Below are 57,671 nucleotides of genomic sequence, written 5' to 3'. Positions count from 1 at the left end.
TCAAAAGGTTCAGCATTTAACTCTATGTGTTCTTGTATAAGTTCGTCAGGGGTATAGATTTCTCCAAGATAACCTCCCTCTCTTGAATTGTAACTCATAAAGTTGGCGGCATCTTCATAGAAATTTGAAATACCATCCATAATAAATTCCATTAAATCTTCAAGAGAAACTACTTTTAGTTCCTTAGCGCAATAATCACAATAACCATCGTGATAGTTTTGCCTAATAAAGCGATTAATGCTTTTATCATCAAAATGTTTGATACAAATATTCTTATCTGGAATATTGCTTAAATTTCTACTTTCTAATTCAAGCCATCTCTGTTTAACTCCTCCCATATATTAATTTGCAGTTTTTGCTATAAAACAAATTTAGCAAATTTAAAAAAGTGCATTAACCCAGATTTATGAAAATTCAAAATCAATTAGTCAGTGTCTTTTCTTTGTTCGCTGATTAAGAAAGGAAGTTATTATTATTATTAACCAATCATTGGGATAATGAATATCCCAAACAATAACGCTGCAACCTGTTTGGTAAAATGGAGAAGAAAAAGGAATTGTGTAGTGGTGCATTTTACTAAAGGGGATTGCTCCCATTTAAAGCAAAAAGACTGCCCGACCATCGGGAGGATCTGTCTTTTTGCCGCCCGACTTTTTGGGTCGTACGGTGTTTTAATTTTTCGGCTTGTTTAACTGTTCTCTTAAAGCTATTAATTTCTTGTGCATATCTGTCCAATATGCCTGCCTTTCCTTGTCGCTTTTCACAGGTGGATTATGCGTATATTCTTTATACCACCCAGTTTGTTGAATAGCTTTTTTAAGGTCAGTAACCTCAATCCAGTTCCCGTTTTTATCTCTAATTTTCATTGTGCTGAATTTTAGCATTAGCCATTTTACGCTCTAACAATGTGTCGAGAATTTCCCACTCGCTGTCATACTCCTTGCCCTCAAAATGGTAGGTATCTGTTTCATCGTCTAATTCGTAACTGTCAAAGTCCTGGCTATCTAAGCAGGTGTCGTTTAGTATGCCGTTTTCAAATATTGCCTGACCATATACTAAGCATCCTAATTCCTCATAGTCCTGTGTGAAATTCACTTTGAAATGTTCGGCTATCTGCTTTACCGCTTCCGTGTTTGGCGACCATTTTGTTTCATACTGAAACACGCCCGCACTTTCATTATCCTGACTGATATTGTAGAAATAATCTCCGTGCGTGTCCTGTACGAAATCGGGTAATTGCCCGCAGTCGTCTTTATGTTCCTGTTCAGCCATTGATTTGAATAGCTGTGTTATCTGTTCGATTGCTTCGGGTGTTCCCTCAAAAATAACCCAGTTGTTGCACCAATTAGCCATAATTATTTATCGTTTAAGGTTATCTGTAAAAATTTGTCGCTCCCGAAAAGCAGGTGTATCGCCTGTTTTAATTGCGGGTCGCATTGTGCATCATCTGTATATTCAATCAGGCAGTGAATAGCGAAAATTGAATTGTGTCCGTCAAAAAAATGGTCTGTAAACCAGTTCGGTCGTTTCCAAAGAGGTTCATTTTGGGCTGTTCCTTTTTGTGCATTCTGCACAAGCCTGTACCAAAATTCAGCGGTGAAAAATCCCTTTTGATACCAACCCTCACGGAATGCTGTTTCATTTTGCAGGAAGTAGTCGCATTGCGTTTTTATAGCGTTTTGCAGGTTCTCCAGTTCTGCGGGAAAAAGTTTGCACAACAAGCCCGCTTTATCGAGGTTGTCCATTTTATCTAATGCTTTCATATCTTTTATTTTTAGTAGGCGACCACCTTTGCAGGCAGTCGCCTTTGATGATTAATTGAAGTTGAAAATCTCTGCTCCTGAATAGGCAAAGTCTGTACACAGTTCAAAGGCTTTTTGTGTCTTTAGCTGTGCTGTACCGCCCATTACAATGGATTGTAGTTTGGCTTCGCCATCCCTGTAATTGCGTACATTCTGAAAGTAACCTGTAACGGCATTGTAAGTCCCGAATAATGTGCCTTTGGTAGTTGCCATTTGTTGGGTGTCGCTTATCATAGCGTATTCAAAGGCATCATCTACGGTGTTTTTGAACACGGTGGAAACTTCATCTTCCGCACCTTTTTTGAGCAGGTTAAACGTTTCTTTGTTCGGGCAAAGTGCCAACTGGATTAGCTTTCTTACTTCTCGGTCTGTTACCCTTACTTTAGCCCAGTCATTAAAAATGTTCTCTAACTGTGTGCTTAGGGTGTTGGCAAGTCCCATAACCTTGTGAGCGTTTTCAAGGCGTTGTTTTGCTCCTGACGTGTGTTTGATACGCACTACGTTGGTCATACTCCGCAATGAAGCGTTAAGGGTGTTTTGGCATACGATACGGATAGGGGTAAATGCTGCGGTAATACTTCCGCTACCGTCGTGGCTTGTGGTTAAGAAAATGTACTTTTCTGTTACGTCGTCGCCGTTACCTACACGGATATAGTCGGGTAGCTTGGCAGTGATAAAAATGCGTTCCCCGTTGCCCAATGCCCCTGCGGTTTCGTACAATATTCCCTCGCCTCCACCTACAATAGCATCAAAGAAATTAAATGCCTCACGGTTTTGTACGATATGGTAGTCTTTGCCTACTACGCCTAACGGTGTATTGGTGTCGGTGCGAAGTGTGGCGAAACTGTTAGGTACTAAGATGTCGTTGGCTTCAATCAGTTCTCCGCTGTCGCCTATGCTCATTGTTCTGCCCTGTGTAAACAGTGGGGATTTGATAACCTCGTAATCTAAACCTGCGTGTACTATTGCTTCCTCGCTTGTTGGGTACTGCTCTACGATTTGCCCCAAACCGTGCCACGCTTTTTGTTGAACGCTGAAGAATGAATGACGTCCTGTTTGCTCGTTGAAATTGATGTTGTGTGCCATAATGCTAAAATTTTGATGTTTGAAAAATGTTATTTACTCACTCGCTTTCCTCGTTTCCCGCTTCCTGTTGTGGTTTGCTCCGCTTCGCTTCGCATAAATTTTTCCAAAAGAAAAACCGGAAAAAAGAAAGCAGATAATCCAAGCGGGCTAAGCGGAAAACCAAAAGGAAACGGAATAAGTCCCGGAGGGTGGCAAGGAAACACACAGCAGCTCGGCGAAGCCAACATTTTGCCTTGCCATTATGCCGTAGTCTTTTGGTTGGGCGTGTGGGATGGCTGCCCGCTATAACTTAGCTGCCTTTTTACCGGTTGATTGTGGAAATTTTCTGTTCTAAATTTTTATGGCATTAATGACCAGGCTATCATAGCCTGTAATAGAGATTTGAAAAACGGAATAGCAAGGGGCGTTAGATAAGGGCTTCGCTTTTCAATTTTCTATTTAGCAAGTAGGTATAAGCTCTTTTACAGCGTTGGACTGGGTAGTGGGAAAGTAAATGTGCTTTACCTACACAAGAAGTATGGGTATAAAAAAGCAGAACCGTTAAATTCTGCTCATTGTGATTAAATAGAAACTGATTAGATTACCATCATAAATGCTTCTTCCATAGCCTTGAATTTCGGCGTAACCAAATCCATATCCTTACTGATTTTTTGGCTTGTGATTTTAGCGTAAATCTGTGTGGTGGAAATGTTTTTATGCCCCATCATTTTGCTAAGGCTTTCAAGCGGTACGCCCTCGGTCAAAAACATTGTTCCGAAAGTATGCCTTGCCGTGTGAAAGGTTACTTTTTGCTCGGTAATAATTTCTGCCTTTTCAACCAATTTACCTATGTGAGTATTGCAGGTGGCGTTGGTCGGAACCGGAAAGATAAATTCATTCCTTGTCGTACCCTGATACTTCTCAATGATACACTTAGGGATTTCCATTAACCTAACATTAGAAGCAATATCTGACTTTTTTCTCCTGCTGATAATCCATTGATGACCGTCAAAGAATGATTGAATATTGTTCCTTGTCAGTTTCTTAATATCCGCATAAGCAAGTCCGGTAAAGCAACTGAAAATAAACAGGTCTTTTACCAGTTCATACCGTGGATGGGACGGTACGCACATCATCAGCTTTTCTACATCTTCTTTAAGGATATAACCCCGGTCGGTTTCCTCCATACTGATTTCGTAATCCTGAAACGGATTATCACGTATCAAGCCTTTTTTAATAGCCAGTTCCACCAGACTTAATACGGGCATCGTGTACACCCAAACCGTATTATGCGAAGACTGTAAGTCGTACCGGAGGTAAAAATCAAACTCCCGGATAAAATCGCCAGTCAATTCCCGGAAAGCCATATCATCACGATGATAGCGTTCTTTTATAAAGGTGGTAAGATGATTGTAAACCGTGAAATACTTGTTGTAGGTGCTTTGTGAGCGTTCTTCCTTTTCGACCAATTTTTTAAAATCCTCATTTTGGTCGTTGAAAACTTTTAGGATAGCATCATCCATTACACCAACACCCAAGAACGATAGCTTTACTTTTTGGGCGGTTGCAAAGCCCTCGTGCTTCAACATATCTTCATAAATCTTGTCGATACGCCCACGTATGTTATCCAGTCTTTTATTGATGCTTAATGCCTGCACACTTTTGCCCTGAACTCTTCCGTGTTTCAAATCCCAATTATTGGGGTCAATTTCTAACTTTGTTCCGAAAGTTTTAGGGGTTCCGTCAATGGTAATACGGGCCATAATTGGCGCATTACCGTTCTTTTTCAGTTCGTTCTTTTTCAAATAGAAAAGCAGTTTGAACGTCGATTTTTTTGTCTGCTCCATAACTCAAATGTTTAACGTTTAAAATTAAATTACATTGAGTTACAAGGGAATGTAGAAAAGGGTGCAAAAAACTGAAATATAATCAGTTAAGCCATACTGTTACCTTTGTCAATCGGTAACGAATTAGTAACCTAACCTTGTCAATTTAAGCTCCAAAACTATCAGACACCGACTTCCGAACTAAGACTACTCTTTTTATAAAGCCTTGTATAGCAAAGGTTTTAACCGTTTGGCTTAATTTTGCTTTTTACTAATCTTTTTTTACTAAAAAAATTAGAATTACAATGTGGTTTACCGTAAATAAAATTTATAAATCATGAATACATTTGTTATGATTAACCAAATAAATATTAAATTATGTCCAAAAGAACAATTTTAGAAGATGATTGGTCAGATTATGATGACCGTAAAAAGAAAAAAGGAGATGCTAATTTTTTTGCCTGTACAGAATCATGGGAAGTAGATTATTTAGTTCGTAAAATTAGAAAACAACATCCTGAGATTTCAGAATTAAGGATAAGAGAAGCAATCTCCTCATGCTGTCGGACGGTTCCGGGAAATAAACCTAGAAAAGAGTTTGTGGAGTGCGTTGCTGGTAAACTGAATATTTTCTAAAAAAAATAAGCCTATGTTAATCTTTACATAGGCTTTTATATTGCAGAGAGGAAGGGATTCGAACCCTCGATACAGTTACCCGTATACTACCTTTCCAGGGTAGCTCCTTCAACCACTGTTGTTACCTTTAAATAAATGTGTGCCTAAAACTACTCCTTTTTAGTAACACTACAATAATCCATCATCAGCAAAACTCATGTAGTTTTCTTTTGTGATTATGATGCTATCAACCAAAGCAATATCCATAAGTTTACAGCTTTCGTTTAATTTCTTTACAATGTTCAAATCTGCTGAACTTGGTTTTAAATTTCCACTTGGATGATTATGAACTAATATTATACCTGGAGCTAAGCATTTTAGTGCTACTGATAATACAAGTCTAATATCTACTAAACTACTTGTCATTCCACCTTTGGATAAATTATAGATTCCTAATACACAGTTAGAATTATTAAGCAAGATTACTTTTACTTCTTCCTGCATTTCTATTGTTTCTTCATTCCAAAACTTTCTTATAATTTGAACAGCATCAAAGCTTGTAGCAATCTTTGAACTTACCATTTTGTTAGGTTTGTAAGAAACCTGGATTTCGGAAACTTCTGATATAGTGTTATTCATTTCTTTGGTTTAAATTGTTTTGTAATAGCTTATTTTGATACATTAATACAGAGAATTTCTTATCCTTTCTCAGAATCAACATCATATATTCTGGTAACTCAATATCCTGCATCTCTTCTAACTTCTGTTTTAAAAAATCTAAAATGTTACCTGGATATAGAAATTCTACTCTCATCAATACATCGGCATTAAAATACATAAGAATGTGCTTTGTTCTTAGTTCTAAGACTTCATTAATCTCACCAAAATATTCATAAGGTTCTAATGACAATCCATTCTCAATAAATTCATAAGGCGGAATAGAAATTAAGTCAAATTCGTATTCTGTATATTCACTGTCAAGTTTAAAAATTAAGTAATCATAAATATTGTTTTTCATTAATGTAAGGGTATAAAAAAACCACCTCAAAGGTGGCGTTAATCAATTTTAGGAATTGGAATTATAGGTGCAACTATCTTCTGCATTTCCTCTTCTATTTCTTTTAGTTTTTCTGGATATATTTTTCTCTCATAAAATAGCATTTTAAATACATCATCAAATTCAATAAGGTTCTCATAATACTTTCTGTCAATACAAACTCCAAATTCTCCTATTGGCGAGTTTCCAAAGTGAGGATGAACTACCTCATCATTATCAACACTATAATCCAAATAGTCATAATAGAAAATAGCCAGTTTGTTGTAACCAATATCAAAGTACTTTATCAACCATTCTTTTAATTGTGAATCATTGTTGTAGGTTTTGTATTCTTCAATTGCAACTTTACAGGCTGCATCTAATTCCTGAACTTTAATACCATATTCAACTTCTTCGTAAAAGTTCGTAAAATACCTATATCTCTTAGTACAATAATCTGCTTCCTGTAAACAGTCATAAGGCAATCCTTCTTGTTCCCATTTCTGACATTGTTCACAAAGATTCTCGGAATAATTTTTAACTTCTTTGTATAAATCATTGTATTCATATAACCAAAATGCAACCTTTTGCAATGTAAAAGGATTGTCATTGAGTTCTTTTAGACAATTAAGTGATCTATTTATTCTTTCTTCCAATTCCTTTTCTAATTTTTAAAATTCTATCTTTTATACTATTAACTACTTCTTTTTTGTTATCTGCTATCAGGAAAACTAAAATAACCAAACAAATCCCTAAGAAGAAGAGTCCAATAACAGTATAGATTATGAAGTGTAGAAAATCGCCAAACAACTCTCCAATATTTTCAGTAGTTTCATCTATGCCAAAAATGGCAGACATTAAAAGTAATATTAAGATTGGAGTTAAAGAGATTGATATTAAAACTGTCTTTTTCTCTTCCCGATATGAAAACCCAGACTTTGTAAGAAAGTATATCACAGGAGCACCAATGACAATTAAGCTTATGTAATAGAAAGCATTGTTGAAGTCAAGATTCATTACTATACTTTTAATTATTATTTCTCTAAGCTTTTAATCAGTTCCTTGAGATTATTATCTCCTCTCCTGTATTGATAGGCTTTTTTATACCATTTAAGAGCTTGTTCCAAATTATCACTGCCCCTATAAGCCTGAGCAAGTAATAACATAAACTCTGAATCTTTAGGAGAAATCTTTAATCCTGCATAACAGATATCAGCAACAGCTTGATAATTCCCATCCTCCAGGTGGTTTATTGCAACACCTTTTGATTCTTTCAAAAGGATTGCTAATTCAATTACATTGTTAATATTCTGATAAGGATTGTACATTTTGTCTTCTATAAATTCACCAGAAGAAGTTTTGTATTTAGCTGTTTCAGATTCCTTTGCTTTATTCAAGCCTTCTGCAAAACCTCTGTTATAACCATCATAATAGCTGGTACTCTTTTCATTTGCATTTGGAACAGGAGCAATAGGAGGAATTGGCTTTTGACAATTTAATCCCTTGTCATAACAATATCCACCTTTATATCCATCATTGAAACCTGAATTAAAAGCTGTTTGTGCTAACGAAAAAACTGGGAATAGTAATAAGGGTAATATTTTCTTCATTTTATAATTTTTAAAGTTTTTCAAATATAGTAAATGTATCATTTATGATAACCATACAATTATCATTTATGACCACTTTTGGCTATTAATATCAATAAACAAATAGAGTTAGAGTTTATCACTTTTCCTTACGGTTTTCCGTAGTTAAAGTGCATTCTAATTATTGTTTAATTCAGCCAAAGTGGATAAAAAAGAATATCAAGTTGCAATAGGAAAGCGTATAAAACAGCTTAGAGAAAAAAAGAACATTTCTCAAGTTGAATTGGCGGCTTTATGTAACTTTGAAAAGTCTAATATGTCAAGGTTAGAAGCTGGGAATACCAATCCTACTGCATATACTTTGCACATTATTGCTCAAAAGTTAGAAATTGAAACCTTTGAGATTCTAAAGTTCAAAACTTTACCTGAGTAAGTTTTGGCTATTTATAACTATCTCTACATAACACCTGGAAAAGGATGAGCTTGTACTTTGTTGATATAAGAGCAACAAAGCATATATATGCCTCCAGGTAAAACTCAGATAAGAAACGAATAATTGTGAATGCTTTCGCTTTCCACCTGGATTCCAAATATTTATTTTCAGATGAAGTATTAAATTCTCCTGCACATTTTTTCCTTACACTATATTATATAAAAGGAAATTTTGTGCAGCTAAAATAAAATGTCCAGATTTTACCTGAACCTATATAAGACTCTACAGTAAAATTTGGACATTTTAGGCAATTTAATCTACCATTGATAAGTTACCTGGAGCTGAATATACTTTGGAAGTAGTTAATTCTTCTGCTCTGTAAACATACCTGTGAGATAGCGTAATGATTTCTCCTGTGTCTTGAATAGTGTATTCATAAGGCTCACACTCTTCCTTTACAATTGAACCAGGAAATTCTGAGCCAATTAAAGATTTACAGGTTTCTTCGTCGAATGTGGAGGTAATTGTGGCTTTCTTAGAAGTGGCATAATACGTTCCTGTAGTTTTGCTTAATACCATCTCAATACCTCCTGAAACTTCAAGTACAAAGAACTCCTTGTTCTCTGCTACTCTTCTTTTGTAATTGATAATTCTTACCATTGTTTTTGATTTTGAGTTAGAAATAACACCACAAGAATTAAAATTAAACAGCACAAATAAACCCAGCTTTCAACTCGAATTTATAATTGTTCCTGTAAAATTTTTATATTCTTATAAATGGTGGGGAGAGGTTTTCCTTTCCTAAAGATGGGTGGGGGTTATTATAAGGGGATTGGCTCTTAAAGAATTTTTTTCAAGAATTTTTTTTTAGTAAAAAAATCACTGATTTTGAGTACTTTTAAAAAATAGAAGAAACAATGACTAATTTATAATGATGAATGGTGAAATAAAAAATAAAATATCAATTCTAAAAGAAGCTATAGTTACTGACAGATTGGTAATCTTTGCTGGTTCAGGAATATCTCTTGATTCAGGACTTCCTCTTTGGGGAACTTTGCTTGAAGGAATAAAGAAGAATTTAAATGAGGAAATAAGAGGTGATGATGCACTAAAAATAGCCCAATTACTCTACAATGAAAAAGGAGAGAAAGAATATTATGATATTGTAAAAGAACTGCTATATAAAGACAGTACTGAAAAATATAATAATCTTCATGAAATGATTTTTAAATTAAATCCGCAACATATTATTACAACTAATTATGATAATTTCTTTGAACAAATTATAGAAAATGAAGGATTAGATTTTTCTGTTGTGGTAAAAGATGAAGATTTACCTTATGCAAAGTTTAAAAATTTATTGATAAAGTATCATGGCGACTTTGAAAATCATAATATTGTTTTAAAAGAAAATGATTATTTAGAGTTCTCTAAACTTAATACATTAAAAGAAATTTTTGTTAAATCTCTTTTTAGCAATAAAATAATCCTCTTTATAGGTTATAGTTTTTCGGATATTAATTTAAAAATTTTAAGTAGAGAAATTCAATATATTCTGAAAAAACATCACCAACGTGCATATCTAATTAATATTTCTGATAGCATATCCCAAACTGAAAAACTTTATTATGAAAATTTAGGTATTAACATTATTAACTATAATCAAGCAAAAGAAGAAATAAATGATTTAGAGAATTTTGGAGATGATAAAATCAACCTTTCTAATAAAAGTAAAAAAGTTTTTCATCTATTAAATTATATCAAACAGTTTGATTTATATAAACATAAGAATAATTGTGGAGATAAATTGAACAGACAGCAAATAATAGATGAGCTTTACAATTCATTAATTAGATTTAGATATTTCAAAATATTACCTTCTAATTTTATTACAAACTTATATCCAATTAACAAAGGAAGTAAAAACCATTCGGGAGAAGCCAATTTAATGGGTAATATTTTAACTTGTTTCAATGAAGAATTATATAATCTGATTGAAGAGTACAAAGGCTATGATGATAAAAACTTCTCTGAGGATGAGAAAGATAAACTAAATTTTATCTTGAATAGACTTTTATTTTCCGGTATTTATTATATTGCAAAACCCACTGAAAAACCCGATAGTTTTCATTTCTATTCTCCAGATAGAAAGACAACCGTTGATTTGTTTGAAAAGATTAGAAAAAATGAAAGCTGTGAATGTATAAATTGCTGTATAGATAAATTTGATTTTAATAATGCAATTATCAAATTAGACAATTATACCATCACTGAAAATTCAGACCTCGAAGAAGATCTTTCTTATGCTTATGGATTTGTTCAATTAAATGATTTTTACAAAGCCTATGTTTCATACAAACAAATTTTAGTAAAGGCAAATAAGTTAAAAAGGCTTGAAGTTTCATTTCTTGCCAAGTTCAATATGTATAGACTTGGTAAAAAATCTCATTTTATGTACGGTGGTACTGTAGATAAAAAGGAAATAAATGAAATAAAAGCTGAGACTGAAAATATTGATATAGATTCTGAATTAAATAAAGTTAAATATTTTGTTGATAAAGAAGTTTTTGAATTTTTAAAAGAAATCAAAAACGGTATTTATATACAGAATCTTTGTGATGAAATTGATGCAAAATATAGTGAAATCCCAAAAACAAAATCTTTAATTGAAAATGGTGGGAATGCTTCAAACTCTAATCTTAATAATTTATACAAATCAAATATAAATTTGAAAAATTTCATTGAAGACAATTTTATTATTGGGAATGGATATTCAATGATTTCTACCGCATACCAAAAGTCTATAAATGCTTTCCTTGTAGGCTATTCAATGAAATTTATTAAAAGAGAAAGAAATTTCCCAAACTTTGGAAGCCTTCATTTAGATTATTTCGACCATTTTCTCATAACTCTAATTGTAAGCGAAGCAAGACATGAAGATTTCTTCAAATCAATAAAAGATAATCAATTAAAGGAAATTGAAATCTGCAAAGAAGAACTGAATAAAATCATAAATAATTTTTCTAACTTTTTTTCATCATCATTTACTGAAAGTAATTTTTGGGGACATTCAATATCTGAAAATAATATTTTTATAGGTAAGTTAGTGTCAGACAATGATTTTTCAGATATAATTCGCAGCATCTTAAATAATATTCTAATTGTAATGGCTTATTTCAAATTCCCAAAAGAAAGTTTGAATATGCTATTTGAAAAATTATATTATTTTATAAAGTTTATAAAATTTCCCGAAAGAAGATTTGAATATAAATATCTAAGACATATTTTAGTTGAAAAACAGGATGAAATAGATGTAGAAATTGTAAAAAAAATACTGGATATATATATTCAACAAAAAAAATATGACGCAAATTTCTTACAAATATTACAATTCTTACGAATAAAGGATGATAATTTTTCATTGAATAATTTTGATATAACACAATTTAATTTTGATGAAAATTTTAGTGAATATGATATTGTATATAAAGTTCTTAGTGAAGAAAATAGAGCAATTTTTAAAACACAATTGCATAGACATCTGACAAGAGAAGACAGCTCTCCACACAAATACTCATATTTTTTAGCATTTCAAAATGAAATTTTTGATGAAAACAGTGATGTATTTACAATATATCTATCTTTTATTAAAGAATACTTAAAAAAAAGAGATAATGATGATTATTTAGATGGTCATTACGATTACTCAGTTTTGAACTTTTTCTATCTTATTTATATAAAAAAAATAAATAAAAAAAATATTAATAGAATCTCAATTAAAAACAACTACTTTAAATTTCTTTTAAACTTATCTAAATACCCTACGGTATTGTTTAATCCTTTGTGGCTAAAACATAATTCTTCTGATGTTTATATTAATGAATTTAAAAAAGTTCCTTACATTCAAACTGCTTTAAGAAATTATCTTACAAATAATGAAGATGAAGAGCTAATGAAAATTTATTTTAAATTAATAAAATAATAAAATTGATATTCAATGAATATTTATTAACACAAATCCTAATATTATAATTCCATCATTACAAAAAACATTTAACTATGATTAACGAACTCAGAGAACATATTAATGGTTATTGGGAATCTACTAATATTGCTCCATATTCTATAAATGACAATAAAAAAATAACTATCGAAATAAATGAAAGCTCAAGTTGGTCCAAACTGGCAATCATTGTTAATGATAAGTCTGAAACGTTTTATGCTATAAAACTTATAAAAACTCTCCAAGATTCTGAAAACACAATTGTAAGACTATATTTTAAAGTTTATAACTCTAATGAAGTTCCTGAAAATATTGATGAGGTTATTTTAGAGTGTAGAACATTTATATCTCAATCACCAATACAGATGGTTTGTAAACTGAATTTTGATGGATTCGATAGATTATATACAAAAATAGAATAGAATGGCTAAAATGATTCCTCATATACTTTTTGAGACAGGAAGTGAGGGAGAGAAAAGAATTTTTGAAGCGCTACAAACCAAATTATCTAACGATTATATGGTTTTTCATTCTGTTAGATGGATTGGTTCGGATAGAAATAGAAGTCAAGGAGAAGCAGACTATCTAATTTTCCATCCACAAAAAGGTCTAATAATTATTGAAGTTAAAGCTGGGATTATTGAGGTTGATTCAAATAGGACTTGGTATCAAACTAATAGAAATACACATGTCAAAAAGGAAATTTTTGATCCCGAAAAACAAGCAGATGAATCAAAATTCAAATTCATTTCTTTATTAAAAGCATACCAAATAATGGTTTGTCATGCTGTTTGGTTTCCATCGATAGAATTTGGTAATCAACCATTACCACCAAACTATCATAAAGACATGTTATTTGATATAAAAACTTTAGATAATCCTGAAATTAATATAAATATAGCTTTTGAATATTGGCTAAAACAAACAAATAGAAAAACAAATATAAATCAATTTGAACAGAAAAGAATCATTGAAAAAATTGCCCCGGAGCTCTACTTAATTCCCTCTCAGAAAATTGAATATGACATAAGAGAACAAAGATTTAATAAACTAACATCAGAACAAGCGAAAGTTTTAGAATTTTTAAAATTCCAAAATACTGTTGTGATTAATGGATCCGCTGGTACAGGAAAAACAGTATTAGCAATAGAAAAGGCAAGACAACTTGCCCAAGATGGGAAAAAGGTATTATTTTTATGTTTCAACAATATGCTATCAGATTACCTTAACTCAAATTTTGGTCACTATGGATTTAAAATTTCCACATTTGACAAACTTTGTGTTGACACAGTTGGATTTAAAGACACCTTTCAAAAAACAAGATTAAATTTTCTTGATAATATATTAGACGAAAATATATTTTTTGAATATACTGATATCATTATAGATGAAGGACAGGATTTTGAAAATGATTGGTTGGAATATATTGCTGAAAAAATTGATGATGGATGTTTTTATGTTTTTTATGACCAGCAACAATGCTTATATTTTGAAGATGTTAATAAATGGATTAAAGAATCACCTTGTAAAATTACCCTTTTTATAAACTGTAGAAACACTGAAGCAATTGCAAAAACAGCTTATGGAACTTTGGGTATTAACAAAAAGCAACCTATACTTTCTGGAATTGAAGGGGAACAGCCTGAACTAATATCATTTGAAAATTCAAAGGATTTTGCTATTTGGATGGATAACGTAGTAAGCAAATATCTTATGGAAACCAAAGCAGATAAAAACTCCGTTGCCTTAATAACAATGAATACCTTAGAAAATAGTATTATAGCAGAAACAATGAAAAATTCAAAATTTTTCTTTTCCGAAAATAAAGAAAAAGGATTTGTATGTGTTTCTACAGCAAGAAAATTTAAAGGACTTGAGGCTGATTTAGTTATTATCACAGATTTGGATTGGAACAGGTTTAATGATGAAGTTTACAGAAAGTTATTTTATACAACTTGTTCACGAGCAAAACATAATTTGTATATCAATTCTAATAAATTGATTGATGAAAACATAGACTTTGTTCTACAAAAGCTTCAGGGTGATAGTAGAAGAAAAAGAAGGGGCAAAAAAAGGTTTCTACAATTATTAAATTTAAAAGAAAATGAAAATATCAGATACCAGTAAAGATTTTGAAAGTATAAAGGAAATTCAGCATATAGAATTGGTTGGAAATGAATTAAAGAAAACTTTTTATTTATATTTCAAAAAAATTACTAATTCTAATTTAAATGGAGATATAAATAAAAAAAATACATGGAACTCATTAATTAGTAAATATCTTGATGATTTTAAAAAAGAATCTAAAAAGTACAAGAATTTTTTCAGTGATGAAAATATGGAAGATTACGATACTTTAGGAGATGCTAAAGTTTTTAAATCTAATTTAAGAAATGAGTGTCCAATTATTCACAAAACACTTTTTTCTAAAATGGAAGAATTACAGAAATGGAAAGAAGATTTTGCTCATTGTAAGCCACAAGAACTACTTGATATTTTCTTAAATTTTCTTGATTTTTCAAATGATTATTCTGCAAAAAATAGAAATACAGATTATAATACCTTCACAGAAATTGAAAATTTTGAAGAAGTAGCTGAACTTTCAAATGAAGAAGATTTTGTTTTGAGAAATGTGATAGGAGCAGGTATAAGAACTACTATTATTTACAATTTATATCCAGCAAATTTTTGCAAATCTGTTAGAAGAACATTATATGGTTTATATTTTTTAACACAAGATATACACGAAAGAATACCTTCAAGAACAAGTGAATTTATAATGATTGATGATACAATTTCAAGTGCTAATGGTAGAAATTCAACCAGAAGTTTAAGAATAGAGCATAATTATTGGTATCCTTATAATTTGTTCATGTATTATACAAACACTATCTATATGTTATTAGAAGAAGAATTCATAAAAATGGGAATAAGTTTAGATAAGAATTATAGATATGTGTATGTAAATATGTTTCTTGAATTGATTTGTTCCGAAAATTCTGATTATGTAAAAACAATGATGGGTGGAGACCAAGATTCTTAATATGGATTTAAAAAAGATACTTTTTGATTATTTTGAAATTTCTGAATTCCGAGACAAGCAAAGGGAAACTATTGAATGTCTTTTGGAAAATCAAAATACACTTTGTCTAATGCCTACAGGGATGGGCAAATCACTCATTTATCAAGTTGCAACAATAGCTAAAGACAAAATGACTCTTGTAATTAGTCCCTTAATTGCATTGATGGAGCAACAAAATGCATCACTGAATAAACAGTTGAATAAAAAGAATATATATTCTCTTGCTTTTAATAGTAAGAATGATAATGTAGTTAAACAATATAAATATCTTACTGAAAAATTTAATCCATCAAATAATCCGAGATTTTTATTTGTTAGTCCTGAAAAAATGATGTTAGACGGATACATTGAATATGTTTTAAGACAAAATAAAGATAAAATAGGACTGATAGTTATTGATGAAGCACACTGTATTTCGCAGTGGGGTCATAGCTTCAGACCAGCTTATAAAATGATCCCTAAATTTTTGAATGATATTTTTGGCAATAATAAACCGACAATATTATGTCTAACAGCAACCATAAATGAAATGGACAAAGAAGAAATCATTAGAGATTTTAACATAAATAAAGTTATTCAAAGTGGAAATTTATTACGAGATAATATAGAACTTCATATTGAAAAACAGGTTTCTAAAAATGAAGAAAAGAACATTAAACTAACTCAAATTTTAAATCAATTTAATGGAGAAAAAATAATTGTGTTCACGCACATTAAAAAAAGAGAATATGGTACAAAAGAGATGTCTAAAACTTATAAAAATTTGGGCTTTAATTGTGCTTATTTTGATTCAGATTTAAAAGCTAAAGAAAAGGATGAGATATTAGAAAATTTCACCAATGGAAATGTAAAAATAATTTTTGCAACTAATGCTTTTGGAATGGGCATTGACATTTCCGATATAAGATGTGTTATACATTACCAGATTCCTGAAAACCTTGAGCAATATTATCAAGAAGTTGGAAGAGCAGGAAGAGATGGAAAACCTTCTTACGCATATCTTTTACATGCAGAACCTAATCTACGTATTAAAAGAGACCAAATAAATAAAAGTGCAATCACCGAAAAAGAATTAATCGAAAATTGGGAAATAATTACAAATAACAAGGGTATAGGATTTATAGGACAATGGAGCAATTCAGATTATTCAGATAATATTAATCCTATGATAATTTTCTGTAAATTAGTGGAAAAAGGTTATTTAAAGATTCTATGTAAAAGTCTTCAAAAAATTGACTGCTTTGATAATGTTAAGAATAATTTAGAGTTTAAAAATTATATATCAATCAAAAAGTATGTAAAACTGATAAGTGATAAAATTAATGAAGATATTGTAAAATTAACGAGTAGAATATTTGATTTGGTTTATAAAAAAGAAATTGCATTAAATTCTAATCCTTCTAAAGTTTTATTTTATAAGGTCGTAAAAGATTTGAATCATGAAGATGTAAAAAATATTATAATTGAATTTAATTTAATTAAAAATTTTAAACTTCAAGGTCTTGAAAAATTACATCAAGTTTTAAAAGACGAAATTAGTATTGATATTGCATTAAAAAGGCATTTAGGAATCTAAAAAGAAACCATTTTAAGTCCTAAGTTTGAGATATTCAGCAATTAAATATAACTATAATCTTGGTTTAATTCTGTTAAAAAGTGATAAAAAATTCATTGCAATAGGTTAAAATAAACTTTAAAAGAAATAATTAATAATTTTCTAAAATATTTACGAAATAGTTTATAGATTTTGATCAAATAACATTATGATTGATATTTTATTTCAGCAAGTCTCATTACACGAAAAAGGAATCAAAAAAATTGACATCAATTCTTTTGAAAAATTGTTTTTTGAAATAATAGATGATTTTAGTGAGAGTTATGAAAAGTATAGAAAAGACATTCCTGACTTTCTTAATATTTTTGAAGTAAATAAAGAAGAAGGATTTTCTTTATTAATTTTTATTTTCATGCAGAAGTATAAGGAAGTAATCTCAAAAAAAAATATAGCTAAGATTGATATAACTCCTTTAAAACATGATGTTAACGAAGAAGAAGCTGAAGATTTCAAAAAACTTTTATACAAATTATATAGTGGGGGAAACCCAATTAGAATTTCTGAAATAATAAATTTTGTTGACGATAACTATTCTGAAGATCAAAAGATTAAATTTTCTTCATTAATTTTAGACACTCTCCAAAGTACATCTTCAAAACATCAAATTTCGAGCAGTGATTTAGAAAACTATTCAACATTACTTGTCATCCAAAGAAGCCTTTTACATCAAAATGTATTGATAAATGCTTTCCATCTAATCAATTGTGGTCTTGTATTGGATAAAGCAGTAACATCAGAATTTAACCAAACTGCGAGAGACATTGCAGAAGAATTACTTTTAACAAGCTACAATGATTCTCTTCAAGAGTTAGGATACTTTAATTCATTTCGTACATATGCTAATTTAAATTCCATCGCTACAGCTTTAGTCTATGGAATTGTTTCAATGCATTTAGCACTTAAAAAAGATAAAATCACTGATATTTATTTAAAAGAAATAATTTGGGTAAGTTTAAAATTATTTAGAAACTTAGGCTTTGATAATATTGTTGAAGAAATTTTCCAAAATATTCCTAATACAATTTTATTTGATAGTTATACAAAAAGAGCAATCACACACACATACTTTACAAATCTATTAAAAAAAAGTGATCCTAAATTACCTTCTTTAGTATTGGATTTTTTTCAAGAATATAGGGAAGAAGTATTTAATGGTGGCGAACATGATGCATTACCCTGGTTAAATACCTTATATCATATTAAAAGATTTTATCCCAAAGCTGATTTTTCAAGGAGTGGCTTAGGATTTTACTTAGAAGTTTTAGAACAAATTGTATCTAAAGAAAGTATTAAATTTCTCAAAGACATCGTTGATGGTAACTCAAATGAATTAAAAAACAAGCTAAAAGAATCTTTATATAAACTTAGTGCAACAAGAAATAGTAGTGATTATGCTAATGATAATACTTTAGCAATTCAGATTGCAAGTAGATTAACTCCAGATGCGGTTAAAAATAATGATTTTGAAGCACTGTTATTAGCTATGTTAGTAAAGACCGATTATAGTTTTGTCTTTGAGCCTAAGGATAGCTCTACATTAATGAAATTAGAAATTGAAAATTTTGATGAAGAAAAGTTTAAGGAATTTTTTGATGACTATCCTACTATTGTTGAAAAGATTAAGCAATATCATGAAATAGGAATTGTATGGATTATATCATCCGAAGAAAAGTGTTTTTATATGCATTTTAATGATGATTTTAAAGCTGATTCATTATTAAGCTGGGATTATGACAATTATAGAAAACTTATTAAATCAAATTATTTCTCATCATTCTCTTTTCAGGAAACAAAAAAATCTCGTGGAACAATAATCGAAGTATTTCCAGAAGAATTATTAGAGGAATCTGACAATCTAAAAAAAGATTTTAGTTTTATTAAATTCGATTTCCCAAATAAGAAAGAAATATTGGCAATCCTCGACATGAGTATTGCTGAATTCCCACATAATTTATTACAAAATGAAAAAGGAAACTTTCAATATTTAGAAACTCCAATTTGTAATATTTTATCTTTAGAATGGTTTTTGAATCATCACAAATCAAAATTAAAAAAGAATTTTGAAAAATCTATATGGATACCAACAGAAGGAGGAGACATTACGATTAATCTCCTATATAGCGGATTAGAAAATACATTAAACAAATTCTCTTTTCAAACCAATACTGATCTAAATGTCAAAGAGCCTATAAATTCGGATATTAATATAATTTGTTCTCATGGCGATGAGAATATATCATTGACGCAAATGATTTTTCCAAATGAAAATCCTTTATTTAACTTATCATCAGTTATTGGTAAAGGAAAAATTTTAATCTTTTTCGTCTGTCATTCAGGTTCTGTAAAGAAAACTCCTTTTCAGAATAGCATATCATCGTTAGTTAAAAGCTATATAAATAAAGGTTATTCCGCTGTTATTGCCCCATTCTGGGCGCTTCATGTAAATATCCCACCAATTTGGCTACCCGTATTTTTAGAATGTTTAGAAAGGGGAATGAGTGTTAATTCATCTGTTCATCTTGCAAATTTGGAGGTGTACAATAAATATCCTCATCTTGCAGCTTGGGCATGCTTACATTTATATGGAGATGGGACATTAATCACATAGCTATTTATTTAATATGGAAATATATATCACACAACAACCAGAATTTCAAGAAGCTATTAATCAGCATATTAAATTATCTGATTTTGAATATAAGTTTCTGGAACACAGTTTAGACGAAATAGTAAGTGGTGAAAGTCTAATTTATGACTCATCATTTATAAGTTACACTTCAACTTCTTGGATTTTAATAATTCATAGCAAAGTGTTGCATATTTATGGTGAAAATTGGACACATGTCCAATTTGAAGAGATAAAGAAGCATTTTGACTTAAAAAAATTTAATAATTACCATGTTACAGGTAATTTAAAGTTGATTTATGACTTAATTTCTTTTTTCAATGTTGAAAAATATGAAATTATCAAAGAAAGAATATTTTATAAAACAAATTACATTCTCAATGAAGATTTAGATAATTCTATAATTAGAAACGCAAATGACACAGATGTGAATGTTTTATCGGTTATGTTGCAGCAATACTATCATGAAGAATATGAAGGACAGAATGATAAGACTTTGGGAGAGATGCACAATAGAATTATAGATTTAATAAAATATAATAATATTTTTGTTTTGACTATAGATAATCAAATTGTTAGTTTTTGTACATTGATAAATCCTGATGTTGGAATTTTATTTACACAAATAAATGAGAGAGGGAAAGGTTATGGCAGAAAAATCATGTCTTATTGTTCTAATAAATTACTTCAATATAACGGTATTGTTTATGTAATGACCGATAAAAATAATGTAGAATCAAATGCTTTGGTAAAAAATATTGGGTATGATGAATATTACAATTATACTCATATTATTATCAATCAAACTACATAAGAATGAAATAATTAATCAATAAGAAAGAAATATTTATCTCAATATTTTTTACATTTACAATATTTTAATAAATCATTAATACGATAATAAAATTAAATGTCAAAATTCATAGATCTAAAAGTTGAAATTGACCACTTGGAATCTTTAACAAGAGCAAGTGGAGTTACTGCGATTAGTGAATTAATATGGAATTCCTTAGATGCTGATGCAACAAGAATTGAAATAGATTATGAATCTAATACAGTCGGAGGGTATGAAAGTATTACTGTTGCTGACAATGGGCTTGGTTTAGCATACAATAAAGCACACGATGTATTTAGTAAATTAGGCGGTTCTGAGAAAAAATATACAAACTCAAGTCCAAGTGGAAGAATGTATCATGGAAAAGAAGGAAAAGGAAGATACAAATCTTTGGCTTTGGGAGATTTAGTTAAGTTTACGAGTGTTATTAAAAATGGGGATGGTTATAATGAGTTTGATGTAATTTTTGATAGAAACAAAATAACTAAAGCCGAAATTAGTGATTTAAGAAAAACCGATATTTCTACACAGCATTCTGGTTTTAAAGTTTTTATACAAAATGTAAACTCTCAAATAGCTTTTCAGGCATTTAATGATACAAACAAGAAAGAAATTGAGCAAAAATTTGCCTCTTATTGGATTAATTACCCAGATTTCTCAGTAAGTTTTAACGGTAAAAAACTAAGCTTTGCTTCTTTAATAAAGAATACGGATGAGAAGAAAATATTTAAAAAATCCACAGACAAAGAAGCTGACTATCAATTTAATATAAAAATAATTGAATGGAAATTTGACATTAAAAAGAAAACCTATTTATGTAATAACAAAGGTATTCCATTCAAGGAAATCAATTTAGGAATAAGAACATCTTTACCAATTTCAATTTTTATTGAATCCTTATACATTGAAACTCTTCAAAGAGAAAATAGAATTGAAATTGACGGCTTAGATCCATTAATTCAGGAAGTATATGAAGAAGCGAAAAAAATAGCAAGAGATTATGTTAGAAATAGATTACATCACTATTCTGGAGAATTTATTAATGATTTAAAAGTTCAAGGCTTATATCCGTATAAGGAGATTCCAACAAATGTTGTAGAAGAAAACACAAGAAAAGTCTTTGATATTGTAGCCTTACAAGTAAATGAATTCTTACCTGATTTTGAAATTCAAGATAAAAAAAGCAAAAAATTAACCTTATTATTAATTAAGGAAGCTCTTGAAAAGGATTCTTCTTCTTTGCAAAAAATTCTTTCCGAGGTTATTGATTTACCAAAAAATAAAAGAGAAGAACTTGTTGAGTTATTAGACGAGACGTCCCTTTCCTCAATGATTGATACAATGACTGAAATTAAAAATAGATTAATTTTAATAAAGGCATTGGAAGAACTAATTTATAATCGTGATTTGAATAAAAACATTCTTGAAAGAAAACATTTACATAAAATAATTGCTAAAGAGACTTGGCTTTTTGGGGATGAATATACTTACGGAGTAGATGATGTTACTTTAAAAAATGTTCTAAAATCATATTTGAAGTTTTTAGGTAAGGAAGATTTTGAAGAAATAGTAGAAAGTGAAGATAATGGTCAGCTAAATGAAATACCGGATGTTTGTTTGTGGAAACAATATTCTTTAGGTGAACCTGGTAAAAAGAAAAATTTAGTAATTGAACTTAAAAGACCTTCTTTAGACGCTGGATTTACAGAGGTTCAGCAGATAAAAACATATGCCAATAAAATTAGTTCCGATAAAAGGTTTCCAAAAGAAAATACTAAATGGACATTCCTATTAATTACCAAAGATGTTAAGGATGAAATTGAATTTGAACTAAATCAGCAGAACAGAAAGTATGGTCATATTGTAGAAAACGAAAATGTGGATGTTTTTGTATTAACCTGGGGACATATCTTTACTCAAGCTAAAACAAGATATGAATTTATTAAAGAAAAACTTAATCTTAATTTGGTTGATAACGAATCAAATTTAGAATTTTTACAAACAAAATACAGCGAATATTTACCTATACAAAGTTAAAACTGCCCTACACTTCTGTAGGACAGTTCGTCTAACTCAAAAACCAATGATAATCAGAACTACCATTGAGACTTTGTTGAATACCTTTAGTAAAGTCAAAAGCATTCAAATTTCTATCTAAAAATGTATCTATATAACTGCTCTTATTGGCTTGTGTAAAGAGATTGTAGAGATTCCATAAGTTTATATCTCCAGCATTATCTCTACAGAAACTTTCATCTTCATAATAATCTTTTGTAATGGTATTAATATGACCATCTGTAAATTGAAGTAATGGTATATTTAACTTTTCTTTTTTAGGCAAATGCTGATACAGCTTTGTTCTACCCAACAATTGAGCAAATTGATGCTCAGTTAATGAGTGACCTGCAAACTGTTTCATTTCTGATAAATGTTTCTCTGCATTATAATTGTTAAGTACCTGGAAAATTTTAGATTTTAGTTCTTCATAAGAGCTAACCTTCAAATCATCAACAAACCCATCACTCCAAACACAAAGATTACAGCATACTTTATTCTGAAAACCAACAAAGAATTTAAACTTTTCAAAGGTTTTCTTATTGTACAAATTCTCCTGATTATAGGCTCTAACTCCGCCAATTGTTAATAACAATTCATTACCGTTAATAATATCTGTAACTGCGGGTATTTTAACAATAAAAGCCATCCTTTCATAATAAATAGTTTTCTCATGGTCTAACAAATCCTTTACATTCTTATAAATAGCACCTGGAGTTCTACCTTTGATTTGGTGAGAAACTCTTATTTCAGGTTCACTGATAGAATGGTTAGGAAATATATTAGAAATACAATTTTGAGATATTTCTATGAACTCTTGATGGCTAATAGTCTTTTCGTTGTCCTTGCTGAATACAGGTATAATGCATTCATTTTTCAAATGCTGCAAATGAATCTCCTGTGTATTGGCTTCTATAAAAGGTTTGTGAGCATATTCAATTTGAGTTTGTAAAGATTCTGAGGGGATTCGTAAGTTACCTGGAGCTGGAATATATTCATTATCTCCAGGTGACATTTCAATTATTGTATCGCTGACTGGTCTTAAATCAAAAGCCTGCTCTAATGTAGCAGGCTTAATGTGTCTTAGTGTGTCCATTTGTTGAATAATTTTTAGGATTTGATAATTGTATTAAGAAACTCTTTTTCTCTTCATAATGAGGTTTTAGGTTCTCTTGATATTCAGGATACTGCTTATACAAAGCCAGTAATTCAGCTATATTATTGCAATACTGAATTTGTTGAATTACCTGCTGCTCATTTAGAATATTTTGATTTCCAGGTACGCCACTATTACACCAATTTAAAATCTGCTTCCCTGTCAATTCACTTATCTGAAATTCAGGTTTGCCCATGAATAAGCCAGTTCTATCTTTACTTGATACAGCAAAATGCTTAATGTCAATATCAAAAACTAAAGTAAATTCATAATCCAATCCATCTCTTTGAACTGATTTCAGACCTACTTTTTCAGGAATGTATTTACCATCTTTTTGATTGAGTACATAATCTTGTTTAGTTCTCATAGTGGCAATGATATGAGCATTGGCTTGAAGAATTTTATCTACAAAGGCTTTTTGTCTCGGTGTAACCTTTGCCCAGTTAGTAAAGCTGTTTCCTGCTAATTTGGAATGAAAATCTAATAGTTCATCCCATTCATGAGAAATGGAATCAATAATAATAACCTCTATTCCTGCATTTTCACAAACCTCAATAGCTTTAATGTAATTTTCAGGTGTGAATGGAGGTGACATTGTCAGAACATTGTAGTTACCCAAATGAGCATATAAATCAGCACTTCCATTTTCTGTATCAATAATGGCTACTTTGGATAAGTCTCCATTAGTTAAACCTTGTGCTAACAAAAGAGCAGAGAATGTTTTTCCTGCTCCTGCACTTCCTTGCAGAGCCATTTTGATCTTGGCTTGTCTGCGTTCTGATTGTCTTAATCGCATAATATTTTTTGTTTAATAGTTAATATTTAAAATTTAGATTCTTTAATTATATGAACTGTATGTTTTCCAGGTGACATTCAATAAAGAAAAAACCAACCTCAATATTTTTGAGATTGGTTTGAAAAATGTCCAAATTTTACTGTCGAGTCTTATATAGTAAAATGTAAAAAATAGATATTATTAGTATTTTCCATAAAATGGGTCATTGGTATATTCATCAATTACATCCTTTTGTTCCCATTCAATTTTACCAGATTGTAGTAACCAAGAATCTTGAAAATCATAAATCAAATTAATGTATTCTAATGGGTCTGGTAGGGGAATAACATTTGTAACTGCTAAAATTTTTCCAGAGAAATCTCCAATTACCTTGTTTGTCTCCTTAGTTTCAAAGAATAAATTTCTTAAAAGATTATAGATGGATTTTTCATTATCCAATCCTCTTGTACTAAAAGACTTTAGTACTTTATCATTATCTAAAAGAGTTTTAAAAGTGGACATTAGTTCAATTAAATGTGTTTTAGTAAAATTGAACTTTACATCTTTTGGTATAAATTTGTTTCCATTTTTATCTTCAAATGAATATTCATTAAGAATTATATCCTTGTACTTGTTGATTGTATTATAAGAATGAATAATTTGAGTTTCAGATAATGTTAAATCTTGTGGAGATTCATTAACTCTTGCACTATGAGCAATACAAATCCTAATATACGTTTCTTTACTTAGGGAAAAGTTTTGCGGTGTTATCTCGCCAATGTAGTTGCCATTTTTATAATTATAGGGTTCTCCATTTGGAGGATAAATGAGTTTTTTAAAGTCGAAATTAAATGGTATTTTTTTTCTTTGAATGAAAGTGATCAATTGTTGTTCAAAATTTGAATTTCTGTATGGAGATATTCTCTCATACATTTTAGTCTTAGGGTTTTCATAAAATAAATCATTAGAGTAAAGTGTACCTCTAATTAAATTATAACATTCTTTGTCTGAATTTAATGTGAAAAATGAATCATTAAAAAAAGATTCTTCAAAATAATAATCAAGCATACTCTGAACATTATCTTCTGTGAATTTATATTTTGATACCTTTATAATACTTGTTAATTTACAATTGACGAATTGATTATTCCAAGCTGCCCAATAAACGTAATTGGATAAATTCTTGCCATAAATATCATAAGTGGTAGACAAATAACCATCACCTTCCTGTAGTTTATACCAATCATATGAGGGAAAGTGGCTTTTAATATCCGAGGATAATTTCTCCAAATCATTTATTCCAGTCTCAATATGACTTCTTTTTTCTTGATAGAAACTGTGTAAAATGTTGTCTTGCCTATTTAATGATATATAATTCGATTGATACTTCTTATCATCAAAATTGAAATAGCCCAAAGAGAGAGCTTTCAGATAATTTGCATCAGAATTTTCATAAATTATCGCCTTTTCAGGTGAAGGCATTATGATGAAAACTTTTGATTTGTTTCTTACCCTTGCTACAGCTTGTATCACTGAATTAATTCTATCTGTAAATATTCCAAATGGATTTTTGCCGTTATCGGCATATGCAAATTTTAGAGGTAAAATAATAAATAAAGAGGTATTTTCATCATCAATACTTATTCCTGTTTTGAATTTTGTTCCTATGTTACATCCTTCAAAATCAAAATCTTCATTATTGTTTCCTGTAATAAGATTTAGTGAACCGTAATGGTTACTAATAGCTTGTCCAATTGATGAATTATATATGTTCTTTGCAAGTTTTTCAGAAAAGCATAAAATATTAATATACTTAGAATATTCGAATTGTTCTTCTACCAAATCTTTGATATATTGGTCATCTTGTTTAAACTGATAACTATTATAAAAACATAGATGTAGCTCACTCAATTTATTTAATTGTTGAACTCTTTTACTTTCAATTATTTTTATTCTTTTATTAGTCAGCTCAGCAAGAAACTTGATTACAACTTTTGACGCTTCACTAAAGGTTGCACTTGCTACAATAACTTTATGAATTACCTCATTCCATTTATATAGATTCGGTAGTAAAAGAGGATTAAAAGTATCAAGTGATTCATGAATTTCATCAAATATAAATATTACTTTCTCATTATTTTCTTTGCATTTTGATATTAAATATTCATAGTATTCTCTCTTAATATCTTTTTGTTTATAAGCTACTGTACCTGCATCACCAAGTAAACTCTTAACTGAAATTAATTGAATCGGCTTTTTATAAAAATCTTTAAAATCATTTTTACCTATTCCTATGATATCCAAGTCTTGATAATCAAAATAAATATTATCTGAGCCACTTTTTTCTTGAATTTTTGAAGCATAATCCTTATTAAGTGATTTAAAAGGGGTGATAATAATAATCTTATATTTGTTCCCTTTTTTATTCTCATGATAATAGTGTTTTACAAAATTGTCGATAATTGCAGTTGTTTTTCCTTGCCCAACACCTGCATTAATAATAGTCGTATCAATTTTACTTAAATCAACAACATTATCAAGAGCATCTGAAATAAAACCTTCCTCATTAGGTTCAATAATAGTTTTTTCGGCATCATCAAAGATATATCCATCAAAGTCAGATATGTTTATCTGTTTAAAATCGATAGGCTTTTCCTCAAAAGGGAGAACATTTATTTTTTGCATTGTATTTAACTGTGCTGTAAAATTAATACAACACAGTTAAAAAATGAAGTTATTTTAGCTTTTTACTTAATTCTATCATATAGTCATTGACCTTGCTGTCCATAATTTTAGCATAATGTTCCTGTGTCATAGAAATTTTAGAGTGTCCCAGTAACTCTGAGACTATTTCTATAGGAATGTCATTGTACAATAGAATAGTAGTTGCAAAAGTTTTTCTGGCAATATGATGAGTAAGTGTTTTATAGATTCCTGTTATTTCTGCAATTTCTTTAAGGTAAGAGTTAAATCTTTGATTTGAGATTACAGGTAATGGATTAACCTGCTCCAGGTATTTATCGAGGACAGCTATTGCCTTTGATAGGAGAGGGACGGAAAATTTTCTGTTGGTTTTTTGTCTGTACATTTCAATCCAAAGATTGTTACCAAACTTTTTAGTTATATGTTCTCTTCTAAGATTAGCCATTTCTTGAAATGCTAAACCTGTATAGCAACAAAATATGAACATATCAGCCACCTGCTGTAATCTGTCAGAAGCAAACTTGTGATTTTCAATAGACTTTAATTCTTTCATAGTCAAATACACAATTTCTTTTTTAGGTTCTTTTGTTCTATACAATAGAAAAGGGTCTTTAACTAAATAATCCATTGCCACAGCTACTCTAATAATTTTTCTGAACCTTCCAACACTTCTGTAGGTAGTTGTAGGTTTGAATTTCTTTTCAACTTTAAGGAAATATTCAAAGTCAGTAATAAAGCTGAACTGCATATCTTTTAGCTTCATGTCTTTTCTCTTGAATTTAGACCAAAGGAAGTCTTTGATGTGATGATGGGTATTATGGTATCTTTCCCAACTGTTAATAGAACATTCTATTCCTACCAAGCTTTTCATTTTGTTGTTGTGATAGTTGAAAATATCCATCAAAGTCTTGTCTTCATTCTGGGTTTCGCCCTTATATTGTTTATAGATTTTCTCGGTATCAAAATCAGATTTTTGAAGTTGTAGGAATAAAAAAGCCTGATTAATTTCATTCTTAATCAGGCTTAGTTGAGAGTTAATGAATTTGTTATGCTCATTAGGTGGATGTGCTTTCTGTTTATTATTTTGCCATTGGGATGGATTTACAAATAATCCTGTAGCAAATTGTTTTCTTTCCTCTTGATATGTTATTCTGCAAAATAATGGTGCTAAGCCAGCTTTATTAATTCTGCTTTTAGAAATAACAAACAAGATATTTAACTTGTTTATTTCCATTACTTATGTTAGTTTTTAAGATGTTGATTTTTAAATGTTTAATATGCAACCTCAAGAAAAAAATTGCAACCTTTTTTGCAACCTTTAAAGTAGGATTTCTTATGTGATTAGCGAATACAGTTTACGCAGAGATTATAAATGTAGTAAAGTATAATTACCTAAGAATAAAGGCATTATAAAATAAAAAAGACTCATAAATCATTGATTTACAAGTCTATTGCAGAGAGGAAGGGATTCGAACCCTCGATACAGTTACCCGTATACTACCTTTCCAGGGTAGCTCCTTCAACCACTCGGACACCTCTCTTTGTATTTGAGATTGCAAAAATAGACTATTTTCCGGAATCTGCAAACTCAAAATGCAATTTTATCAGGAAATTTCTCCACAAAGGCTTTGGGAGAAGTTTTCTGCGAAGTTTCCTGTGTAATTCGGGTTGTCTATTAAATGCATTGCTTTGGTAATCGCACTTTCCGCCGTAATATCCGTTCCGCTGATGGCTCCGATTCTTGAAAAAATATTGCTGTTTTCATACTTTCCAAATGAGATTCCGCCTGAAATACACTGACTTACCACCACGATTTCAGTCCCGTTATCTCGGATCTGCTGCAAAGTTTCCACCGTTTTTTCGCTGCTGAAAATGGTTCCCGAACCAAAAACCTGAAGAATAAGAACCTTCATGGTCGGGATTTCTTTAAAGTGATTCAGGTTCATCCCCGGAAAAATTCTCCAGAAAATAACATCTTCCGAAATATAATCGTCTACATGAAATTCTGTATCAGGATTACAGCGGTAAAGATTATCTTTGATAATATTTAAATGTACTCCGGATTGCCCGAGAATAGGGTAGTTTGGACTTGCATAGGCATCAAAATACTCCGCAGAATATTTCAAAGTGCGGTTTCCTCTCAACAGTTTATATTCAAAATAAATCGCCACTTCCTGAATAACCGCTTCGTCATTTTCATACAGACTTGCATAATACAGACTCGTGAGAAGATTTTCTTTCGCGTCGGTCCGTAAATCCCCGATCGGTAGTTGTGAACCCGTTAAAATAACCGGTTTTTTCAGCCCTTTCAGCATAAAACTCAATGCAGAAGCGGTGTAAGACATCGTGTCTGTTCCGTGTAGAATTAAAAATCCGTCGAACTGATGATAATTTTTCTGAATATAATGAGCAATAATTTTCCATTCTTCAGGTCCCATGTCGGAAGAATCCAGCGGTTTTTCAAAAGGATGTACAAAAACTTCGCATTCCATCAGCTTCATTTCTGGCATTTTTTCAAAAATATTTCCGAAATCAAATGCACGGAGACTTCCGCTTTCATAATCTTTTTCCATTCCGATCGTTCCACCGGTATAAATCAACAGGACTTTTCTTTTCATACAGGACTTTTCTTAGATTTTGATCCTCCATTCGCAGGATTCCTCAAATTTACGTTAATTTGCAAAGATTTGAAAATGAATGAAAGATTTACAGCAAACTTTTGAGTATTTAAAGCAGTTTTTAACGGAAGAAAGATTACAGAAGATAGAGCATTTTGCGCCGGAAAGTTCAGATTTTATTCTTCCGGTGGTGGAAGATGTCTATCAGTTCAGGAATGCAGCCGCAATTGTACGTTCTGTGGAAGCGTGCGGTTTTCATAAAGTGGTGGCTTTGCAGGAAGAATACAGTTTTGAACCCAATCTTCGCGTTACAAAAGGCGCAGATACATGGGTGGAAGTGGAAAAAATGCCGAGAAGCATGGAATCTTTTCAGAATATAAAAGACAGAGGCTATAAAATTGTTGCAGTTTCTCTGGAAAATAATGCCAAAATGCTGCCCGAATACGAAATTACAGAACCCATTGCTTTGGTTTTCGGAACTGAAATGGAAGGCGTTTCTCAGGAAATTCTGGATTTTGCCGACGAAACGCTGGCAATTCCGATGTATGGTTTTACCCGAAGTTTTAATGTTTCCGTAGCAGCTTCTATTTGTATGTATGAACTGAAGCAGAAATTATTAAAATCTGATATCGATTATAAACTGAATGAAGAAAAACTCTTAAGGATGAAAATCCGTTGGGCAGTAAACTCCATAAGAAGCGGACAGCAGATTTTTGATAAATATTTAAAAGATAATGATCTTGAATTATGAGATTAACGGTGCTTTTCGTAGTTCTGATAGTGATAGGCTGCAATAAAAAGACTGATAATATACCTCAAGCTAAAATTGCTGTTGATACTTTTTCACAAAATCTCATTGAAGAAGAACCTGAAGATACCACAACGGTTTCCTTTTCAAAAACCTTAACCGGAAACGGATATTCTTATATATTAAAAGGAAGACAGAATATTAATGATGGAATCAATTTTAAATCAATTGATATTTTTCATCAGAAGAAACTTCATCAGAGAATTATTTTTGATACGGTTTTTGTTTTAAATGAGTCGGAAGCTTATTTTAATGTAACTCAGGATGTAAATTTTGACGGATTTAAGGATTTGGAAGTAATAAATCAGGTGGGAAATTACTGGTCTTCATCAAGTTTCTGGCTGTACAATAAAAAAACTAAAAAGTACGATTATTACAAGCCAATGGATACGATCATTAATCCTGTAGTTGATAAAAAAAATAAAGCAATTACATCAACTTATCATGTCGGTCCAGTAAACTATTACTATAAAGTATATGAGTGGAAGCATAAAAAGCTAACCATGACCCATTATCAGGAAGGTGAAGATAATGGTTTCTAAATCATCTGATTATAATTCCACGCGGCAACAAAAATTCCCGCGGTTTCTGTTCTCAGTCTCTGACTTCCCAAAGAAACTGCTTTTATATTATTTTCAGCTAAAAAAGAAATCTCTTTCTCCGAAAAATCGCCTTCAGGACCAATCAGAAAAGTGATGTTTTCAAGTTTTGGAATTTCTTTTAATTCAATTCTTTCTAAATTTTCGTGACAATGAGCCACAAAAGTATTCTCAGGATTGATATTTTTCAGAAAATCCTGAATTTTAGTCAAATCATTAATAACAGGAAAGTGAAATCTCAAACTTTGTTTTGAAGCTGCAATTGCCTGTTTTCTTAATTTGTCAATATTAATATTTTTACGCTCTGTTTTTTCTGTTTGAAGAAAAGTAATTTCTGAAATTCCCATCTCAACCGCTTTTTCAACGAAGAATTCAATCCGGTCAATATTCTTAGTCGGAGCAATCGCAATATGAAGTTTCGGGCTGAAATCAGGAAGGATGTTTTTAATTTCATCCACTTCAATATGGGCTTTTTTGCCTTCAATCATCAGTTTTCCGGAAGCAAGGTTTCCTTTTCCGTCCGTTACATGAATGGCTTCACCGTTTTTCATCCGAAGAACTTTTACAATGTGTTGTTGTTCTTCATCATTAATCGTTACTCCATTTCCTTCAATTTCTCCGTAAAAAAGTTTCATATTTAAATATTTAGAATCTGCCTGAATTTTTCTAACTAATTATTAAAAGTAAGTTTCATTTTCGCTTAAAAATGCCACTCCTGTTTTTATCGTTGTATAAATATCGCCTTCACAATCTCGGTAAGAACAGGTGTAAATCTCCTCAATCCATTTATTATTCAAGAAAATCAAATTCAGATATTCATTTTTTCGTAAATTATTTTTGATGGATAAATAATCTCCTTCTTTCGGTTCATATTCAAAACTGAAAACATTTTCTGCATTGATCTGTTCAATAATTTCTTCCTTAATATTCTGAACATAACCGGTTTCTGAACTTGCCGGAAAATAATCGGCGAAATCCTCCGATGCTTCATTCTTACCCGTTACCGTTTCTAAGATCCAGTAATATTTTGAATTCTTCTTAGAATGTTTGCCAAGTATTTTTTCCTCTAACAGTATTTTCATAAATCGTATTTTGCGGTTGCTGAAGTTCTCAGATCAGTAAATTCTCCACGCTCAAATTTTAACTGAGCAACCATCGCAATCATCGCCGCGTTATCCGTAGTATATTCAAATTTCGGAATGTAAATATTCCAGCCCAGTTTTTCATGATTGTCCTGCATCGCCGTTCTCAATGCCGAATTTGCCGAAACTCCTCCTGCAATTGCCACTTCGTTAATATTTAAATCTTTGGCTGCCTTTTCCAGTTTGTTCATCAGAATTTCAATAATCGTTTTCTGTACCGAAGCACAAAGATCATTCATATTATTTTTAATGAAATCAGGATCTTTTTTTACCTCTTTCTGAATAAAATACAGCACCGAAGTCTTAATTCCGCTGAACGAATAATCGTAATTTTCCAGTTTAGGTTTATTGAAGGTAAAAGCATCCGGATTTCCTTCTTTAGCCAGTCTGTCGATAATAGGACCTGCCGGATAATCGAGATCAAATATTTTCCCAATTTTATCAAATGCTTCTCCTGCGGCGTCATCAATGGTTTTCCCGATAATTTCCATGTCGAAATAATCTTTCACCAGAACAATCATCGTGTGTCCTCCGCTCACCGTAAGACACAAAAAAGGGAACTTTGGCGGCACAGGATTTGCATCCTCGATGAAATGGGCTAAAATGTGCGCCTGGAGATGGTTTACCTCAATAAGCGGAATATCCAAACTCATTGCCAAAGACTTAGCAAATGACGTTCCCACAAGAAGAGAACCTAAAAGTCCCGGTCCGCGTGTAAATCCTATCGCAGAAATTGCATTTTGTTGTATATTTGCTTTTGTTAAGGATTTTTCAACAACGGGGATAATATTTTGCTGATGCGCACGCGAAGCCAGCTCAGGAACCACACCGCCATATTCTTTATGGATCGCCTGATTCGCTGCAATATTCGAAAGAATAGAATTTCCCTTGATGATAGCTGCTGATGTATCGTCGCAGGACGATTCAATACCTAAAATTATAGAGTCGCTCATAATAATGGCAAAGTTAGAGAATAATAACGAGAATGAGAACAAAAAATCAGTAGCTGGTAACTTAGGTAATCAGGTACAGAAAGCTGTTGAAAATGCAGAAGGTGTTGTAAAAGAAACAGTTAAGGAAGCGTCTGAACTTGCTTCAGATGCAATTAATCATCCCATTGAGACGGCTGAAGAATTTGGAAAACAGGCGGTAAAAGACGTTACCAGTTATTCCTGGTGGGCAAAACTTTTACTGATTCTCTTCTGGCTGGGTTTGGCTTTGGTGGCAGCCATTTTTGTAATTATTAATCTTCCTTCCACAAAACAATGGGCGGCAGATCAGGCGTTACAAATTGTTAATCGCGACTTTAAAGCACAGATGTCAACCGAAAGTGTTGAGGTTAATTTTTTCGGAAATGTAAAAATCAAAGGTTTAAAAATCAAAGATTACAAAGGATACGATTTTATTCAGTCCAAAGAATTTATTGCCAATTCCAACTGGCTTTCTTTAGCCTCCAATATTACCAAAAATAATTCTTTAAGCTTCAATTCCCTTACTTTAAAGAATGCGGATGTAAAAGTGATAACCTACAAAGGCGACAGCATTTCTAACTTTATCCGTTTTACACAATTGTTCGACAGTGGTAAAAAAAGAGATCCCAATAAACCTCCGTTTCAGCTCGATTCCCGATTGCAGATTCTGGATTCTAAAGTTTCCATCGTCAATCTGAATTCTCCGGGTGAAAAAGGCAAATGGTTAACGGCAACCAATTTTAACCTGATTGCTCCCAATGTAAAAGTAAACGGCAGAAATATTTCAGGAATAATCAATAATATGTCTTTCACCACAACAAGATGGGGAAAATCTCATTTTGTGGATACTTTTTCTACCGAACTTTCCATGACGCCGGAATATCTTTTCCTGAAGGACCTTACTTTAAATACAGATCACTCGCTTTTACAGGGAGATATTAAATTCAACCTTCATGATGACGGTTCGTGGGCAGATTTTGCAGACAAAGTAAAATGGGACATGAACCTAAAACTGGGAAGCCAGTTAAGCGGTTACGACATCAGTTATTTTGTAACGAACTGGGATAACTTTAAACCTTTCAATGTTTCAGGGAAAATGACAGGTCCGCTGAATGATTTTAAGTTGGATAATTTTCTCATCCGAAATCCTGATGTGAATATTGCCACCAAAAAAATGAAGGTGAATAAACTGCTGAAAGGTAATTTTTTAATCGAAACCAACGATCTTTCAGCAGATTTTACGTATAAGGATCTGAAAGCGATGATGCCTTCATTTATCGCTAAAAAAATGAAAAACTTTGCGGATGATTTCGGAAAATTAAAATACAACGGAACCGCAAGTGTAAATCCGAACCGTGTCTATGTTTCAAACGGAAATCTGATGACGGGAATCGGGCAGGCAAAAATCACGAATTTTTCTTTAACGGAATACAGCTCTCCGATGCCAAAATATGTCGGAATAGCCGAAGTTAAAGATCTTAATACTTCCGTGATTACAAAAAACAAATCCGTAGGATTAATTTCTGGGAAGTTCAATATCAACGGACAGAGTTTCGATGTGAATACGATGAAACTGACGACGAAATCCCAGATTTCGAGCATTGAAATTATGAATAAGGAGATCAATAATCTGTATCTCGACGGATTATTGGATCATAAAAAATACAACGGACTCATCACCGTGAATGATGAACAGGCAAAAGCAACCATAAAAGGATTAATTGATTTCAGCACTTCAAGAATTTCGATGAATGTAAATGCTGATGTTAATTATCTGAACATGAATTACTTTACCAATAAACCCGGAAACCAGATTGTAAGCGGGAAGGTAAATGGTAAAATGGCAATGTCATCCATCAACGATTTAACACTGGATGTGGAAGCCAGCGGAATTAATTTTGCAACGGCAACTCAGAAATATTCCATTCCGAATGCAAAGCTGAAAACTTTTGTGGAAAACGGAGGTCGTGTAATTGATGTGGATGCTCCGGGAGCTGTTAAAGGAAAAATTTCAGGAAGATATAATTTAGGAGATCTTGCCGGAATGGTGGAAAACGGACTCAATAAAATTCTTGTGGGTCCTGCACCGAGAAAAATGTACAGAGGACAGACTTTTGCCATGAATTTTGATGTGCAGCAAGGTTTGGTAAGCTATTTCTTGCCGGATCTTAAAATTCCGCAGGGCGCAAAAGTGGAAGGACAGTACGACGGAAATTCCAATAACCTGATTCTGAATGTAGATGCGGCTTCACTGAAATATATCATGACGAAAACTCAGGAGATCACAGAAGCGGACAAAGCTCTGGCTGCTGCAAATCCTGATTATAAAATCAACGAAAGAGATAATATTACCAAGGACAGCGCGATGGTAGACAGCGTCATGGTAAGAATCAATACTGCAAATCTTAATGAGCAGATTTATGCTAAAATCAACAGGGTTCTATACAATAAAAATGTTCTTAAAGACATTACTTTAAGCGGAAGAAACGAGAACAATACCATTCTTCATCTCGCAACAAAATTTAAGCACGGAAGTCCGGAAGATGAGCTTGATGATAATCTTAAAGAATATGCTATCAACGTTAACCAGTCTACCAACGCAGGAGGAGATTTTGTGTTCAGGTTCGAGCCTACTGAGGTGAAGTTTAATGATGTAACGTGGACAATAGATACCAGTCCGGAACTCAACCATTCCATTACCTACCGTAAAAAAGAAGGCGATTTTGATATTCAGAATCTCAGGATTTTTTCAGACAACAGTGCATTGTTTATTAAAGATGCCCAGTTTAAGTCGGCAAAGGATTTTTATGTAGATGCGGAAGTAGATAATTTTGCCATCGAAAAACTGCTGGATATGCAGGCCGGAGGAAATTCTATGAACATTAAAGGTCTTGCAAACGGAAGCGTGAAGATTAAAATGGATAAAAACACATTGCAGCCTTTGGTGGATATGACGATTGATGATATCATGATGAACGGGAATGATATGGGGGATATTACCATTTCTGCAACCAACAGTTATTCCCTGAATGTATACGATGTAGATATCAAAGTAAATTCCGCAGGAATTATAGGCAATAACAGCCTTCATGTAACAGGAACGGTAAACAACAATACAGCTTCTCCAACTATTGATCTTACCGCAGAAATGCGTGATTTTGATGTTGCTTTTGCGCAGCAGTTCGTGACTTCAGTTTTTGGTAATCTGAGAGGAAAAGCAACCGGAGATCTTAAAATTTCAGGGAAATTCAGCAATCTGGATTACAGCGGCGATATTGCGCTTAAAGGATTCGGGTTAAAACTCTTGTTTACCGGTGTAGATTATTCTTTTGATGATACTGTAATTCCTTTAACCAAAGGTTTGGCGATTCTGAACAGCGTTGAGGTGCATGACGGAAGAACCAATTCTAAAGGGAATATTTCCGGAGCGATACAGTTTGAAACCCTCTCATCGATGGGAGTCAACCTCGTAATGAGAGCCGATAATTTATTAATGCTGAATACCACACAGAAAGATCTGGATTTATTCTGGGGGAGAGTTTACGGACAGGGTGATCTTTATGTAGACGGACCTGTTTCTGGGTTGAGTATTTCCACGCCTAATATGAAAGCTTTAAGCGGAAGTACATTTACTTTCAACTCGGGTTCTACCTCCAATGTTGAAGAATTCAAAATGCTGAAATTTTTAAAAGAAGGAAAAGACGGTCTGGTTACTTTGGATGAAAAGAAAAAATCCGGAGCGAATATGAATATTGATTTTGCTTTGGATGTAGATAAAGGGACCACCGTAAATGTTCTTATTGGAGATGGGGTAGGAAATATCATGGTAAAAGGAGCAGCGGAAAAGCTTCGTTTCCAGATGAGCCGACAGGGAAATATTGCCATGAACGGAGCGTATAAAGTAGATAACGGAACATTTGTATCTAAAGCAATCCTAAATAAAACTTTCCAGATTGAGAAAGGAAGCAGCATAAGATGGGACGGTGATGCAATGAAGCCTGCTTTAGACATCACAGCGAACTATGTAAGAATGGTTTCCAACGCTGGAGAATACCTGAATATGGGAAGTCTTCAGCCGATTAGTGTTCTGCTTCAGGCAAATATTACCCAATCGCTGATTGATCCTAAAATTGATCTTAACGTAACTGCTTTGGATGTTTCCAGCCAGATTAAAGAAACTTTGGCGGCAAAAATGAGTCAGGAAGGAGAAAAAGTACTTCAGTTTGGATCAGTCTTATTGTTGAGTACCTTTAATGTTTCAGAGACAGGAGGAGTGAATGTAAATGTGGGAGATGTAGCACAAAATCAAGGGTATAATTTATTGCTGAAACAATTGGGATCTGTATTGAATACGATGAGCAGCGAATTCCAGATCGACCTGAATTACGTAAAAGGAGACCAGTATTCCAATGTAGGAGACAGAGCGAATGCAGGAGTTAGTTTTGCACTTTCGCCAAGAGTTAAAGTAAAGACAGGACTGGGAATTCCGCTTACGAAAACTGAAAATACAGACGTTAATTATCTTTCCGGAGAAGGAACGATAGAATATGATATTTCCAAGAAGAACGACGGAAGCCTTTTATTAAGAGGATATTCCAAGCCTTCCAATATTGGAATGGTGAACGGAGCAGGATCAAACGGAACGGCGAACCAAGCGTATGGAGCGGGTATTGTTTGGTCTAAGAGTTTTAATTCTATATTTAAAAAGAAGAAAAAAGATAAAAAACAAACGGCTGAGCAAACTGAAATAAAAACAGATTCTGTAAAATCAGGTAGTAAATAATCAGAATATTTTAATGATTTTTGTCATATGTGTTAATTATTGTTAATCTTTGTTATAATTTTTTTTGTTAATTTATTTTTTATAAATTTGCAAAAAATATGTAGATTTTTTAAAGAAATTGTAATTTAACTAATATGAACTATCAACTGGACGAAATAGACAAGAAAATTCTTGATTTCTTAGTAGAGAACACAAGAATGCCTTTTACAGAAATTGCTAAGCAGATGGATGTTTCTGCGGGTACAATTCACGTAAGAGTGAAAAAGATGGAGGATGCAGGTATTATTTTGGGATCATCTCTTAATATAGATTACGGAAAGTTAGACTATCACTTCACTGCTTTTATCGGAATCTTATTAACCAAATCCAACAGAACTCAGGAAGTTCTGAAAGAATTATCTACTATTCCAAACGTAATTGAAGCGAGTGTAATTTCCGGAAAATATAACATTTTCTGCAAAGTGAGAGCTAAGAATACAGGCGACGCAAAGAGAATCATCTATCAAATCGATGATATTCAGGATGTAATGAGAACAGAAAGTATGATTTCTATGGAAGAGTACTTAAGCGACAAAAACAGACTGATTAACGCGATCTCTGTATAATCAAATTTTAAACGAATTATATAAAAGAACTTATGAAATCTCTCATAAGTTCTTTATTTTTGTAGTTATGGAAGAATACAGCTATTTTGACGAAGATCCGAAGAAAGGGTGGGGTTTCATTCTTGCTCTTGCAGCATTGCTCTTATTTACGGTTATGGGATTCGGGATCGATCTTGATGAATATTTGCAACACGAAACCCTTAATATCCCGGCTTGGTATGCTTACACTATTTTTGCGATTGATGTCTTAATGGTGATAAGTATTGTCTTGATATTTTTTTACAGAAAAATAGGCATCTTTGCCTTTCCTGCCTTGCTAGTTCTGCATTTCTTTATGCACAACTATTACTTGTCTACTTTCCTTTACACCGACGTTACCAATCTTTTTCTTTTTACAGGTTTCGGGATGTTGGCGATAATTCCGAAGTGGAAGTTTTTTAGGTAAAGATTTAAATTCATAGAAATTAAATTGGAAAAAAAAGCTGTCCCAACCGGAACAGCTTTTATAATGTAAAACAAATTGATTATTTATCTAAAATTCTCTTCACTGCTTCTTTCACGGCGGTAGAATCAATTTTATATTTCTTCATCAGTTCAGCAGGTGTTGCAGATTCTCCGAAAGTATCGTTCACTGCTACAAATTCCTGTCTTGTCGGTCTTTTTCTTGCTAACATTCCCGCAACAGATTCTCCCAGACCACCGATGTAGTTGTGTTCTTCCGCTGTTACGATTTTTCCTGTCTTTTCAACAGATTTTAAGATGATTTCTTCGTCCAAAGGTTTAATCGTGTGGATATTGATCACTTCACAGGAAATACCTTCTTTTTCAAGCTCATCTGCAGCAAGCAAAGATTCCCAAACCAAATGTCCCGTTGCAACAATTGTTACATCCGTTCCTTCCTGAAGCATAATCCCTTTTCCGATCTCGAAAGGCATATCTTCCGGAATGAAAACAGGAACTACAGGTCTTCCGAATCTTAAATAAACCGGACCTTCAAAATCAGCAATCGCTAAAGTAGCCGCTTTTGTCTGGTTGTAATCACAAGGATTAATCACCGTCATTCCCGGAAGCATTTTCATCATTCCGATGTCTTCCAAAACCTGGTGTGTTGCACCGTCTTCACCCAAAGTAAGACCTGCGTGAGAAGCACAGATTTTTACATTTTTATTGGAATACGCAATAGACTGACGAATCTGATCGTAAACTCTTGAAGTAGAAAAGTTGGCGAAAGTTCCCGTAAAAGGAATTTTTCCTGTAATGCTTAGACCGGCTGCAAGACCCATCATATTCGCTTCCGCAATACCTACCTGAAAAAATCTTTCAGGAGCCTTTTCAATGAATTTTTCCATCTTCAAAGAACCGATAAGGTCTGCACAAAGCGCCACAACATTAGGATTTTTATCTGCAAGTTCAGCCAATCCGGCTCCGAATCCTGAACGTGTATCTTTTTTTTCTGTATATGTAAATTTCATTTTTTTCTAATTATTAATTAAGATTACTTCTTACCAATTACTCATTACTAATAATTAATAATCAGCGGGAGCCTCTAAGTATAACTGTTTGAATGCTGTTTCCAGTTGCTCATCATTCGGAGCTTTTCCGTGCCAAGCGTGAGTTCCCATCATATAATCTACACCATAACCCATCTCTGTATGAAGAATAATGGCTACCGGTTTTTCTTTTCCGGTTTCCGTTTTTGCTTTTTCAAGAATGGCAATTACCGCCTCAAGGTCGTTACCGTTTTTCTCTTCCAGAACTGTCCATCCGAAGGCTTCCAGTTTTGCATGAAGATTTCCTAAAGAAAGTACGTTATCTGTACTTCCGTCGATCTGTTGTCCGTTATAATCGATAGTAGAAATAATATTGTCAACTTTTTTGGCTGCTGCGTACATAAATGCTTCCCAAACCTGACCTTCCTGCAATTCGCCATCGCCGTGAAGAGAGTAAACCAAAGAGCTGTCTCCGTCCAGTTTTTTACCCTGAGCAACGCCCAAAGCTACAGAAAGCCCCTGTCCTAAAGAACCTGAAGCCACTCTTACGCCCGGAAGACCTTCGTGAGTCGTAGGGTGACCCTGTAATCTTGAATCTAATTTTCTGAAAGTACTAAGCTCCTGAACCGGAAAAAATCCGAATCTTGCCAAAGTAGAATAGAATACCGGAGAAATGTGTCCGTTAGAAAGATAGAAATGATCTTCATTTGTACCTTCCATCGTGAAAGGAAGATGATAGTTCATTACCTTTCCATAAAGGGCTGTGAAATATTCAGTACAACCTAAACTTCCTCCCGGGTGACCGGAATTTACAGCATGAACCATTCTTAAAATGTCTCTTCTGATTTGTGTAGTAAGAGATTTTAACTCTTCAATACTTTTACTCATTATATAAGATTTATTTGTATGCGAATTTACAATTTTTTGATGGGTTACGGAAATGAAAAAATCCGCGCTGAAAAGTGCAGATTTTTATTATTTAAAAAGAAGTCTGTTTAAAGTTTTTAATAGATTTCTAAATTTAAGTTTCAAACGCAAAGTCTTTATTTTCAGAGTTAATATTTTAAGATAAGCAAAGTGAAGCAGATTTCATCTGTCATTAAGCGAACGCTTCATCATCCGTCTCTGACGGAAATATCTTTGCTCAACTTCTCAAAAAAAATAACAGGGTTTCTTTGCGTTTAATAATTATATATACTGCACTTTTTACTAACCACAAAAAGAACTGTATTCGTCTGAAAATTATTTTTTAATTTGTTTCAACAGGTTTAAGACATTGATTATTTCTAAACAATCTTCAGATAAGATTTATGTCTTACGATCCAAAGTCCAATGAAAGTTAATAATCCGTTCAGAACAATTAATTCTACCCCGATTCTGTAATCCGTATACGTTGTTACCAGATAATTGATAATGTATGTTGCTACCGGAGCTAAAATCGTTACCGCCAAAATTGAATATTTCCTTGAAATCTGAAACTTTGTGAAAATTCCGAAGGCGAAAAGTCCTAAAAGCGGTCCGTAAGTATATCCTGCAATCTCCATGATGAGGTAAACAATCGATTTGTCATTCAAAGCTTTAAAGACCATGATCAGAATGAAGAAAATGATGGTGAACGTTAAATGAACCTTCATACGAAGCTGTTTTTTCTCTTTCTCCGTCTTGTTTTTGTCTTCATTGAGATTTAAAAGATCTACGCAATACGAACTCGTAACAGCAGTTAAAGCGCCATCCGCAGAAGGAAATAGCGCGGAAATCAATCCGATAATGAAGATAACGGAAATGATCATCGGGAAATGTCCCTGAAGCGATAAAGCGGGAAACAGGTCGTCTCCCATGATATTTTTAATGCTACCCGCAGAATCTTTGAAACCGAAGATGTTGGTAACGGTTTCTCCGTCTATTTTTCCATATTCTGCGCCGTTCTGCAAAGCGAAAAGATAAAGAAGACCTCCTAAAAACAGGAATGCCAGATTCACAAAAAGCAGCGTTCCTGCGAAAGTGAGCATATTTTTCTTCGAATTTTTAAGATTATCCACAGAGATATTTTTCTGCATCATTTCCTGATCCAGTCCTGTCATCGCAATCGTAATGAAAATTCCCCCTAAAATCGTTTTCAGGAAAAATGTTTTGGAATTCGGATCAAAATTGATGAAGTGGGTATAATTTTTCTGTTCTAAAATCGTATATGCCTCGCCTAATGATAAATTTAAATGGGATAAAATATAAACGATACAGGCAATGAGACTGATAATCATGAATGAAGTCTGTAAAGTATCGGTAATCACAATTGTTTTTACACCGCCTTCAAACGTATATAAAAGCACCATTAACAGCAGAACTAAAGCGGTAACCCAGAAAGGAACGCCCAAACCTTCCAGAAGGAAAATCTGAAGAACGTTGACCACTAAATATAACCTTGCCGTTGCACCAATTGCCCTTGAAATAATAAAAAATATTGACCCGATCTTATGTGCTTCAACATTGAATCTTTTGCCTAAATACGTATAAATTGAGGTGAGGTTCATTTTGTAATACAGCGGAAGAAGAATTGCGGCAACAATAAAATATCCGATGAAAAAGCCTATCACCATCATATAATATTCGAATCCGCCGTAGATGTATTCAGTTCCCGTCATTTTCCCGACTGTTCCGGGAACGGAAATAAATGTTACTCCGCTTAAGCTGGTTCCGATCATTCCGAAAGCAACAAGCCACCATTTACTTTTTTTATTCCCGATAAAAAACGACTGATTATCAGAATTTCGGCTTGTAAAATAAGAAATAACCAAAAGTCCGATGAAATAGATAAAAACAAACAGCAAAAGAACAGTTCCGGAATTCATGCTTTAATTTAAATTTTAGCAAATATAGTTTTTTTCTGTTCTGCCTAAAAAGAAAAAACCTTCAGGATATATTTCCGGAAGGTTTTATATGTAATGTTGAAGTTAAGGCTGAGAACTCAGAAGCTCAAACTTAACGTCAACCTTAGCCTAAAACTAAGCCTGTGTCTTATTTACCAGAACATCCTGAAGTTCTTCATGCTTCTGGAAAGTAGCCTTTGCAAAAGGACAAAGCGGAATAATTGTTTTTCCGTTCTTTCTTGCAAAATCTACTGCCGCAAGAAGCATTTCTTTCCCAACGCCTTTTCCGTTGTATGCTTCTTCAACTTCTGTGTGATCGATGATGAATCTTTCTTCTCCAGCCCAGGTGTATGTCATTAATCCTGCATGGTTTCCGTCTATGAATGCTTCAAAATTTCCGTGTTTCGGATCGTTGGTTTGTTTTACTTCAATCATATTATGAAAATTTGGTTAGTATTTCTATATCGTTTGTAAGAATTTTATGAATCGGACACGCATCTGCTAAGGCGTGAAGTCTTTTCAGTTGTTCATCATCAAGATTTGTGCCTTCAAAGCTGATGTCTCTTTTGAAAATGGCTCTTTTCGTTAAAGGAAAATTTTCCAGTTCCACTTCAACATTTATTTTTTCGACGTTCCATTCTTTTCGGTCGATGTACATTCTCAAGGTTGCCGCTGTGCAGCTTGCGAGGGAAGTGGCAAGAATTTCAAAAGGATTGAAGCCTTTGTTTCCGCCGCCTTTGTCTACAGGTTCATCTGTAATCAGCGTGTTTTCTCCCGCAACAACTTCGGTGTAGTATTTTTCTGTTCCCAGACTTGCTTTTACTGTGATTGCCATTATTTTTCTTTATTGAATTGATAACTCAGTGCTCCTGAAGGACACAGGTCGATTTGGTTTTTAAGTTCTTCTGCGGTTGCATTTTCAGGTTTCAGCCACGGTCTTTCTTTCGGGTTATACACTTTCGGAAGTGTTTTTACACAAACGGCGGCGTGGATGCACTTTTTGGGTTGCCAGAGCACGGTAATCTCTCCGTTTACATATTCATGTGTTTCCATATCAATTTTCGTTTAAAGTTTTTTCTATTCGTCTGTCCGGAATCAGCCAGAGCAAAGCAACCGTATAATATAGTGCTACTGCAATATAAGGGTAAATAAATGAAACAATAATTCCTGAAACATAAAGCACTATGGATGCGTTTTCCTTAAAACGGGAAGCAATGGCCTGTTTCAGTTTAGAGCTTTCCCCTTCGGATTTTATGATCGCATTTTCCAGAATCGTATAGGCAGTCGCACAAAGTCCCAGTCCGAATCCATAAGTGGCTACAGGATTTTTGGCAAAATGTGTTTCTCCGATCCATTCCGTTGCAAAAGGCATTAAAGAAAGCCAGAACAGAAGATGAAGATTTGCCCAAAGAATTTTTCCGTTTACTTTTTTCACTGCCTGAAAAAGATGATGATGATTGTTCCAGTAAATTCCAACATACAGAAAGCTGAAAATATACGCCAGAAATTTCGGGATAAGCGGTTTCAGGCTTTGCCAGTCGTTTCCTTCCGGAACTTTCAGTTCCAGTACCATAATCGTGATGATGATCGCAAGAACCCCGTCACTGAAGGCTTCTAATCTTCCTTTGGTCATTATTTGCGGATCGTATTTTTGAAATTCTCCACTTTGTTATTTAGCTCTTTCAGCATTTCTGGGTTGATAACTCCGCTTTCCAGATCAAAATTTTCATAAAATTTAGGAAGCGAAAAAGTTTCTTTGATATCCGCTCCGAAATTCGGGAAAAATATTTTTGCCGTATTCATCACATTTCCGCCGCCGTAACCTCCCGGAGAAGTGGACATCAGAAACATCGGCTTGTCCTGAAAAACCTTCACGTTGATTCTTGAAGCCCAGTCGAAAACGTTTTTAAAAGCTGCGCTGTACGATCTGTTGTGTTCCGCAAGCGAACAGATAATCACGTCACATTCTTCTATCGCTTTCAGAAAATGGTGTGCTTCTTCCGGAAAACCTTTCTTTTCACGGTCTACGGAAAAAACAGGCATATCAAAATCATTCAGATCAATCAGATTGATTTCTTCATCCTGAAAATCTTTTAGAACGAATTTTACAAGTTCCCTGTTGATGGAAGTGGAAGAGGTGCTTCCTGCAAATGCTAATATTTTCATCATGTACGATTTAAAAATTGAATTACGGTTTTCTGTTTAAAATAGCTTTCGGAAGCGGTACGTATTCATTTTCATCTCCCGGAACCAAAGGAAAAGCATCGTGGTTCTGGTCGTGCCAGTTCACTTTTGCCTGATCGATCAGTTCTTTTTCGGAATTTACAAAATTCCAGAATATAAACCGCTCTTCTTCAAATGGTTCGCCACCGAAAAGATAAACTGTTCCGTTTTCGCTCATATCAAATTCGCAGAGTTGGGTGTTTTTGGCAATCATCAGTTGTTTAGATCCGTAAGAATTTCCGTCAGTAGAAACAGTTCCGTCCAGAACGTACATGGCAGCTTCTCCGTAAAGATCTTTTCCTATGCTGATCTTTTTTGCTTCTTTGGTTTTAATTTCAATAAAAAACAGCTTACTGTGAACCGGAACCGGCGATTTTTTTCCAAAAGCTTCTCCTGCAATTAATTTATACTGAATTCCGTCTTCTTCCCAAACCGGAATTTCATCTGCTTCAATGTGGTGAAATGTAGGTTCAGACTGTTCCAGATGTTTCGGAAGTCCTACCCAGATCTGGAATCCGTGAAGTCTTTTATCAGAATGTCGCAGGTATTCCGGAGTTCTTTCAGAGTGTACCACACCTTTTCCGGCAGTCATCCAGTTTACGGCTCCCGGTTTTATTTCCAGAGCACTTCCGATACTGTCTCTGTGAAAAATAGATCCTTCCAGAAGATACGTTAATGTTGAAAGCCCGATGTGCGGATGCGGCGGAACATCCAGGTTCTGATAATCTTTTAAGTCGGATGGTCCCATATGATCGATAAAAACGAAAGGTCCGACTGCTCTTTTTTCACGGAAAGGCAATAATCTTCCGACCAGAAAGTTTCCGATGTCCGCAGATTTTTCTTCTATAATAAGTCCGATGTTTGACATGATGTGCGTGATTTATTTGTATTAATTTTTAATTCTTAAATGAGGATTTTTCAAGTTGAATGTTTATAGGTTTCCATAAACTACGATTTCTTCTGCGAATCTCAGTTTGGAATTGAACCATTTAATCAGATTCCGTAAAAATAATTCTTCATCCGCTGTTTCAACAGGTAATCTTGCGATCTGATTTACAATTTTTCTCATCGTTTCATTTTTATATCGGTTGTGACCTGTGATGTCAAACGTTTCAGAATCAGCAGCTTTAAAAATGTCAATTACATAATCAAAATCTTTAGATTGAATAAAGATGCCCCTGTCTGTTGGGATGTAATATTTTTCCAGACTGCTGTTTTCAGCCCATAATATAAATCCTATTTTATCAATTTGCTGATCTGGTGTTGCTGTAAGATATAAGAGTTTTTCCTGAATTTTTTTCATGGCTTTCTCTTCATCATACTTACAGATATGGTAATATTTTTTTGCAGTTTTATCGTCACATTCAGTTAATCTGCATATCGTATTAATTTTGTTGCGATGAAATTCCTGTATACTTAATTCTACATCATTATTGTTTCTCTTCAGGAGTTTTTGGGCTGAATGTAAAGGAATATTTATTCTGTTTCTCAGTTCTTTAATCGTATTAGTTTCCATGTTTTATTTAATGGCTTGAAATAATTAGTAAATTATCCGGATATTTTCCGAACCATCGTCTAAATATATAAAATTAAGAAAAAGAACAGCTTGATGATGATTTTTAATTAAAATTAATCTGCGAGATAGCCGAATCTGCCTAAGTTGAAATCTTCAAAAGCCTGCATAATTTCTTCTCTGGAATTCATTACAAAAGGTCCGTGAGGAAAGATAGGCTCATTTAAAGGCATTCCGCTGATGATTAAAACGATTGAGTCTTCTGTTGCTTCTATAGTGAAATCTTCTCCTTCATTTTGAAACAGAACGAGATGATTAAGTGGTATTTTTTCTTCATCATTAACGATAATACTTCCTTCTATCACCAATGCAGCAGTATTGAAATTTTCGGGAAAGCTGAATGCTGCTTTTCCACCATTTTTCAGTTTTGCATTCATCATGTGAACCGGACTGAAGGTAAAAGCGGGACCTTTCTGATTTTGATATTCTCCGGCAATCACTTCAATATGTCCGTTTTCTCCAAGATCCACTTTCGTCATATCCGAATTTTTAATTGCCTGATATTTCGGACAGCTCATTTTATAAACCGACGGAAGATTTACCCAAAGCTGAACCATCTGGAAAATTCCGCCATCTTTTGCCCATTCTTTTTCGTGATATTCTTTGTGAAGAACACCTTTTGCGGCAGTCATCCACTGTACATCGCCTTCACCGATAATTCCGCCACCTCCTGAGCTGTCATGGTGCTGCACTTTTCCTTTATAGGCTATGGTTACGGTCTCAAAACCTCTGTGCGGATGAACGCCCACTCCGCGAGGCTGATCTGTTCCGTTAAAGTGAAATTTTGAATTGTAATCGAGCATAATGAACGGATCCATCCTTTTCATATCCATTCCCTGAACGCCCGGAATAAAATTATGAACCCTAAAACCGTCGCCCACAAAATGCGCAGGTTTCGGAGATACTATCTTTTCTATTTTTTTAGTTGCCATAATATGGTTGTATTATGAAGCAAAGGTATTTTAAACAAAAATCTTGTACATTGATCTGTGTTAATAAGGGATATTGATTGATGATTGATGATTGATGATTGCGCTGAACGGGTGTTTTCAGTTTTTTATTTAGGATGTAAAAATTCCCCTCCTTTGGAGGGGTGGCGAAAATTTCAGAGAAATTTTTGACGGGGTGGTTTTAGAAATAAAGCTGTAATTTCCTGTTGAATAAATGTCTTCAACTATTTTATAGCCTAAATTAAGCGGTATGTCTGAGCTTTTTTTGAGGATTCGGCGGCTGCGAAGCAGCCGCCGAATCCTCAAAAAGCGAGTAGCGAAAGCTGCAAAAAGCTCTTGAAATCAATGAAAAATTGATTTTTTCTTTGCCTAAACTAGGAAATCGACAAATCGGTTTGTTTTATCAATCCTCCTTCGATTTCATATTTTTACCATCTGAAATATGAAGCCTGCGGAAAATAAATCCGGAGATGATCGTGAGAATTCCGACAGTAAGAAAAGTAAATCGGAAAGCGTTGTGGATTTCTCCGTGGATAAGATCAGTATTTTCGAAAATTTTAAGCACAATTAATCCGAAAGCAATTCCGAATCCAATGGCAAGCTGTTGATTAACGGATATAAGTGAATTTCCGCTGCTGGTCTGAAAATTTCGCAGATCCGCAATAGAAATGGTATTCATGGAGGTAAACTGAATGGAATTAAAGAATCCTAAAATGGAAATAATAGGAATAAACCAATACAATGAGGTGTTGATATCGGGAATCGCCAAAAGACAGATCAGCGTTCCGATAATAAAAGTATTCGTCATTAAAGTCTGTCGGTAACCAAAACGGTCTAAGATTTTTATAACATACGATTTTCCGAACATTGCGGTTAAAGCCATCGGAGCGATGATCCAGCCGGAAGTTACTGCCGATTGTTTATACGCAATCTGAATCATTAACGGTAAAAGCAACGGAACAGAGCTGATTCCTAATCTGGTGGCAAGATTTCCGACAATTCCCACTCTGAAAGTTCTTACCTGAAATAAATTTAAAGGAAAAATAGGGCTTTCATCACGTTTAGCGTGTTTGTAATAGTAGTAGAGACAAAGAAATCCTAGAATGAAAATGACCAGAACCGGTGTTGTATTCTGCATGTCTCCGAAAAGTTCCAAAGCAATGGAAAGCAGGAGAGAGGCGGCTGCGAAGATCAAAAATCCTTTCACATCAAAATCTACATCTTTGGATTTATAATTGGGCATGAATTTTATGCCTAAAACAATTCCCAGAATTCCGATCGGGATGTTAATTAAAAAGATCCAGTGCCACGAAAGATAATCTACCATATAACCTCCCACCAAAGGACCGAGAACGGGACCGATCAGTGCGGGAATAATGGCAAAGTTCATGGCTTTTAATAATTCGCTTTTGTCGAACGTTTTAATTAGAGCCAATTTTCCGACAGGTGTCATCAAACTTCCTCCGACTCCCTGAATAACTCGCGAAATAACCAGATGAGTAAGATTTTGAGACATGGCACAGAACAGAGATCCCAAACTGAAAAGAATCAGAGAAAATATAAACACTTTTTTGGTTCCGAAACGGTCTGCCAGAAATCCGCTTGCCGGCATAAAAACGGCTAATGTAAGTACATAACTGATGATGGCGTTCTGCATATTCAGCGGAGATTCCTGAAGATCTTTTGCGATGGAAGGCAGGGAAGTATTCAGAATAGTGGAATCCAGCATCTGCATGAAGATTGCCGTTGCAAGAATCAGCGGCAGAATTTTTTTAACTGAATTTTGAGGCTGCGAAAGTGTTTCTGACATGTATTTTTACTGGAAAAGCTTCCAGATTTGTTTGGTTCAAAAAAAATGAGAATGTAATTTTCAAAGCAATTTTTATTCCTTTTAATAAAGAGAAGATGTTAATCGATGGATTAAGCTGTCATTTCCACGAACGAGAAATCTATTTGCCGCAATATTTTTCCTGATACTCCTGAACTGTTAGCTATTTTAAGTTTTTGATGATGTGATCAATAACGACATTTATAATATTCTATTTTCTTAAATTTTACGAGCAATTGTGAATATTCGTGCAAAAATTTGTGTCATTTATGTTAAAAATATTCCAACAAAAAAGTCCTGCGAAACTTCACAGGACTTTTTAATTTATTTTCTTGGTTTTTCAACCCCTTTCCACTCTTCGCCGGCTTTTCTGTATTGGCTTAATTCGAAAGTTTTGAAATCTTTTGTTTTGTATTCGATGTTATCTGTGTTTTGCTCAAACGGCATGATGTAGTAGAAATCTGCATCTGTTCTGTCCGTTTTTGTACCTTTTTTCACAGAAGGAACATATTTTGAGAATTTATAGCTTGGAAGATACTGCTTCACTCTCGCATAGAACGCTTTATTTTCTTTCTCTTCAGGAATAATGTCTACGATATTGAAATCGTCTTTTTCCTTGTTGATCCAAAGATAATAGGTTTTATCTTCTCCTGTATTTCTGTTGTTGGAGTTGAAAGCATAAAGCTCTTTCGGAACCAGTTCTTTGATCTTTTCTGCATCAACTTTTGTATAATACTGTCCTTTAGAAGGATCTACATACGTTTCCAGATTGTACATTAAAACAGAATTGTTATCCAGATTTTTGTTTTTGAAATACTGGTTTAAAGATAATTCTGCGGTTTCTCTAAGTTCTTTACCTCTTGCATCCAGTTTTTTAGTCGGATTCTGAGGATTCACTTTTTTTACAAATTCATATAAAACTTTCGGTTTTATATCTTTAAGGTGAGGATACGTTTTCAGCTGTTCCGCTTTTACCAGCCAGTAATATTGTTGGTAGAAGTCGTCTTTATCGCCATCTTTCACACTTTTATACACCATTGCCAGTTTTTTGGAGCTAAGATATTTACCATATTTTCCCTGTCCGAAAGCAAAAGTCATGGATAATAAAGCAAATAAGATAGTAATGTTTCTTCTCATTTTTTTATAATTGATATTTTCGTTTTCCAAATATAATTATTTATTAGATAATATATTTGATTAACGGTTAAATTCTGACAATATTATTAAGGTAAATGCAAAAGAAAATCCTGTATTGCTACAGGATTGATAAATTTTTATGTAAAGTTTAGATTTTTAGAGTTCAGGATTTCGTTTCAGAATGCTCATCTTCTATTTGTTAAATAAAAATAGGGAAGAATAAAAAATATCTCACAAACTCAAAAAACACTCATACTCTCATACTTCTAAATCTATTCTCCGTAAGAAGTTTCATGCACTTTTACTGCTCTTCCGCTCGGATCGTTCATGTTTTTGAATGCTTCATCCCATTCCAGTGCAATTGGCGTAGAACACGCAACCGAAGGAACCGAAGGAACTGTTGCAGCCGCAGTTTCACTTGGGAAATGCTCTTCAAAAATTGTTCTGTAACGGTATTCTTCCTTGTTTTGAGGCGTATTCAAAGGAAATCTGAATTTCGCATTTGCCATCATTTCGTCTGTTACTTCTTTTTCAGCAACGGCTTTTAAAGTATCGATCCATGAATAACCAACTCCATCCGAAAACTGCTCTTTCTGTCTCCAGACAATAGATTCCGGAAGAATATCTTCGAAAGCTTTTCTCAGAACCCACTTTTCAATTTTTCCTTCGGCAGCATTTACCATTTTATCTTTTGGATTCACGGTCATAGCAATATCCATAAATTCTTTGTCTAAGAAAGGAACGCGCCCTTCAATTCCCCAACTCATCAACGCTTTGTTGGCTCTTAAACAATCGTACAGGTGAAGTTTTCCTAATTTTCTTACGGTTTCATCATGGAATTCTTTCGCATTCGGAGCTTTATGGAAGTATAAATAACCACCGAACAGTTCATCAGAACCTTCTCCGGAAAGCACCATTTTAATTCCCATCGATTTAATCACTCTAGCCAAAAGATACATCGGCGTAGAAGCTCTCACTGTCGTTACATCATACGTTTCCAGATGATAAATAACATCACGAACCGCATCCAGACCTTCCTGAACGGTAAAATTAACTTCATGGTGAACCGAACCGATGTGTTCTGCTGCTTTCTGAGCTGCTGCCAAATCCGGTGATCCTACCAAACCAACTGCAAAACTGTGCAATCTCGGATACCACGCTTCCTGTGTATCTCCGCTTTCCACTCTCTGTCTTGCAAATTTTGCCGTAATCGCAGAAATTACGGAAGAATCTAATCCACCTGAAAGCAAAACTCCGTAAGGAACGTCGCTCATCAATTGCCTGTGAACCGCATCTTCCAGTCCTTTTCTTAATTTCTCAATATCCGTTTTGTTATCTTTTACGGCATCAAAGCTTTCCCAGTCTCTTTTATACCACTGCTGAAGTTCGCTTCCGTCTTTGCTGTACACCAAATGTCCCGGTAAAAAAGTTTCAATGGTTTTGCAAACTCCTTCCAGCGCTTTCAGTTCTGAAGCAACGTAATAGTTTCCGTTTTTATCCCAACCGTGATACAAAGGACAGATTCCCATGTGATCGCGTGCAATGAGATACACATCATTTTCCGTGTCATATAAAGAAAAGGCAAAAATTCCGTTTAATTTTTCAACAAAATCTTTTCCGTATTTTTGATATAAAGCTAAAATAACCTCACAGTCTGACTGTGTCTGAAATTCATAATCAGGAAATTCTTCTTTCAGTTCTCTGTGATTGTAGATTTCACCGTTCACGGCAAGAACTATTTTTCCGTCTTTGGTAAATAATGGCTGTTTTCCGGAGGTAGGATCTACGATGGCAAGTCTTTCATGAGAGAAAACCACTTTGTCATTCTGGAACACTCCGCTCCAGTCCGGACCACGGTGACGAATTTTTTTAGACATTTCAAGAACCTGAGGTCTTAACATTTCAGTTTTTTGTTTGGCGTCAAACAAACATAAAATTCCACACATTTTTTTTTCATTTAATTTGAAACAAAAGTAGAATAGTGGTTTAAAAATAACAACAAAAAAATTAAATAAGTTAATATTTTTAATTAATTAATTTAAAATTAAGTAAAAATTTAATTATTTTAAATTGAAAATATGATTTTAGTTGATTTTTTTAACTCACATCTCTAATTTATTCATTACATACGAAATTATTATGAGATATTTCTTAATGTATGGTAATTTATTCTACAAATTTTAACCCTTACTTTGTGGCTCGAAATAATTTTTTTTCATCATTTGTGTTTTTACCTTCTTGCAATTCAGTTTGCGAGAAGGTTTTGTTTTTATTCGGAACCTAGCAGAACTCCTGAAACGTTCCACGAACTGAAGCTCGTTCCTTCAGTTGGGCCCTGCGGAATTTTTACCTGAATGGTATGTTTTCCGGCTTTTAAATCTCCAAGCTGTATGAAATTGGGATTGGTAACGGTTCCGGGACACCAGTTTGATCTGCTGAGGTCTGATGATGAAAGCCCGTCCGGAAAATTTCCTGAAGCCGGATTATAAAGACGATAAGATCCGCAGTCGGTTCTCCATGGGACAAAAGAATAGGTCATTTTTCCGTCTAAAAAGATCGAGTTGGCTTTCGGTACAAATTCATCGCCGTTTTCCCAGCCTCCATGACCGGTAGTTGTATATTTCAACTGGGCATTTTTCAGATCCTTTTTTAAAGTAAACTCTACAAATAGTCCTTTATCATTATTAAACATGGTAGAATAATCCTGTCCCGCCATTTCCATAATGTTTAAAGTGTTGAATAAAGGAATCACCGTATTGTTTTTATAGATGGTCTGATCGCTTTTGTGAATGGTAATTTCCAGACTGACTTTATGACCGCCTTTATCGTAATTTCCGATAAATGTCCCGATCCATAATTCTTTTTCAGAAAGAGAAGGTTTCAGATCTGTAATGTCTTCACGGTACGGACTGATCGTTTGCCAGTTTTTATCTTTTAACTGAATATGATTGAATTTATTGATTCCGAAAGCTGTAAAAAATCGCATCATTTCTACCGCGGGATTGTAATTTTCCGTTGCTGTAATTCCGTAATACTGTTTTCCGTTTCCGTTTTCATAAACAGGAAGTGTTTTTACACCTTTTTCCAGTCCGTCAAAAAACGACTGAGATTTGTCCTGCGGTACAAAAAATACGGTTCCCGTTCTGTCGTACGCGTCGCCGTTGGATTGTTGTTTTAATTCAACAAAAATATTTTCGCCCTCGGAAATTTTCGGGAACTTAATCTTTTTCAGAATAATGGTTCCGTTAGCGAATCTTTTTATGTTTTCGTCAGATTTAGATTCATCTGAAAAATTAATGGTTTCATGATCAAAAACTTTTAGGGTGGTAAATCTGCTTTTCCACAAAAGATCTCTGTAACCTAACTGATCGGTTGAATTAATCGATCCTTTCAGAATAGCATCAATGTCAGTTTTCTTAACTTTTTTAATCGATTGAGCGGTGATCAGAGAGTTTTTATTTCTTTCAATTTCCAGAACAAATCCCAGATTTTGTCCGATTACAGAAGGTCCCCCCTGAATTTTCAGATCGTTGGTATACCACACTTCAATAGTGTTGGAATTGATTTTGGTAACTGCCTTTTTGCAGTTGTAGCCCAAAATTTTCTTGGTTTCATTGGTGAATTCAAAAGTCTGTTTTGCCACAGATTCTTTATCTGAAGTTGAAATAATTTCGTCAGATTTTAGAAACGCATAAGAAATTACCGTATTCGAAGGTTTTTCAATTTTCGTAATTTCGAAAGGAAAATCTGCTTTTTGTTCTCTGATTTTGTTATTCAGGATAAAATTTTCCTTTTCATTTGCCCAGACCAGAGTGGGAGGCTGCTCCGTTAAAACTTTTCCGTTGGATGAACTGAGGTACTGTACTTCGTACGTCTGTGCAAAAGATAAACAGCATAAAAAAGTAAAGAAACTTACTAAAATTCTTAGATGCATAATTTGAAATGGTTTTAGCAAAGATAATTCTTTAGAAATTCATTTTTTAACCACAAAAGCTACAAAAGATTAACAGAATTCTTATTTAACCTGACTTTGGAGTAAATCTTCTTAACCGCAAGGATTAAACAAAGAGATTTAATTATCAAAAATTCAGCTTTTAAGATATACAAAGGCGTAAAACTTATCAAAGTAATACCATTTTTGTCTTTTTTAAATAAACGAAGTGCCTTTGTTTTGCTTACAAACTTTCAATAAGTAAAAAAATCTTTTGTTTTTCTTTGCGATAATTCAATTATTTAAATTTATTTCTTATCCCGAACTGAAGTTGTTTAAGTTGCTTGACAGAGATGAAAAAGACCACAACAGTTTTTAAATATTTTTGATTTTTATTCTTTTGAGAACGTTAAAAATCGCTTTATAATTGTCTTTTGTAATGAAGAGTATAACAAAAAAACTACCCTGAAAAGAGTAGTTTTGTTCATTATACAAAGAATGTTTTTTAAGAAACTCTTTCAATTAAAGCCATATAGAATCCGTCATAGCCTTCACTTGGCATTACTTTTTCGTCTTTAATCATTCTAAAGTTCGGATTGTTTCTGATGAATTCATCAACCTGCAAATTATTTTCAGAAGGTAGAATAGAACACGTTGCATACACCATTTTTCCTCCTTTTTTAAGCATTTTAGAATAATCCTGAAGAATCTGCTGCTGTTCAATTTTAATTCTGTCGATAAAAGCCTGATCAATTTTCCATTTGCTGTCCGGATTTCTTTTTAAAACGCCCAAACCTGAACATGGAGCATCGATCAATAATCGGTCTGCTTTTTCATGAAGCCTTTTGATTACTTTATTATCAGAAATCATGCGGGTTTCAATGTTGTGCGCTCCGGCTCTTTTTGCACGTCTTTTCAGTTCGGCAAGTTTCCATTCGAAAATATCCAGTGCGATGATCTGTCCTTTATTCTGCATTAAAGCGGCTAAGTGAAGCGTTTTTCCTCCTGCACCTGCACAAGCATCAACAACTCTCTGTCCTTCCTTTACATCAAGGAAATACCCGATTTTTTGGGAAGAAGCATCCTGAACTTCAAACAATCCTTCTTTAAAAGCAGTCGTCAGGAAAACATTCTTTTTTTCCTCCAATTGTACTGCATCCGGATAATTTTTAATAGGGTAAGAAACGATGTTTTCATCGGAAAGATCAGAGATAAGCTCTTTCGTTGTTGTTCTCAGAGAATTTGCTCTTAAAACCGTCGGAGCCTGTTCATTCAGGGCATACATTTCTTTTTCCCACTTTTCACCCAGTTCTTTTTCTAAAGTTTCGGCAAGCCATTCCGGAATAGAATGTTCGATTGCTTTTGTAGGAACCGTACCTTTTTTTAGTTTGGTAAGAATGTCGGCGATTTTTATACCGTCAAATTCTTCAAATTTTTTATAGTTCGTTTTGCTCCAAAGAAGATAAGCAATGATTAATTTATAAATATTGTTGGGTTTTACGCCTTCACCCATATAATATTCAAGGCGTTTTTTCCAACGGATAATGTTATAGAAAATCTCAGAAACCACTGCTCTGTCCTGGCTTCCCCATTTTTTATTCGCTTTCAAAAGTCTTTCGATTACTTTATCGGCGTATTTATTTTTTTCGAAAAATGTTTCCTGCAAAGCATCGTGAATTCCGATTGCCAGGTTTCTGTGTATCAATTCCATAAAATTGGGTTCTGCTATTTTGAATCTGCAAAAGTACGAATTTCTGCTGAGAATTTCTGTTTCAAAATTTTAGTCTGTGAATTCAAAATTTTGCTTTGGGCTTTCTCTGTGGTTAGAAAAATAGAAAAACAACTGAATAATAACCAAGACAACGATCATGATAAGTTGCGAATTGGCTTTATCTGATCTTTCTTTGTTGATTTTCTGATATTTGTAAATCTGGGATTTTGAATATTCTTTAGATTCATTTAAATTCTGAAAACGGTCGACTTGGGAAATTTCTTCATCAACAAATGTCATTGTGTAATTAGGAATTAAGTCAACCTCATTAAATATCTGAACAAATAACCTGAAAAACAGGACTAAAGAAATAAAAATTAAAAATCTACGTGTATATCTCATGTTATTAAATTTTAATTGAAGATATTAAAAAATTAACTTTGCAAAAAATTAAAAATATGAGTGATACTGTACTTTGTCCAAAATGCAGCTCCGAGTTTACTTATCCGAGCGATAATATGATGGTTTGTTCCCAGTGTTTCTACGAGTGGAATCCCGAAGAAGAAAGCGCAGATGCATCAAATTCAGGGAAAATCTTAGATTCTAACGGAAACGAACTTCAGGATGGAGATTCTGTGGTGGTTATTAAAGATCTTCCCGTAAAAGGTGCTCCAAAACCTGTAAAAGCAGGAACAAAAGTTAAAAATATCCGTCTGAGACCGGACAGCGATCATAATATCGACTGTAAAATCGATGGTTTCGGTTCTATGGCACTGAAATCTGAATTTGTGAAAAAGGCTTAATTTTTAGGATTTTACTTTCAGAAGAAGAAAATAAAGCAATAAAAAAAGGAAAGAATTGGACAGGGTAATCTTTCAAGAGACTGCATTGTTTGTCTAGAATAAACGGATTTCGTCTCAGGAGGCAGAAAGAGTATTAACCAAAAATTTCCTTATGCTGTTGATATACAAATGTAAGAAAAAGTTTTAAACCTGATTCTTATGTTTGTATATTTTTTTATCCACAAATCCACAGTAAGTTGTGTAAAATGTGATGATTACAAAGTTTTTAGGAGCTTTTTCCAGCTTTCGCTACTCGCTTTTTCGTTGGTTTCGGCGGGTGCGGGGCAGCCGCCCGAACCAACCAAAAAAGCTCAGGCACCCCCCCTAATCTTGGGTTTGGTTATTAGCCTCGGCAGAAATAATTATCCAGAATTTAGCAA

General features: G+C 33.3%; 54 protein-coding genes and 1 tRNA gene (1 of these 55 running past the window's edge). 17 read left to right on the top strand and 38 right to left on the bottom strand.

The features are described 5' to 3' along the window. From H6W53_RS09980 to H6W53_RS09955, 6 genes are all read right to left on the bottom strand, one after another. Positions 1-338: the start of a HEPN-associated N-terminal domain-containing protein gene (locus H6W53_RS09980; RefSeq protein WP_002978533.1), read on the bottom strand. Its footprint begins 814 nt before the window's first position; 338 of the gene's 1,152 nt are visible here — the first part of the coding sequence; the start codon lies at positions 336-338; the stop codon falls past the left edge of the window. A 333-nt stretch (positions 339-671) separates the two neighbouring features. Beyond that, positions 672-866 carry a hypothetical protein gene (locus tag H6W53_RS09975; RefSeq protein WP_047095570.1) on the bottom strand — a complete coding sequence of 65 codons (195 nt, stop codon included), beginning with the start codon at positions 864-866 and terminating at the stop codon, positions 672-674. After that, the gene (locus H6W53_RS09970; protein WP_185206578.1) at positions 856-1,353 is read right to left on the bottom strand and encodes a hypothetical protein; all 498 of its coding nucleotides are present in this window, start codon (positions 1,351-1,353) and stop codon (positions 856-858) included. Before H6W53_RS09970 ends, H6W53_RS09975 begins: the two co-directional genes overlap by 11 nt. A gap of 2 nt (positions 1,354-1,355) precedes the next feature. Next, a complete protein-coding gene (locus tag H6W53_RS09965; RefSeq protein ID WP_002978541.1) occupies positions 1,356-1,763 on the bottom strand; it encodes a hypothetical protein in 408 nt (135 codons plus the stop codon). Between the two features lie 51 nt (positions 1,764-1,814). Continuing rightward, on the bottom strand, positions 1,815-2,888 hold the full coding sequence (locus H6W53_RS09960) for a DUF932 domain-containing protein (RefSeq protein WP_002978543.1): 1,074 nt from the start codon (positions 2,886-2,888) through the stop codon (positions 1,815-1,817). A gap of 575 nt (positions 2,889-3,463) precedes the next feature. Next, positions 3,464-4,714, bottom strand: coding sequence for a site-specific integrase (locus tag H6W53_RS09955; protein ID WP_113636611.1), 1,251 nt, complete (start codon positions 4,712-4,714; stop codon positions 3,464-3,466). 357 nt (positions 4,715-5,071) lie between these two features. On the opposite strand from H6W53_RS09955, the gene H6W53_RS09950 reads away from it, so the two are divergent. Next, positions 5,072-5,329, top strand: a complete 258-nt coding sequence (locus H6W53_RS09950; RefSeq protein ID WP_185206576.1) for a hypothetical protein — start codon at positions 5,072-5,074, stop codon at positions 5,327-5,329. 168 nt (positions 5,330-5,497) lie between these two features. Here H6W53_RS09950 and H6W53_RS09945 read toward each other — a convergent pair whose 3' ends face one another. From H6W53_RS09945 to H6W53_RS09925, 5 genes are read right to left on the bottom strand one after another with little or no spacing between them, the layout of a single operon-like run. Further along, positions 5,498-5,947 carry a RadC family protein gene (locus tag H6W53_RS09945; RefSeq protein ID WP_185206574.1) on the bottom strand — a complete coding sequence of 150 codons (450 nt, stop codon included), beginning with the start codon at positions 5,945-5,947 and terminating at the stop codon, positions 5,498-5,500. Beyond that, entirely contained in the window at positions 5,940-6,326 is a 387-nt protein-coding gene (locus tag H6W53_RS09940; RefSeq protein WP_185206572.1) for a hypothetical protein, read from the bottom strand. The genes H6W53_RS09945 and H6W53_RS09940 overlap by 8 nt, the downstream gene beginning before the upstream one ends. Positions 6,327-6,364: 38 nt before the next feature. Beyond that, complete coding sequence (locus tag H6W53_RS09935) at positions 6,365-7,000, bottom strand: hypothetical protein (protein WP_185206570.1); 636 nt, start codon at positions 6,998-7,000, stop codon at positions 6,365-6,367. Next, complete coding sequence (locus H6W53_RS09930; protein ID WP_185206568.1) at positions 6,981-7,361, bottom strand: hypothetical protein; 381 nt, start codon at positions 7,359-7,361, stop codon at positions 6,981-6,983. Before H6W53_RS09930 ends, H6W53_RS09935 begins: the two co-directional genes overlap by 20 nt. 17 nt (positions 7,362-7,378) lie before the next feature. After that, entirely contained in the window at positions 7,379-7,954 is a 576-nt protein-coding gene (locus tag H6W53_RS09925; protein WP_185206566.1) for a tetratricopeptide repeat protein, read from the bottom strand. A gap of 181 nt (positions 7,955-8,135) precedes the next feature. Between H6W53_RS09925 and H6W53_RS09920 the strand changes: the two genes are divergently transcribed. Beyond that, positions 8,136-8,366: a helix-turn-helix domain-containing protein gene (locus H6W53_RS09920; protein ID WP_072958016.1), complete on the top strand. Its 231-nt coding sequence runs from the start codon at positions 8,136-8,138 to the stop codon at positions 8,364-8,366. A gap of 312 nt (positions 8,367-8,678) precedes the next feature. Here the strand turns inward: H6W53_RS09920 and H6W53_RS09915 are convergent, their stop codons facing one another. Continuing rightward, entirely contained in the window at positions 8,679-9,026 is a 348-nt protein-coding gene (locus tag H6W53_RS09915; protein ID WP_185206563.1) for a hypothetical protein, read from the bottom strand. Positions 9,027-9,297: 271 nt separating this feature from the next. On the opposite strand from H6W53_RS09915, the gene H6W53_RS09910 reads away from it, so the two are divergent. The 8 genes from H6W53_RS09910 (at position 9,298) to H6W53_RS09875 (ending at position 22,564) form a co-directional block, all read left to right on the top strand. Further along, positions 9,298-12,348, top strand: coding sequence for an SIR2 family protein (locus H6W53_RS09910; protein ID WP_185206561.1), 3,051 nt, complete (start codon positions 9,298-9,300; stop codon positions 12,346-12,348). A gap of 77 nt (positions 12,349-12,425) precedes the next feature. Then, complete coding sequence (locus H6W53_RS09905; RefSeq protein WP_185206559.1) at positions 12,426-12,791, top strand: hypothetical protein; 366 nt, start codon at positions 12,426-12,428, stop codon at positions 12,789-12,791. A gap of 1 nt (position 12,792) precedes the next feature. After that, a complete protein-coding gene (locus H6W53_RS09900) occupies positions 12,793-14,496 on the top strand; it encodes a nuclease-related domain-containing DEAD/DEAH box helicase (protein WP_185206557.1) in 1,704 nt (567 codons plus the stop codon). Then, a complete protein-coding gene (locus H6W53_RS09895) occupies positions 14,474-15,412 on the top strand; it encodes a hypothetical protein (protein WP_185206555.1) in 939 nt (312 codons plus the stop codon). The genes H6W53_RS09900 and H6W53_RS09895 overlap by 23 nt, the downstream gene beginning before the upstream one ends. 1 nt (position 15,413) lies before the next feature. Then, a complete protein-coding gene (locus tag H6W53_RS09890) occupies positions 15,414-17,027 on the top strand; it encodes a RecQ family ATP-dependent DNA helicase (protein WP_185206553.1) in 1,614 nt (537 codons plus the stop codon). 187 nt (positions 17,028-17,214) lie between these two features. Next, the gene (locus H6W53_RS09885; RefSeq protein WP_185206551.1) at positions 17,215-19,674 is read left to right on the top strand and encodes a hypothetical protein; all 2,460 of its coding nucleotides are present in this window, start codon (positions 17,215-17,217) and stop codon (positions 19,672-19,674) included. 13 nt (positions 19,675-19,687) lie between these two features. Beyond that, positions 19,688-20,506 carry a GNAT family N-acetyltransferase gene (locus tag H6W53_RS09880; protein ID WP_185206548.1) on the top strand — a complete coding sequence of 273 codons (819 nt, stop codon included), beginning with the start codon at positions 19,688-19,690 and terminating at the stop codon, positions 20,504-20,506. Between the two features lie 96 nt (positions 20,507-20,602). Continuing rightward, positions 20,603-22,564 (top strand): ATP-binding protein, encoded by a 1,962-nt coding sequence (locus tag H6W53_RS09875; RefSeq protein WP_185206546.1) that lies wholly within the window; start codon positions 20,603-20,605, stop codon positions 22,562-22,564. 31 nt (positions 22,565-22,595) lie between these two features. Here the strand turns inward: H6W53_RS09875 and H6W53_RS09870 are convergent, their stop codons facing one another. The 6 genes from H6W53_RS09870 to H6W53_RS09845 all read right to left on the bottom strand — a co-directional run bounded on the left by H6W53_RS09870 (position 22,596) and on the right by H6W53_RS09845 (position 29,834). Next, positions 22,596-23,678, bottom strand: coding sequence for a DUF3871 family protein (locus tag H6W53_RS09870; protein WP_185206544.1), 1,083 nt, complete (start codon positions 23,676-23,678; stop codon positions 22,596-22,598). Beyond that, entirely contained in the window at positions 23,656-24,534 is an 879-nt protein-coding gene (locus H6W53_RS09865) for an ATP-binding protein (protein ID WP_185206541.1), read from the bottom strand. The genes H6W53_RS09870 and H6W53_RS09865 overlap by 23 nt, the downstream gene beginning before the upstream one ends. Before the next feature lie 180 nt (positions 24,535-24,714). After that, positions 24,715-27,198, bottom strand: a complete 2,484-nt coding sequence (locus H6W53_RS09860; protein ID WP_185206538.1) for a DEAD/DEAH box helicase family protein — start codon at positions 27,196-27,198, stop codon at positions 24,715-24,717. 49 nt (positions 27,199-27,247) lie between these two features. Beyond that, entirely contained in the window at positions 27,248-28,450 is a 1,203-nt protein-coding gene (locus H6W53_RS09855) for a site-specific integrase (RefSeq protein ID WP_185206536.1), read from the bottom strand. 220 nt (positions 28,451-28,670) lie between these two features. Then, positions 28,671-28,757, bottom strand: a tRNA-Ser gene (locus H6W53_RS09850). Positions 28,758-28,820: 63 nt separating this feature from the next. Then, positions 28,821-29,834 (bottom strand): asparaginase, encoded by a 1,014-nt coding sequence (locus tag H6W53_RS09845; RefSeq protein WP_185206534.1) that lies wholly within the window; start codon positions 29,832-29,834, stop codon positions 28,821-28,823. Between the two features lie 79 nt (positions 29,835-29,913). On the opposite strand from H6W53_RS09845, the gene H6W53_RS09840 reads away from it, so the two are divergent. Together H6W53_RS09840 and H6W53_RS09835 are read left to right on the top strand one after the other, a co-directional pair. Next, positions 29,914-30,585 carry a TrmH family RNA methyltransferase gene (locus H6W53_RS09840; RefSeq protein WP_185206532.1) on the top strand — a complete coding sequence of 224 codons (672 nt, stop codon included), beginning with the start codon at positions 29,914-29,916 and terminating at the stop codon, positions 30,583-30,585. Continuing rightward, positions 30,582-31,184: an XAC2610-related protein gene (locus H6W53_RS09835; RefSeq protein ID WP_185206530.1), complete on the top strand. Its 603-nt coding sequence runs from the start codon at positions 30,582-30,584 to the stop codon at positions 31,182-31,184. The genes H6W53_RS09840 and H6W53_RS09835 overlap by 4 nt, the downstream gene beginning before the upstream one ends. Here the strand turns inward: H6W53_RS09835 and H6W53_RS09830 are convergent. Genes H6W53_RS09830 through tsaD form a run of 3 tightly spaced genes read right to left on the bottom strand, consistent with a single transcriptional unit; the run spans position 31,181 to position 33,336 of the window. Continuing rightward, positions 31,181-31,876, bottom strand: coding sequence for an RsmE family RNA methyltransferase (locus H6W53_RS09830; RefSeq protein WP_185206528.1), 696 nt, complete (start codon positions 31,874-31,876; stop codon positions 31,181-31,183). The genes H6W53_RS09835 and H6W53_RS09830 overlap by 4 nt on opposite strands. 42 nt (positions 31,877-31,918) lie before the next feature. Continuing rightward, positions 31,919-32,323: a hypothetical protein gene (locus H6W53_RS09825; RefSeq protein WP_185206526.1), complete on the bottom strand. Its 405-nt coding sequence runs from the start codon at positions 32,321-32,323 to the stop codon at positions 31,919-31,921. Then, positions 32,320-33,336, bottom strand: coding sequence for a tRNA (adenosine(37)-N6)-threonylcarbamoyltransferase complex transferase subunit TsaD (tsaD, locus tag H6W53_RS09820; protein ID WP_185206524.1), 1,017 nt, complete (start codon positions 33,334-33,336; stop codon positions 32,320-32,322). The genes H6W53_RS09825 and tsaD overlap by 4 nt, the downstream gene beginning before the upstream one ends. Before the next feature lie 4 nt (positions 33,337-33,340). Here tsaD and H6W53_RS09815 point away from each other — a divergent pair, with 4 nt between their 5' ends. The 3 genes from H6W53_RS09815 (at position 33,341) to H6W53_RS09805 (ending at position 39,187) form a co-directional block, all read left to right on the top strand. Continuing rightward, the gene (locus H6W53_RS09815; protein ID WP_185206522.1) at positions 33,341-38,137 is read left to right on the top strand and encodes a translocation/assembly module TamB domain-containing protein; all 4,797 of its coding nucleotides are present in this window, start codon (positions 33,341-33,343) and stop codon (positions 38,135-38,137) included. A gap of 134 nt (positions 38,138-38,271) precedes the next feature. After that, on the top strand, positions 38,272-38,742 hold the full coding sequence (locus H6W53_RS09810) for an Lrp/AsnC family transcriptional regulator (protein WP_185206519.1): 471 nt from the start codon (positions 38,272-38,274) through the stop codon (positions 38,740-38,742). Positions 38,743-38,809: 67 nt separating this feature from the next. After that, positions 38,810-39,187, top strand: a complete 378-nt coding sequence (locus H6W53_RS09805; protein ID WP_185206517.1) for a hypothetical protein — start codon at positions 38,810-38,812, stop codon at positions 39,185-39,187. Positions 39,188-39,266: 79 nt separating this feature from the next. On the opposite strand, the gene H6W53_RS09800 is transcribed toward H6W53_RS09805, so the two are convergent. The 17 genes from H6W53_RS09800 to H6W53_RS09720 all read right to left on the bottom strand — a co-directional run bounded on the left by H6W53_RS09800 (position 39,267) and on the right by H6W53_RS09720 (position 56,851). Next, positions 39,267-40,214, bottom strand: a complete 948-nt coding sequence (locus tag H6W53_RS09800; RefSeq protein WP_087707565.1) for a transketolase family protein — start codon at positions 40,212-40,214, stop codon at positions 39,267-39,269. A 54-nt stretch (positions 40,215-40,268) separates the two neighbouring features. Next, entirely contained in the window at positions 40,269-41,120 is an 852-nt protein-coding gene (locus H6W53_RS09795) for a transketolase (RefSeq protein WP_185206515.1), read from the bottom strand. A 398-nt stretch (positions 41,121-41,518) separates the two neighbouring features. Beyond that, complete coding sequence (locus tag H6W53_RS09790) at positions 41,519-43,078, bottom strand: sodium:solute symporter (RefSeq protein ID WP_185206513.1); 1,560 nt, start codon at positions 43,076-43,078, stop codon at positions 41,519-41,521. 153 nt (positions 43,079-43,231) lie between these two features. Beyond that, entirely contained in the window at positions 43,232-43,531 is a 300-nt protein-coding gene (locus H6W53_RS09785) for a GNAT family N-acetyltransferase (protein WP_175608849.1), read from the bottom strand. Between the two features lies 1 nt (position 43,532). Continuing rightward, the gene (locus H6W53_RS09780; RefSeq protein WP_185206511.1) at positions 43,533-43,931 is read right to left on the bottom strand and encodes an OsmC family protein; all 399 of its coding nucleotides are present in this window, start codon (positions 43,929-43,931) and stop codon (positions 43,533-43,535) included. Continuing rightward, the gene (locus H6W53_RS09775; RefSeq protein ID WP_087707574.1) at positions 43,931-44,149 is read right to left on the bottom strand and encodes a (4Fe-4S)-binding protein; all 219 of its coding nucleotides are present in this window, start codon (positions 44,147-44,149) and stop codon (positions 43,931-43,933) included. The genes H6W53_RS09780 and H6W53_RS09775 overlap by 1 nt, the downstream gene beginning before the upstream one ends. A gap of 1 nt (position 44,150) precedes the next feature. Then, positions 44,151-44,729 carry a TMEM175 family protein gene (locus H6W53_RS09770; protein WP_076395683.1) on the bottom strand — a complete coding sequence of 193 codons (579 nt, stop codon included), beginning with the start codon at positions 44,727-44,729 and terminating at the stop codon, positions 44,151-44,153. After that, positions 44,729-45,262: an NADPH-dependent FMN reductase gene (locus tag H6W53_RS09765; protein WP_185207055.1), complete on the bottom strand. Its 534-nt coding sequence runs from the start codon at positions 45,260-45,262 to the stop codon at positions 44,729-44,731. Before H6W53_RS09765 ends, H6W53_RS09770 begins: the two co-directional genes overlap by 1 nt. Before the next feature lie 22 nt (positions 45,263-45,284). Continuing rightward, positions 45,285-46,187, bottom strand: coding sequence for a pirin family protein (locus H6W53_RS09760; protein ID WP_076395687.1), 903 nt, complete (start codon positions 46,185-46,187; stop codon positions 45,285-45,287). 63 nt (positions 46,188-46,250) lie between these two features. Then, on the bottom strand, positions 46,251-46,835 hold the full coding sequence (locus H6W53_RS09755) for a hypothetical protein (protein WP_185206509.1): 585 nt from the start codon (positions 46,833-46,835) through the stop codon (positions 46,251-46,253). 113 nt (positions 46,836-46,948) lie between these two features. Next, positions 46,949-47,824 carry a pirin family protein gene (locus H6W53_RS09750; RefSeq protein ID WP_185206507.1) on the bottom strand — a complete coding sequence of 292 codons (876 nt, stop codon included), beginning with the start codon at positions 47,822-47,824 and terminating at the stop codon, positions 46,949-46,951. Between the two features lie 421 nt (positions 47,825-48,245). Further along, on the bottom strand, positions 48,246-49,652 hold the full coding sequence (locus H6W53_RS09745; protein ID WP_185206505.1) for a DHA2 family efflux MFS transporter permease subunit: 1,407 nt from the start codon (positions 49,650-49,652) through the stop codon (positions 48,246-48,248). Positions 49,653-49,994: 342 nt separating this feature from the next. Beyond that, a complete protein-coding gene (locus H6W53_RS09740; RefSeq protein ID WP_084196489.1) occupies positions 49,995-50,807 on the bottom strand; it encodes a hypothetical protein in 813 nt (270 codons plus the stop codon). A gap of 272 nt (positions 50,808-51,079) precedes the next feature. Beyond that, entirely contained in the window at positions 51,080-52,753 is a 1,674-nt protein-coding gene (asnB, locus tag H6W53_RS09735; RefSeq protein ID WP_185206503.1) for an asparagine synthase B, read from the bottom strand. Positions 52,754-53,076: 323 nt separating this feature from the next. Continuing rightward, a complete protein-coding gene (locus H6W53_RS09730; protein WP_185206500.1) occupies positions 53,077-54,741 on the bottom strand; it encodes a GLPGLI family protein in 1,665 nt (554 codons plus the stop codon). A gap of 502 nt (positions 54,742-55,243) precedes the next feature. After that, the gene (locus tag H6W53_RS09725; RefSeq protein WP_185206498.1) at positions 55,244-56,449 is read right to left on the bottom strand and encodes an RsmB/NOP family class I SAM-dependent RNA methyltransferase; all 1,206 of its coding nucleotides are present in this window, start codon (positions 56,447-56,449) and stop codon (positions 55,244-55,246) included. A gap of 69 nt (positions 56,450-56,518) precedes the next feature. Further along, the gene (locus H6W53_RS09720; protein ID WP_185206495.1) at positions 56,519-56,851 is read right to left on the bottom strand and encodes a hypothetical protein; all 333 of its coding nucleotides are present in this window, start codon (positions 56,849-56,851) and stop codon (positions 56,519-56,521) included. A gap of 56 nt (positions 56,852-56,907) precedes the next feature. Here H6W53_RS09720 and H6W53_RS09715 point away from each other — a divergent pair, with 56 nt between their 5' ends. Continuing rightward, positions 56,908-57,252, top strand: coding sequence for a zinc ribbon domain-containing protein YjdM (locus tag H6W53_RS09715; protein WP_076395707.1), 345 nt, complete (start codon positions 56,908-56,910; stop codon positions 57,250-57,252). Between the two features lie 198 nt (positions 57,253-57,450). Continuing rightward, on the top strand, positions 57,451-57,671 hold a 221-nt coding region (locus tag H6W53_RS21500; protein ID WP_228457782.1), incomplete at its 3' end, for a hypothetical protein.

This window comes from Chryseobacterium sp. C3 (assembly GCF_014218905.1).
Lineage (GTDB): Bacteria > Bacteroidota > Bacteroidia > Flavobacteriales > Weeksellaceae > Chryseobacterium > Chryseobacterium mucoviscidosis.
This window is presented reverse-complemented; position numbering and strand designations above follow the sequence as displayed.

Excerpts from the sequence above, each read along its gene's own strand:
- H6W53_RS09905 (WP_185206559.1), top strand. The coding sequence starts at position 12,426 with ATGATTAACGAACTCAGAGAACATATTAATGGTTATTGGGAATCTACT.
- H6W53_RS09895 (WP_185206555.1), top strand. The coding sequence starts at position 14,474 with ATGAAAATATCAGATACCAGTAAAGATTTTGAAAGTATAAAGGAAATT.
- H6W53_RS09870 (WP_185206544.1), bottom strand. The coding sequence starts at position 23,678 with ATGGACACACTAAGACACATTAAGCCTGCTACATTAGAGCAGGCTTTT.
- H6W53_RS09725 (WP_185206498.1), bottom strand. The coding sequence starts at position 56,449 with ATGGAATTGATACACAGAAACCTGGCAATCGGAATTCACGATGCTTTG.
- H6W53_RS09890 (WP_185206553.1), top strand. The coding sequence starts at position 15,414 with ATGGATTTAAAAAAGATACTTTTTGATTATTTTGAAATTTCTGAATTC.
- H6W53_RS09925 (WP_185206566.1), bottom strand. The coding sequence starts at position 7,954 with ATGAAGAAAATATTACCCTTATTACTATTCCCAGTTTTTTCGTTAGCA.
- H6W53_RS09740 (WP_084196489.1), bottom strand. The coding sequence starts at position 50,807 with ATGAGAAGAAACATTACTATCTTATTTGCTTTATTATCCATGACTTTT.
- H6W53_RS09730 (WP_185206500.1), bottom strand. The coding sequence starts at position 54,741 with ATGCATCTAAGAATTTTAGTAAGTTTCTTTACTTTTTTATGCTGTTTA.
- H6W53_RS09970 (WP_185206578.1), bottom strand. The coding sequence starts at position 1,353 with ATGGCTAATTGGTGCAACAACTGGGTTATTTTTGAGGGAACACCCGAA.
- H6W53_RS09965 (WP_002978541.1), bottom strand. The coding sequence starts at position 1,763 with ATGAAAGCATTAGATAAAATGGACAACCTCGATAAAGCGGGCTTGTTG.
- H6W53_RS09860 (WP_185206538.1), bottom strand. The coding sequence starts at position 27,198 with ATGCAAAAAATAAATGTTCTCCCTTTTGAGGAAAAGCCTATCGATTTT.
- H6W53_RS09825 (WP_185206526.1), bottom strand. The coding sequence starts at position 32,323 with ATGAAAATACTGTTAGAGGAAAAAATACTTGGCAAACATTCTAAGAAG.
- tsaD (WP_185206524.1), bottom strand. The coding sequence starts at position 33,336 with ATGAGCGACTCTATAATTTTAGGTATTGAATCGTCCTGCGACGATACA.
- H6W53_RS09760 (WP_076395687.1), bottom strand. The coding sequence starts at position 46,187 with ATGTCAAACATCGGACTTATTATAGAAGAAAAATCTGCGGACATCGGA.
- H6W53_RS09770 (WP_076395683.1), bottom strand. The coding sequence starts at position 44,729 with ATGACCAAAGGAAGATTAGAAGCCTTCAGTGACGGGGTTCTTGCGATC.
- H6W53_RS09900 (WP_185206557.1), top strand. The coding sequence starts at position 12,793 with ATGGCTAAAATGATTCCTCATATACTTTTTGAGACAGGAAGTGAGGGA.
- H6W53_RS09845 (WP_185206534.1), bottom strand. The coding sequence starts at position 29,834 with ATGAAAAGAAAAGTCCTGTTGATTTATACCGGTGGAACGATCGGAATG.
- H6W53_RS09960 (WP_002978543.1), bottom strand. The coding sequence starts at position 2,888 with ATGGCACACAACATCAATTTCAACGAGCAAACAGGACGTCATTCATTC.
- H6W53_RS09810 (WP_185206519.1), top strand. The coding sequence starts at position 38,272 with ATGAACTATCAACTGGACGAAATAGACAAGAAAATTCTTGATTTCTTA.
- H6W53_RS09940 (WP_185206572.1), bottom strand. The coding sequence starts at position 6,326 with ATGAAAAACAATATTTATGATTACTTAATTTTTAAACTTGACAGTGAA.
- H6W53_RS09865 (WP_185206541.1), bottom strand. The coding sequence starts at position 24,534 with ATGCGATTAAGACAATCAGAACGCAGACAAGCCAAGATCAAAATGGCT.
- H6W53_RS09880 (WP_185206548.1), top strand. The coding sequence starts at position 19,688 with ATGGAAATATATATCACACAACAACCAGAATTTCAAGAAGCTATTAAT.
- H6W53_RS09975 (WP_047095570.1), bottom strand. The coding sequence starts at position 866 with ATGAAAATTAGAGATAAAAACGGGAACTGGATTGAGGTTACTGACCTT.
- H6W53_RS09805 (WP_185206517.1), top strand. The coding sequence starts at position 38,810 with ATGGAAGAATACAGCTATTTTGACGAAGATCCGAAGAAAGGGTGGGGT.
- H6W53_RS09840 (WP_185206532.1), top strand. The coding sequence starts at position 29,914 with ATGAAAGATTTACAGCAAACTTTTGAGTATTTAAAGCAGTTTTTAACG.
- H6W53_RS09750 (WP_185206507.1), bottom strand. The coding sequence starts at position 47,824 with ATGGCAACTAAAAAAATAGAAAAGATAGTATCTCCGAAACCTGCGCAT.
- H6W53_RS09950 (WP_185206576.1), top strand. The coding sequence starts at position 5,072 with ATGTCCAAAAGAACAATTTTAGAAGATGATTGGTCAGATTATGATGAC.
- H6W53_RS09715 (WP_076395707.1), top strand. The coding sequence starts at position 56,908 with ATGAGTGATACTGTACTTTGTCCAAAATGCAGCTCCGAGTTTACTTAT.
- H6W53_RS09795 (WP_185206515.1), bottom strand. The coding sequence starts at position 41,120 with ATGAGTAAAAGTATTGAAGAGTTAAAATCTCTTACTACACAAATCAGA.
- H6W53_RS09915 (WP_185206563.1), bottom strand. The coding sequence starts at position 9,026 with ATGGTAAGAATTATCAATTACAAAAGAAGAGTAGCAGAGAACAAGGAG.
- H6W53_RS09785 (WP_175608849.1), bottom strand. The coding sequence starts at position 43,531 with ATGATTGAAGTAAAACAAACCAACGATCCGAAACACGGAAATTTTGAA.
- H6W53_RS09910 (WP_185206561.1), top strand. The coding sequence starts at position 9,298 with ATGATGAATGGTGAAATAAAAAATAAAATATCAATTCTAAAAGAAGCT.
- asnB (WP_185206503.1), bottom strand. The coding sequence starts at position 52,753 with ATGTGTGGAATTTTATGTTTGTTTGACGCCAAACAAAAAACTGAAATG.
- H6W53_RS09885 (WP_185206551.1), top strand. The coding sequence starts at position 17,215 with ATGATTGATATTTTATTTCAGCAAGTCTCATTACACGAAAAAGGAATC.
- H6W53_RS09855 (WP_185206536.1), bottom strand. The coding sequence starts at position 28,450 with ATGGAAATAAACAAGTTAAATATCTTGTTTGTTATTTCTAAAAGCAGA.
- H6W53_RS09875 (WP_185206546.1), top strand. The coding sequence starts at position 20,603 with ATGTCAAAATTCATAGATCTAAAAGTTGAAATTGACCACTTGGAATCT.
- H6W53_RS09800 (WP_087707565.1), bottom strand. The coding sequence starts at position 40,214 with ATGAAATTTACATATACAGAAAAAAAAGATACACGTTCAGGATTCGGA.
- H6W53_RS09745 (WP_185206505.1), bottom strand. The coding sequence starts at position 49,652 with ATGTCAGAAACACTTTCGCAGCCTCAAAATTCAGTTAAAAAAATTCTG.
- H6W53_RS09765 (WP_185207055.1), bottom strand. The coding sequence starts at position 45,262 with ATGAAAATATTAGCATTTGCAGGAAGCACCTCTTCCACTTCCATCAAC.
- H6W53_RS09815 (WP_185206522.1), top strand. The coding sequence starts at position 33,341 with ATGGCAAAGTTAGAGAATAATAACGAGAATGAGAACAAAAAATCAGTA.
- H6W53_RS09720 (WP_185206495.1), bottom strand. The coding sequence starts at position 56,851 with ATGAGATATACACGTAGATTTTTAATTTTTATTTCTTTAGTCCTGTTT.
- H6W53_RS09830 (WP_185206528.1), bottom strand. The coding sequence starts at position 31,876 with ATGAAACTTTTTTACGGAGAAATTGAAGGAAATGGAGTAACGATTAAT.
- H6W53_RS09755 (WP_185206509.1), bottom strand. The coding sequence starts at position 46,835 with ATGGAAACTAATACGATTAAAGAACTGAGAAACAGAATAAATATTCCT.
- H6W53_RS09780 (WP_185206511.1), bottom strand. The coding sequence starts at position 43,931 with ATGGCAATCACAGTAAAAGCAAGTCTGGGAACAGAAAAATACTACACC.
- H6W53_RS09945 (WP_185206574.1), bottom strand. The coding sequence starts at position 5,947 with ATGAATAACACTATATCAGAAGTTTCCGAAATCCAGGTTTCTTACAAA.
- H6W53_RS09790 (WP_185206513.1), bottom strand. The coding sequence starts at position 43,078 with ATGAATTCCGGAACTGTTCTTTTGCTGTTTGTTTTTATCTATTTCATC.
- H6W53_RS09930 (WP_185206568.1), bottom strand. The coding sequence starts at position 7,361 with ATGAATCTTGACTTCAACAATGCTTTCTATTACATAAGCTTAATTGTC.
- H6W53_RS09775 (WP_087707574.1), bottom strand. The coding sequence starts at position 44,149 with ATGGAAACACATGAATATGTAAACGGAGAGATTACCGTGCTCTGGCAA.
- H6W53_RS09955 (WP_113636611.1), bottom strand. The coding sequence starts at position 4,714 with ATGGAGCAGACAAAAAAATCGACGTTCAAACTGCTTTTCTATTTGAAA.
- H6W53_RS09835 (WP_185206530.1), top strand. The coding sequence starts at position 30,582 with ATGAGATTAACGGTGCTTTTCGTAGTTCTGATAGTGATAGGCTGCAAT.